Raw genomic sequence first — 51097 nt, 5'->3', positions numbered from 1 at the left:
TGAAGCAACTCTTGGAACGGTTGACACCTTTCAAACTGGCATTGTATTGCACGGATGATTGGGGCGCTTATGAGCGTTTATTGCCTGAAGATAAGCATTTAATCACTAAGCGCTACACACAAAGCATTGAACGGCAAAACCTGAATTTGAGGATTTGGATTAAACGTCTAGCACGCAAGACGATCTGTTTTTCTAAGTCTATCGAGATTCATGACAAAGTCATTGGAACCTGTATCGAAAGACGCTTCTTCAACTCCTTTAAATCATGACCGTTTAATAGAGACTCATAGCTTTGCTATTACTGGTTTCTTTCATATGACTTGCTTTTTGGTAATGTTGAAAAAACCTTTTATTTCAACAAGCTCTAATACACATAAAATCGAAGGGCTACTCAGAGATATAGGAATTCCTGATAGATTATTAGGTATTAAAGACATAGTCCAAAATGCTGATGTCAGAGCCTTTTCAAAAGAAGAAGAAATCAGAATTGAATATTATCTAGAACAAGCACCTACTAAAATAAATTCCATGTTTAGTGAAATAAGAGAATATACTTTGAAGTATTTAGAAGATAGATCAGTTCCGTAAGTTGGTCAATAATAAGTATTCTGAGCAATAACAAATATTAATATCCATCTATAACCCATAAAACCCCTTAGCACTTCCCCCCCACACACTCGCTTGCTCACTTGCACTCAGTGTGTTCGTGAACGCCTCTACGGTTTGCACCCACTCTGCATAGTCGCTGGCTAACTTCAATACAGGCCAATCACTGCCGAACATGAGGCGTTCTGCGCCAAAGGTCTCTAGTAAAAAGTCTACATAAGGCTTTAACTGTTCTTGATTCCAATCCTGACCCGCTTCGGTCACTAAGCCCGATAGTTTGCAATAGGTTTGTGTTTCACTGGCTAAGTGACGCATTGCAGCTGCCCAATCCTCAAACTGTTGGACGTGAATGGCAGGTTTTGCGCCGTGATCAATGACACACTTCAGTTTAGGGTAGCGCTTTAGCAGAGTAAGTAAATTCGCTAAGTGTTTGGGGTGTACCAGTGCATCAAAGCATAAATCATGATCGATCAAGGCTTGGAACGCAGGTGCAAGGTGTGGCGCTAACATCCAATCAGGGTCAGGAATATCCTGAATCATAGGGCGAATACCGACTAACTTAGGATGTTGGGTTAATAACTCAATCTGCTCGACCGCCTCAGCTTGATCCATATCCACCCAACCCACTATGCCCAAAATCCAATCGTATTGTTCAGCAAATCCTAGCATATAATGCGTTTCGGCTAAGGTATCCGCAGCTTGCACTAACACCGTACCCTCAATACCCTGTTGATCTAACAGGGGCTTGAGCTGGTCAGGCAGAAAGTCCTGATACAACACACCCAGACTTGGCGTCAACCAACTATAATCACCGCGCGCTATACGCCAAAAATGCTGATGTGCATCAATGCGTGGCGTCTTGGGTGGTGTTGAATGCATAACTTACCTCCTTACTTGGATGAATTAGGCTTGCCAGTAAAGATTCTCGTGTGGTGTGGGAATATGTTCTGCTAATAAGCCTTGTTGTTTGAGTGCCTGCCAAAACTCATTCGGAATAGTTTGTTGCGTCCATTCCAAAATTTGCGCTAATTCTTGCGAATTACGCGCGCCAGGGATCACACTCACCACCCGCTCATGGGCTAAGGGGAATTGCAAGGCAGCAGCGGGTAAACTGACTTGATACTGTTGGCAGATCACCTTGAGTTGCTCGACTTTATTAATAATATCGGCAGGTGCTTTGCCATAATTCCATGTATCGCCTCCCACCAAAATACCTGAATTAAAAGGCCCTCCCACCACAATCGAGGTATTCGCCGCTTTACAAGCGGGGAATAAGGTATCAGCGGCTTGTTGTTCTAATAAGGTATAACGCCCTGCTAATAACAAGACATCCCATTGACCATAATCTAATACAGCTTTGCATACTTCCCATTCGTTTACACCAATGCCGAAAGCTTTGATAAGTCTCGCACGACGTAATTCATCCAAGGCTTTGTAACCACTGGTCATCGCAGCGGTAAAGTGTTTGTCATGCTCAGCACCATGGGTAAAAGCACCAATATCATGCATGTAAAGAATATCAATCTGGGCAAGGCCAAGACGCTGCAAGCTATCTTCAAACGAACGCATCACCGCATCATAGGAATAATCAAACACAGGGGTGAATGGCAAACCATTAGGCCAGCCATAAGCTGCCGGATTCTCCACTGCGCCTGCTTTAAGCAGACGTCCCACTTTGGTGGATAGTACATAAGGCTGAGTAGCAGAAGATCGATCGCGCAATACATCGCCGATGACCCGTTCTGAATAACCAAAACCATAGTAAGGTGCGGTATCCACATAATTGATTTGTGCGGCTAAGGCATTTTGAATGGTTTGCACTGCATCATCACGTTTGACGCCACTATAGAGGCCGCCTAAGGCAGCGCCTCCTAAACCCAAGGTGGTGATGCTTAGCTTGGTTAGTGCACATGGAATCACACGTTTGGTTAATGGCATAAGCTCTCCCCCTCTTTGAGCAATTAACTAAAAGATAATTTACGCGCCACCTCAGCAAAGATAGCTTTGACCTCTTCCATTGACGGGCAAGGCAATTCATCAATACGTATTAAATAAGGGCAGCTTAACGTGGCAATCGCTTCCCCGTCGTACCCTAAAATAGGGAAAGCTAAATTGGTAACGCCTAAGGTCGTGCCACTCGGCATTTCCTCATAACCTTGCTGACGAATGCGCTCTAATATTTTTTCAAACGCTGTTCTATCCATCACAGGTTCGCCCGGCACACGTTTATGCTGGGTGATCATATCGTCAAGGCGTTCTGGCGAGGAAAAGGCTGCTAAAATCCGTCCCGTGCCGGTATTATACAAACCAACCACTGCTCCCACGCGCATTGCCAAACCCCATGCCACCGGTGATTCCACGACGGCATTAATAATGAATTCACCGCGATCATAAACACCCATGTGAGCCGATTGTTGCGCTTGAATAGTTGCTTCACGCATTAAAGGAGTCGCTTGTTCCACCAAACGCCTTAAAGGTGGATGACGATGTGCTACAACGAACAGTTTCATACTTAATTCATAGCGCTCGCCCTGACTTTTCACAATGTAACCGCGCCGCACTAACACGGTTAACATGCGATAGATTTCATTGGGGGAGCGCCCAAGTGCTTTGGCTATTTCGACTTGAGATAAGCCCTGAGAGTAATTCGATAATAATTCAAGAATATCCAGTCCTTTCTCTAAGGCAGGCGCTCGATACTTATCATCATTGGCATTATCTAGCTCAAAATTCGCCATTTTTTGTCCTTTTACGAGATGTTTAGATTTTACAGTTGACAGTCTAACAACTCAAATATAAATTCAATATTCATATTTGAGTTGAATTGCGCTTTTTCAACATGAATAGCATTATACAAAAGTGATTCAGGTATAAGTGCAATTCACAACGCTTGTTGATGGCAAAAAGCACGGAGAAGCTGTGATGCAACGCATGGGGATGGTGATTGGCATAAAACCAGAACAAATTGTTGAGTATAAACGCTTACACGCGGCCGCTTGGTCTGAAGTGCTGGCAAAGATTTCCGAAGCCAATATCAAGAATTACAGCATTTTCTTACGTGAACCCGAAAACTTGTTATTTGGTTATTGGGAATATCACGGCACGGATTTTAAGGCGGATATGGCGAAGATTTCAGCAGATTTCAAAACACAAGCATGGTGGAAACTTACTGATCCTTGTCAAACACCATTAATGAGCCGCGCTGAAGGGGAACACTGGAGTATGATGGAGGAAGTTTTTCACCATGACTAATCATCAACGTTTAGCGGGCAAAATCGCCCTGATTACTGCTGCCGCACAAGGCATTGGTTTGGCCACCGTTGACGCCTATGCTCGTGAAGGGGCAACAGTGTATGCTGCTGATATTAATGCGCAAGCTTTAGAAATGCTGAAGCAAAAGAACTTGCCTAATGTGCACACACTACAACTCGATGTGACCAATGCAGAAGCAGTCACGCAAGCCGTGCAATCCTTGCCTCCATTGGATATTTTGTTTAATTGCGCGGGCTTCGTCCATGCTGGCTCGATACTCGAATGTGAAGAAAAAGATTGGGATTTCTCCTTTAATCTCAATGCTAAAGCTATGTACCGTCTATGCAAATTAATACTTCCCTCAATGCTAGAGCGTGGCAAAGGTTCAATCATCAATATGTCCTCGGTGGCATCATCCATTAAAGGTGTGCCCAATCGCTTCGTATATTGCAGCAGTAAAGCCGCTGTAATTGGTTTAACCAAAGCGATTGCCGCCGACTTTGTGACCAAAGGAATACGTTGTAATGCGATTTGCCCTGGCACAGTGGATAGTCCCTCGCTGCATGAGCGTTTACGGGCTACCGGTGATTATGAAGCTGCGATGAAAGCCTTTATTGCGCGTCAACCGATGGGGCGTGTAGGGGATGCCAATGAAATTGCTGCTTTAGCGGTGTACTTAGGTAGCGATGAAAGCAGTTTCACCACTGGACAAGTGCATATTATTGATGGCGGTTGGGCAAATTAAGGATCAGTACAATGAAATTATTACGTTATGGCGCAAAAGGCTCGGAAAAACCCGCTATTTTAGATGCAGATGGCAAGATTCGTGATTTGTCGGCGCATATTAGCGATATTGATGGCAGTACAATCAGTAAAGCAGGCTTAGCTAAAATTGCTGCTTTAGATATCAATAGTTTGCCTATTGTGGAAGGTAATCCACGTTACGGCGCGTGCGTGAATCGCGTAGGTAAATTTATTTGCATTGGTCTGAATTATTCCGACCACGCTGCTGAATCCAATATGGAAGTGCCGCCCGAACCGGTGATTTTCTTTAAAGCGACTTCTGCAATTTGTGGAGCGAATGATGATATTGAAATTCCGCGTCATTCTACTGCGACTGATTGGGAAGTGGAATTGGGTGTCGTCATAGGCAAGGATGCAAAATACATTACTGAAGCACAGGCTTATGATCATATTGCGGGTTATTGCGTAGTGAATGATTTGTCTGAGCGCGATTTTCAATTAAAGCGTTCAGGGCAGTGGGTCAAGGGTAAATCGTGTGACACCTTTGGTCCCATCGGCCCTTATTTAGTCACAAAAGATGAAGTGCCTAACCCGCACAATTTGAGTATGTACTTAGAAGTGAATGGCAAACGCTTTCAAAACGGCTCGACTAAAACCATGATTTATCAAGTCCCCTTTATTGTGGCTTACTTATCGCAATTCATGAGTTTACAAGCAGGCGATATTATCTCGACGGGTACGCCCCCAGGTGTGGGTTTAGGACAAAAACCTCATCCGATTTACCTCAAAGCAGGCGATCGGATGGAGTTAGGCATTGAAGGATTAGGCGTACAAAAACAGCTGACTATCCCTGCTCCCTAAATTTGATTTTGCATCATCACTGGCAATTTAAAACCTATTGTCCCTCCTCCTGCAAAGGGCTTTATTTCCAGTGGTGAGTGCAATTTTGCTTCACGTCCTTAATACAGTACTTAACACTGCACCACACAGCCTATTTTTAGCCTAATGCCTAGTTTTGATTATAATAAGCGCTCTTTACCTTGCTGAGACAAACCATGCGCAACAAATTAAAAGTCTTTATTGATGGACAACACGGTACCACAGGGCTGCAAATCAGAGAAAAATTAGAATATCACTCCCATGTGCAAGTCATTGAAATAGCAACAGAAGCACGTAAAGACATTAATGCGCGTAAAGCCTTAATGCAGGAAGCTGATATTGTATTTTTATGCTTACCTGATGCTGCGTCTAAAGAGGTTGCTGCTGATTTGTATCAAATGGATACGCGCGTCATTGATGCTAGTTCTGCTCATCGGGTTGATGCCAAATGGGTTTATGGTTTACCGGAACTCAATAAAAACCAACGTAGCCTAATTAAAACTGCTCAATACGTTTCTAACCCCGGCTGCTATGCCACTGGTGCAATTTTATTGCTCAATCCTTTAAGTGAACAAGGTTTGCTGCCGGCAAGTACTGCGATTCATCTGAATGGTTACTCAGGTTACTCTGGTGGTGGCAATGCAATGATTAATACTTATGAATCGGGTGAAGTCCCCCCTGCTTTAGCCTTATATGGTTTAGACTTTAACCACAAGCACATTCCAGAAATCGTCAAGTACAGCCAGTTAAAACGCCGCCCAAGCTTTATTCCTAGTGTTGTGCCGATTCGCCAAGGCATGATTGTGTTAGCTGCGTTTGATAAAGCCGAACTAAATGCAACCAGCCAAACGATTAAGCAACTTTACCAAGCTCATTATCAAGGTGAAACCTTCATTCAAGTGAAAGAGCATGATCTTGAGCAAGACAAGTTCCTGAATATTTCTAACTTAAATGGCACGAATAATTGCGAAATTTACGTGTATGAATCAACTGATCAGTCACAAGTTTTAGTGGTGGCACGCTTGGATAATTTAGGCAAAGGCGCAAGCAGTGCAGCGATTCAGAATATGAATATCATGCTCGGCTTGGATGAAGGCTTAGGTCTTTAAGACTCAAACAGTTTGCCTCTCCAATGTTATTTAGCTGTCAAAAAGTCTAGGCGTTTTCAGCCTAGTCTAACAAGTGGTTAGACTAGGCAACAGGTTATTAGGGGATGGCTTCCGTCGAACTCAGGTTAACTAATTTTTCTACAAAAATTAGGTTTCACTAAGAATGGTCTTGCAAACTGGCTTTTAGCAACTGACTTCGCTCTTCGGTGAGATGGCTTAAACAAGAAGTATAATAGACACTATAAGCGGTACCACCCCTATTTAAATAAGCCTCGTATTCGCAGTGTGCATCCCGATACTTTAACCAAGCCAATTGTGCTGTTTTCAAAACTTTCTTATGCGTAGTGTCCGTTAGCTTAGCTAGCAATCGTTGATAGGCTTGATTCAGATCTTTATCAGCTTTCTGATAAGTTTTAAACACACAATCCTTAAGTTCGACTGTACTTGAACTCGCATCGCACTCATCTGCATAGCTCGCCCCGCTATTTAAACTACTACTCAACGCTACTATTAAGATTAAAACTAATTTTTTCATCGCTTAAACCTTCCTATCTGTAGAACCTCTATAAACTAGGTCATTAGTTTCCTGTCGCTATTCTGCTAGTTTAGGATCAATTTTTGATGCAATCCGGTCTCGGCAAAGTGTTTGGCGATGCGGGCTAGCTCTCGAGCGATTTAGCTCAACGCCTAGCACAGCAAGGTATTAAGTGGATTACGTCACTGCGAAGCAATATGAAAAAGTTGTCCGTTCTACCGTTGATCAACAGGCTTGTGAAAACGTTTGATCATCGAAATCATTAACGATCAGTTGAAACATCAATCCCAAATGAAACATTATCGCCATCGCTTCTTGCCTCACTCTATCGCTCAGTTCATGGCAAGATTGAGTACCTAGTACTATCAAGCGAAGAAGCCCACTTTAAACTTAAACGCCAGTGCGTTAGTTGCTATTCATTAGAGGATTGCTTACGTCGAACTTAGGTTAGCTAATATGCTAGAGCATTATCGACCATGTTATAGGATTTATATAGTTGGGAAGCAGCTTGCTTTCAAGGACTCCCAAACTGTGGAAGGTGTTTACAGGTGTTCTAGATACCTGTAAGCGCTCGCGTAAACGCCCTTCAAGCTCTCCCCACTCGGTATCCAAAATACTATAAACCGCTGTATCGCGTATCACTCCATCGGGCATTACCGCACTCCGTCGTAATATACCCTCTAAACTAGCACCCAGTTTTTCTAAGGATTGGCGTGAAGCTTGATTACGAACATCCGTTTTAAACTGTACCCGCAGCATCCCTAAACTTTCAAAAGCATAACGGAGCAATAAATATTTACACTCCAGATTGACGCCTGTGCGGTGATAATCAGGTGCATACCAAGTGCCGCCAATTTCTAGTTTCAAGTGTTTCATACAAATATCACGAAACCGCGTACTACCTATCGCTCTACCCGTGTTTACCTCGATTACTGCAAAGGGCATATCACTCCCTGCTGCTTTTAATTGTAAAGCGCTAACAATAAAGGCCTGCATATAATGGGGCTCTGCCAAATTGCCATAAAACATATAGCGCCATAGGCTTTCATGCTGAGCGGCTTGTAGTAAATCAGGCATATGTTGAAGGCTTAAGGGTTCTAGGCGAACTAGGCTACCGTATAAGGTAGTACCGTATTCATAATTCATAGTTCCCCCTTTATGCCAACCCGAGCAAACTACCTTGTGCCAATGCAACTCCTATGAGTGCTCCCATTAACACATCACTAGGATAATGCAAACCCAATACCACGCGAGATAGTGACACCAACAACGTAAAGGGTAGTAAGACAATCGCTAGGGTGGGAAAATAATGCAACGCAATGCCTGTAAAACTCACAGCGTGTAAGGTGTGCCCTGATGGGAAACTAAACTGATCGAGTGCAGCCACGTTTTGAAAAATAGAACTGTTATAATGATAGGGGCGCACACGATGGGTTTTTGTTTTTAACAGTTTGTAAATCACTACCCCTACTAAGCCGACAACTAACATATGTAATGCCGCTTGTAGACCTAGTTTGCCGTAAAGTAAGGGAAGAACCAGCATTAAACTATACCAAAACACTCCATTTCCTAAACGACTGATCAGGGCAAAACCTTGACTTACTGCCTTGATATGATTCACCCGATTAAAGAGCAGACAAACTGGAATTTCACGTCCATTTAATTTTTGTAGAAAGACCATAAATCATACCTCTTGGCTAGCGTAGATAGATTTATTTTGTAATGGCTTAGCTGCAGGGCGATGACTGTCTTATGAAGTTTTGATGAAACTCAGGGGTATTGGTTTTTTCTTCAGATGCGTTCAACAGTGATAAGAGGGTTTGAATAGATTGATCAAATTGCTGTATAACAGCTTGCCAGCTTAGAGTAGCCACACTCACCACCGCTTGCTCGCCTAAACGTTGTCGCAAGGCTGGCTGTTGAGCAAGATGGATACTAGCTTTTATAAAGGCCTGTGTATCCCCTACTGGTACCGTCCAACCATTGTCTCCCGTGCGAATATGCTTGCGTCCTGCGGCATAATTAAAACACAAAACAGGTAAACCGCTGGCCATGGCTTCGACAATCACATTGCCATAGGTTTCGCTAAGGCTAGGATATAGAAACAGATCACCACTGGCATAATGTTCCGCCAAAGCGTCACCACGCTGCATACCGACAAACAAAGCATCTGGGTGGAGACTTTGTAAACGTTGACGTTCAGGTCCATCACCGACGATTACCAATCTCGCCTCAGGTGTTTGGCGTTGAATCTCACGAAAGGCATGGAAGGCTAAATCTAGATTTTTCTCTGCGGCTAAACGGGTGACTAGAATTACCACTAATTGTTCAGGACTGACACCCCAGTGTTCACGTAGCACGGCTTGGCGGCGTTGCGGATTAAACCGTTGGGTATCAATCCCACGACTCAGCAAAGCCAACTGACGATAGCCTTGTTGTTGTAACTGATTTTTTAATTCTAGTGTAGGGACGAATGTTAATAAGGTCTGATTGTGTAAGGCGCGCAAATAAGCATTAATCGGTTTGAAGATAAAACCGAGCTTATAGTGTTGCGTATATTGGTCAAAATTAGTGTGGAAATCACTAATCACAGGAATATTCAAGGCTTGTGCGGCTTTCAATGCAGCCCAACCTAATAAGCCTTCGGTCACAATCTGTACCATATCAGGGCGTTGCTTTATCCATAAACGCTTGAGGTAAAAATAATGCGGTAAACCTATCCGCACTTCAGGATAAAACGGCAGATGTATTCCCGTGAGACGAATATCTTGTAAGCGTGGATGGGCAATCGGATAAGTCGCTGTAGGGTTGGTTGGTGCAGAAGCAGGCTTTAAAGCAATCAGTTGAATCTGATAATCAGGTAAGGCCAATAGACCTTTTAGTAAATGATCCACGGTATAAGCCACGCCATTTACATCGGGCAAACAGGTTTCTGTGACGATACTTAGCCGAATGCGGCGCTCAAGGTTAGTATCTATTTTAGCATTAGCAAGAGAACTATTACTCACAACTGATCACACCTAGCAGTCATTATTATTCCTGCCTAGTTCATACTAATTTGATGACGGCTTAATGACGAAATGCGAGAACTTGGTTTAATTGGAGTAAACTAGCGCGTTTCTTTCGCCTCGGTAGGTTCTGGTAACAAGACAATACGGCTATTGCTTATCAGCATAGGGAGCTTGTGCAAGTACCGAGGCGGAATCTTGGTATATAAATCCCCTCAAAACACAGCGTTTTAGCTTAACTGATCAAGATTGACTTATTGTGGTGGGTCAGGAAGCTTAAAGGAAACAAAGATAATGAAATCACTGTTTAATATGTTTGGGCGTTCTCCCGATCAGCACCATCGGGCCGCAACGCCACTAGAACTTTTTTTTGATTTAGTGTTTGTGGTAGCGATTGCCTCAGCCGCAGCGCAATTGCATCATGGTTTTATTGCGAATCATGCGTTAGAAGCTTCCATCAGTTTCATTATGGTATTTTTTGCCATTTGGTGGGCGTGGATGGGGTTCACTTGGTTTGCCTCGGCGTTTGATGTGGACGATGCACCTTATCGCGTTCTGGTCTTTATTCAGATGTTTGGCTCACTGGTCATTGCCTCAGGCGTACCCGACGTGTTTGAGGGGCATGGTCTGGCACGCATTATCATAGGCTATTCTATTATGCGTTTGGGCTTAGTGGGTTTATGGCTACGCACTTATTATTCACAATCAGTCAATTCGCCGCTACGCACCAATGCGATGCGCAATGTGATTGGGATTATAGCTTGCCAAATCGGATGGTTAAGCTTTTTGGGATTGGATCATATTCCGATTTGGCTATTTTTTATTATGGTGGCCATCGAGCTAGCCGCGCCTGTGTGGGCACAAAGTGCCGGACGTACACCTTGGCACCCTTCCCATATTGCCGAACGTTATGGCTTACTAACCTTAATTGTATTAGGTGAATCAGTATTATCCTTGTCGTTGGCTTTACAAGCGACGGATAGCTTTAGCGATATAAGCTTACAACGTGGTTTATTTATGCTGGCTGGCTTCTCCATTTTATTCTGCTTATGGTGGCTTTATTTTAATGAGCCGGTTCACGATTTATTAAAAGTCAATAAAAATATCGCTTTTGCGTGGGGCTATGGACATTATGTAATTTTTTCTTCAGCCGCTGCGGTGGGCGCTGCTTTAGCGGCCACGGTCGATATATTAGATGGGAAGGCAAGCTTAAATGACACTGTGCTAGGTCTTATTCTGACTATCCCACTGGCCTTTTATTTGCTTGGTTTATGGTATTGCCATGAGCAGCATCGTATGCAAACCGCGAGCCAGAAAATGGCTTATCCCATCGCTGCCATACTTTTGCTACTAAGTAGTTTCTTACCGCAAACGATGTTGTGGTGCACAGCGATTTTGATTGGTTTGTTGGTGTGGCGAGTGCGTTTGAATAAGCAAGAAGGTATGGAAACAGCTCATTCCAGCTAAGATAAAGTCTGTATAAAGGCAGCTGCCCGCCCTGATTAAAGGGGTAGGCAGCTCTATCAGTCTCTAGAAAAGCAATGAATAGCGATTGTTAAAATCGCCATTGCCAAACACGCTTATAAAGCGCGCATTTTTTCCAACTGACCCTGCAATTGGCCCAAGGCTAGCCTTTGTTCTTCAGCCTGTTTTCTATTGGTTTCCAGTACTTCTGGGCGCGCTTTTTCCACAAACGCTGGATTATTCAAACGCGATTCCACCCCAGCCAAATTCTTTTCGATTTTTTCGATTTCTTTGCTTAAACGCGCCAGTTCCGCGTCTTTATCAATCAAACCCGCCAAAGGAATAAGAATCTGCATTTCACCGACTAAAGCAGTGGCGGACTCAGGGGCAGACGCTTCTTTCGTGAGCCAAGTCACTAGGCCGACTTTAGCGAGGCTTTGGATTTCCTTTTCGGTGTTGGCATATTGCGCTTGATCCGTGGCACTCCAGTTTTGCAGCAGAATATCCAGTACTTGCCCCGGTTTAATATCCATTTCTGAGCGAATACGGCGAATACCCATGATAAAGGTTTTTAGCCATTCAATTTCTGTAACAGCGGTCGCATCGATTTTACTTTGATCCGCTACCGGCCATGCTTCAAGCATAAGCGTAGTACCGGTTTTACCCGCTAAGCCCTTGAGACTTTGCCAAATTTCTTCCGTAATGAAGGGCATAATCGGGTGCAGCATGCGTAAGGCTACTTCTAACACACGAACGAGCGTTCGACGTGTACCGCGTTTGGCGGCTTCGTTGGCATTGTTTTTACTTAGAACCGGCTTAGTGAGTTCCAAATACCAGTCGCAGTATTCATACCAAGTAAATTCATACAAGGCTTGTGCGGCTAGGTCGAAGCGATAATTATCTAAATGCTCGGTGACTTCGGCTTCAACCGTTTGTAATTTGGAACGAATCCAACGATCAGCCACCGATAACTCAACGGGCAGGCTTTCATCTAAACCCGTATCTTGCTCTTCACACTGCATCAAGACATAGCGCGCTGCATTCCAAAGCTTATTACAGAAATTCCTATAACCTTCTAGGCGCTGCAAATCAAAGCGAATATCACGCCCTGCCGTAGCAAAAGAGGCGAAGGTAAAGCGTAAAGCATCAGTACCGTGAGCCTCAATGCCTTCAGGGAATTGCTTACGCGTCGCCTTTTCGATTTTGGGCGCATCCTTAGGATTCATCAGGCCGGTGGTGCGTTTTTTGACCAAAGTCTCAAGATCAATCCCATCAATCAAATCCAAAGGATCGAGTACATTACCCTTGGACTTGGACATTTTCTGACCTTCTGCATCGCGTACCAGACCATGAATATAAACATCATGGAAAGGGACATCACCCATGAACTTTTTGCCCATGATGATCATGCGTGCGACCCAGAAAAAGATGATATCGAAGCCTGTGACGAGGGTGCTAGTCGGGTAGAATGCTAAAGCAGAGTCTTCGGTGTTCGGCCAACCCAAGGTAGAGAAGGGCCAGAGTGCAGAGGAGAACCACGTATCCAAGACATCTTCATCTTGGCGCAGCTCTAGCTCAGCAGCTAGATTATGCTTGCTGCGTACTTCGGCCTCATTGCGCCCGACATAGATAGTACCCGCAGTATCATACCAAGCGGGGATTTGATGACCCCACCAGAGTTGGCGTGAGATACACCAATCCTCAAGATTATTCATCCACTGGTTATAAGTATTCACCCAATTGTTGGGGATGAAGCGTACTTGGCCATTGGCTACCACATCAATCGCAGGTTGAGCCAAGGCCGCTTTACCGCCCAAACGACCATCAGGCAAAGTATCGCGTGTGAGGTCGATATACCATTGATCAGTGAGATAAGGCTCAATCACTGTGCCAGAGCGATCGCCTCGTGGCACCATCAATTTGTGATCTTTAATCTCAGCTAATAAACCGAGCGCATCTAAATCCGCAACGATTTGTTTACGTGCAGCATAACGCTCCAAACCACGATATTTCTCTGGTGCGATTTCATTAATATGCGCGTCCTTGGTGAAAATATTAATCAGCTCAAGGTTGTGACGTTTACCTACCTGATAGTCATTGAAATCATGTGCCGGTGTGATCTTAACGCAGCCGGTGCCTTTTTCGGGGTCGGCGTATTCATCGCCTACAATGGGAATTAAGCGCCCCACTAAAGGCAACATCACTTGCTTACCAATCAGATGCTTATAACGCTCATCCTCCGGATGCACCGCCACTGCGCTATCGCCCAGCATGGTTTCAGGGCGGGTGGTGGCAACGATTAAATATTCCGTGGTGGCTTGCCCCGTCGCATCGGCAATCGGGTAACGGAAATGCCACATCGAGCCATTTTCTTCTTCGGAAATAACCTCTAAATCGGAAACAGCCGTGTGTAAAACGGGATCCCAGTTCACCAGACGTTTACCGCGATAGATCAAACCTTCTTCGTGTAAACGTACAAACACTTCAATCACAGCTTCAGATAACTGGGCATCCATGGTAAAGCGTTCACGGCTCCAATCGGGCGATGTGCCTAAGCGGCGTAATTGACGATTAATGGTATCGCCGGATTCGCCTTTCCATTCCCAGATTTTTTCGATAAAAGCGCTGCGTCCAAAATCATGGCGGGTTTTACCTTCCGCATTGACACGGCGCTCCACTACTATTTGCGTAGCAATACCGGCATGATCAGTGCCGGGCTGATACAAGGTATTATTACCCTGCATGCGGTGATAGCGGGTGAGAATGTCAATCACGGTTTGATTAAAGCCGTGCCCCATGTGCAAAGTGCCCGTGACATTAGGGGGTGGGATCATGATACAGAAAGGTTGACCTACGCCACTGGGCTTAAAGTAGCCCTGTTGCTCCCACATTTGATAGAGGCGTTGTTCAATATCTTTAGGTTGGTAGGTCTTATCCATATCCGCTCTTTTGCCAAGAATGCTGAAAAGAGCGGATTATAACGTTATAACGTGGCTGTTAGAAAATTTTTACTTTAACATCGAAGACAATTCGCGCAATAACTCATAGCGGCGCTTGTCGATTTGTTGTTCGAAGTCTTTGTCAGTGCTAGTGCCTTGAGGTGTATCTTCTTCTTGATATTCTGAACGGATTGCATGAGCACGACCTAAGCCTGAATATTCATCTTGGCCGGTGGCTGATTGTAGTTCAGCAATGCGCTCTTTTAGTTTTTGTTCAAAATGCTGTTGAGCTTCGTCAGGAATATTACTTTTGGCGCGACGAATAATCTCAGCATCTCCTGGGCGAACAATATCAGTCACAACCGGAATGCGGATAGTGGAATCGAAGTCCTGTTTATTCATAGGTAGTGCCATCGGTGAACTCATAAGAGCAGTTAATTAAAAGTAGATTATAGTTTAGCTTACCGTAGCTGATGGTAAGTTAAATTATAGCCTTTTTTGTTGTAAGTTTGATAACGATCACGACCAGCGCGCAGTATCATTTCCTCTTGGTCGATGACTTCGGCAAAACGTTCAAATTGTTCGAAAAAGCTAGGTATTTGATTCGATAAGTTGATTAAAAAATTTAGGTTTTTTTCCGCTGGTATCGTATGGCCGATTAAAATAAACGTAGCCGAGTCTTTACGCGGGAGCGTGCTGTGCGGAATAAAACTGGTGTCTTGATACGTCCACAGTAAATCATCCAACAGTTCCGTCGTCTCGAGACTATCGGTATAAATATAAGTACTTAGCTGCTGGGCATAAGCTTTTTCGACTAGCTTACAAGCCAGTCTAAGGCGTGCAGAAAGTGAACTAGATTGCCCCACATAGAAGGCAATCTGGGGTTTTTTTAGGGGCTCAGGCATTAGCGCGATTCAATAACCATTGGCACAGCAGCGGTACAGGCCGTGCACTTGCGCCTTTTGCAGCACCAGTTTTCCATGCCGTTCCAGCAATATCTAAATGTGCCCAAGGATAATTTTCGGTAAAGCGCGCTAAGAAGCAAGCCGCTGTAATGGCACCGCCCGCAGGCCCACCAATATTAGCCATATCCGCAAAGTTACTTTTGAGTTGCTCTTGGTATTTTTCACCCAGCGGTAAACGCCATGCTTCATCGGAAGCTTGTTTTCCAGCTTCTAATAATTCATTGGCTAATGCATCATTATTACTCATCAAGCCTGAGGTATGATGTCCTAAGGCCGTAATACAAGCTCCCGTCAAGGTCGCAATGTCCACCACCGCCGCTGGATTAAAGCGTTCAACATAAGTCAACGCATCACACAAGACTAAACGACCTTCAGCGTCAGTATTCAGAATTTCAATCGTTTTCCCCGACATGCTGGTGACAATATCGCCTGGCTTACTGGCTTTGCCACTGGGCATATTTTCGGCTGCAACCACAACGCCAATCACATTTAAGGCTAAATTCATCGCCGCACAGGCTTGAAGTACGCCCAAGACGGTAGCTGCACCACACATGTCATATTTCATCTCATCCATATTTAAGCCGGGTTTGAGCGAAATACCCCCCGTATCAAAGGTGATGCCTTTTCCTACTAATACTAATGGCTGCTCAGTTTCAGCAGTGCCGCGATAATGAATAAAAGCCATCTTGCCGGGCTGATCACTGCCTTTGGAAACTGATAAAAATGAGTTCATACCCAAGGTTTTCATCGCTTCTTCGTCTAGCACATTAATTTCTAGGCGGCTATTAGCGTCAGCGAGGGCTTTTGCTGTTTCGGCTAAGTAAGTGGGTGTACACACATTGCCGGGCGTATTACCGAGATCACGGGTTAAAGCTTGGCCTTGCGCAATAGCCTCACCTTGTTGTAAGGCTTGGGCGTAATCTTGCCCATCCGTATGCGCCAAGGTCCAAGTCGCTAGTTTGGGCGGATTATCGTCTTTGGCGCTTTTGTAGGTATTAAAGGTATACAAAGCTTCAGCAACGCTCATCACCGCTGCGCGAACCACGGGGGGGCGATGTTCAGGGGTGGCAAGCTCCGTTAAAAAAGAAACAACGTTAACAGCATCCGTTAATTTCAGACGATTAACGGCCTGTTGCGTGGCTTGTGTAATAACATCACTATTTAGTTTTTCACGCTCGCCCAAACCAACTAATAAAACACGCTTGGCTTTTACCTGAGCGAGTTCGTATAACAAGCTGACACGTCCTTTTTCACCGGTAAAATCGCCATATTCACAATGCTTACTTAAGGCCTGATTACTGGCGGAATCAAGCTGAGCAGCGGCATTACTGAGTTGACTGTGGCTATAAACACCTACCACCACACAATCCGCTGCGACTTGGGCTGGATGTGCGAGCTGAAATTGATACTTCATGAAGAATCCTTGTCATCAAGATTAGTTGGACTAGGCGCAGAGTGTAGCGAAATTGTAGGGAAGGGCAAATACTTCCAGAAAAGCTAGAAAAATCATACTAATGACAAGATTTTATTTTTATAGAACTACTAGGGAATACTGGGTCTGGTGTAGGTCTAAAGGTAAAAATGATTAAAAAATGAATCACTCCTTTCATAAAATTTAATTATAATAGGCCATGGGCTGGATTTTCAGGGGCTGGCCCAACAAGTGTTTCTGTTGAGTTATAAAAATAATCGAGTCAACAACTATGAAAAAAAAGGGCTTATGGTTCACCCTTCTGTTAAGCATCATGCTGACAGCTTGTGGTGGCGGTAGTGATTCAAGTTCATCCACTAAAAATAATACTGCACCTATTGCTAAAGCGGGGGCGGATCAAACCATTGATTTAGGGAAAACGGTTAATTTGGACGCTAGTGCCAGTAGCGATCCTGATAATGACAGTCTTGGTTATACTTGGGAATTCGTGACTAAACCCAGTGGGAGCAGTATTAGTCTAAGTAATGCGAATACGGTCAATCCGAGTTTTGTGCCGGATAAAGTCGGTACTTATACGCTTAATCTAAAGGTAGATGATGGGGCTGTTTATAGTCCAATGGATTCGGTTGATATTTTTGTAAAAAATCCTGACCTAACAACGCTTGAAAATCGAAAGCCAATCGCCGATGCAGGTGCCGATCAAAGCCTTGCTGTAGCATCGCTCGGCCTTAGTTCCGTGACGATTACTTCACTCAGCAACGATCCTGATGGCGATGCCTTGACTTATAAATGGTCTATCCTCAAGCAGCCTAATAGTAATGCTAAATTGTCGAATACCGATCAAAAAACGGTGTTGCTAACACCGGATGTGATTGGGGTTTATGAGTTGTCTTTAGATGTGAGTGATGGCAAGTTATTAGCCAGCGATACAGTAAAAATTACCATTACTCAAGACAACCAAGCGCCTATCGCTAAGGCAGGTGCCGATCAAGTGTTGGCGGTGAAAATTTTAGGGACAGAGAGTATCAATCTGATGTCAGCCAGCACTGATCCTGAGGGAGATGTTCTGACTTATAAATGGAGTATTCTAAAGCAACCCACCGCCAGTACGAACGCCAAGTTGTTGAATAGTGACCAGCAAATTGTGAGCTTAATACCTGATGTGGTCGGGGTTTATGAGCTGCAATTAGCGGTAAAAGACGGTCAAAACACCAGTACCGATAGCGTACAAATAACCGTTTCTAAAGATAATCAAATCCCTATTGCCAGAGTGTCTGATCAGGAAGTGATGCAAAATACCTTGGTCACTTTAGATGCGAGCGCGAGTAGTGATGCCAATAATGACCCTTTGACCTATCACTGGTTAGTCCAGTCCATGCCTGAAGGTAGTACGGCAACTTTGTCCAATAGCAGCACTAAAACACCTAGCTTTACGCCTGATCGAGTAGGTAATTATGTGTTTCAGTTAAAAGTCAGTGATGGTACTGCGAATAGTGCAGCCACGACAGCAACGATCAAAGTTCATAGAAAGATCGACCCATTAGCTTATAAGGTGGTGGATGCAGAATTTAGTGTGGCTAAAGATCGTATTATTATGGTCTCGTCCAGTCCTAATCAGCTCCATGTGTATGATCCTGTCACTCAAGTGGATCAGGTGGTGGCTTTACCTGATGTGCCTACCAGCGTTTCAGTCAGTCCAGACGGTTTTTATGTTGTGGTGGGGCACAATATGCAAGTATCGCAGTTCGACCTGACCAAAGAACCGAGCTTATTAAAGACCTTTCCGGTAAACGATAAAGTATTAGATATTGTGTATAGTGATAATGGCTATGCCTATGCGTTTCCTAAAGCAGATGGGGTTGAAGGGGTTTATTCAATTGAACTTAGCACGGGTAAAGTAACGGTTGATGCGAGCACCAAGACACGTAAAGCGACACTAGCCAAGTTGCGTAAAGTACCTAATAAAACGGCAACTGCTTTGTATGGTGCTGCAAATACAGTCTCTGCTGCTTTCCTTGAAAAATATGACATTAGCTCAGGCACCGCTAAATTAATGACTATTACACATAGTACACAGGATGCCTGCGGCAATTTATGGATGTCAGGAGACGGATATAGCCTTTTAACAGCTTGTGGCACAGCGTATAAAACGAATGATCTGTTGAGCGATCTCGATTTAATCACGACTTTTGAGGGCGGTGTGCTTCATGCTTTCAGCTCACTTTATATAGAAAATAAGATCTTTACGATTCACCAAGCGGCGGCAGGCAATGGGGATACTTATATTGAAGATTATTCAACAGACTTCTATGTGAGCGGTGAAACACCTGTCGCTTTGCCTGCATTTATTGTCAACAAAAAAGCTTATGCAGGGCATGGGCGTTTTGTATTTGCTAATGCGGAAAAAGTGTTTGTGATTATGCAGCCAGATAAAGCGTCAGGTCTCACTGATCAAGATGGCATAGCGATATTACCGCTGTCAGAGCTGTGATGAATGCTAGACGCTGGTCAAGGCCAGCGTCTAAGCTTGGATGCTGGCGATTATTTAGTCAGGCTGAGCGGCTTTATCCCAAGTGTCACGCAAACCAATCACACGATTAAAGACAGGCTTGTCTACACTTGAATAACGAGCATCCAAGATAAAATAGCCTTCGCGCTCAAATTGATAACGATCCTCTAAAGTGGCTTTGCTTAGACCCATTTCGCCTTTGCAGCCTTGTAAAATTTCTAAACTGTTTGGATTAATACACTCAAGGAAATTTTTACCACCCGCATCGGGTGCTACATCAGCAAATAAGCGATCATATAAACGCACTTCACAATCTATATGAGCATGAGCTGCTACCCAATGAATAACCGCTTTGGGTTTTATACCATCGGCGGGATCTTTACCGTGGGTGTCTTCAATATAAGTTGCATGTAAGGCAATAATATTACCGGTATTATCTTTGATAGCTTCTTGTGCTTCAATCACATAGGCATTTCTTAAACGCACGCGTCGTCCGGGAATTAAGCGTTTATATTGCTTATTTGCCGATTCGCGGAAATCTTCCTGATCAATATAAATTTCGCGTCCAAAAGGTAATTGGCGCTCTGGCATATCGTCGCGCTGTGGATGGCCGGGAGCGGTAAAGACTTCAGTTTTCTCTGCTGGGTAATTAGTTAAAATAACTTTCAACGGGCGTAAGACACACATGGCGCGTGGGCTATTGGCATTCAAATCCTCCCGAATCGCATGTTCTAGTACACCAATTTCTACCACACCATCCGTTTTCGTAACCCCCGCCATTTCGCAAAAATCACGTAAAGCTTTAGGGGTAAAACCGCGACGACGCATACCAGCAATCGTCGGCATACGCGGATCATCCCAACCATCCACATAGTTTTCATCGACTAATTGTTTAAGTTTACGCTTACTGGTCACCGTATAATTGACATTCAGACGCGAAAACTCATATTGATGTGGTTCTGCTGGAACAGGCAACTGGTTAATAAACCAATCATATAAAGGGCGATGATCCGCAAATTCTAGGGTACAAATCGAGTGAGTAATGCCTTCAATGGCGTCACTTTGCCCATGAGCATAATCGTAAGACGGATAAATGCACCACTTATCCCCCGTTTGATGATGGCTCGCTTTTTTAATCCGATATAAAACAGGATCGCGCAAATTAATATTAGGGGCGCTCATATCAATTTTGGCACGCAAGGCACATTTCCCTTCCTCAAATTCACCAGCCCGCATTTTTTCAAACAAAGCCAGATTTTCTTCCACCGAACGTTCGCGATACGGGCTATTTTTACCGGCTTCCGTTAGTGTGCCACGATATTCTCGCATTTCATCAGCACTTAAATCACAGACATAAGCCTTGCCTGCGCGAATCAGATACAGTGCCCACTCGTATAGTTGGTCGAAGTAATCCGACGCGTAACGCACTTTGCCAGCCCATTGGTAACCCAACCATTGCACGTCACGTTGAATAGCCTCAACATACTCCTCATCTTCTTTAGCGGGGTTGGTGTCATCCATGCGTAGATTACATTCACCACCATAATTCTGCGCTAAGCCAAAATTGAGCCAAATAGATTTGGCATGTCCGATATGCAGATAGCCATTAGGTTCGGGTGGAAAACGTGTTTTAACACGGGTGATTTTGCCTGATTCCAAATCTTCTTGGACAATGCGCTCAAGAAAGTTAAGAGGTCTGCCTGTTTCGCTCATGATCGTTTCGTTCTTGTCATTTTATTGCAATGCGGGAATTAGACTATTAAGCCAGCCCGATGTCTAGTGGTCTGCTGTGCTTACAAGGCTTGAGGCGTTGAAAAACAAGCAATGTTTTAATGTTTGTAATTTTATCATTAAAACGCGTGACACCTTGTGCAAAATGCCGTACAAACCGCTGTAATGATTGTTGGAGGAGAGTCCAGCACTTGATAGTTTATTAAAGCTATCACTGTTTTTATTCTTTACTTTTTATCAAGTACTTACTCTCTCGTGATTAATGTAATGCCTAACCTATAAGATTGTGACATGGCTAACCAAATACCACCATTGAACGCTTTGAGAGCCTTTGAGGCTGTGGCGCGGCATCGGAGTTTTACCAAGGCATCTGAAGAGCTGCATGTGACTCGCGCTGCTATTAGCCATCAAATTAAACATCTCGAGGATTATCTGGGAATAGAATTAGTCGAGCGTCATAATCGCTCTATTTCTTTGACGCGGGCAGGGGAGGCTTCTTTGCCAAAATTGCGCGAGGCTTTTAATAATTTAGCCGACGCGGTTAATTTAATGAGGGCACAGGTGGGTAGCGAAAGTTTGAATGTCTGGATGGCGCCCTCATTCGCATCTAAATGGCTAGTGCCTCGCTTGTATCGCTTTTCAGACTTGCATCCAGAAATTGATATGCGAATTAGCGGTGAAGCGCGTTTGGTGGATCTTGATCAGCGTTATGATTCGTTGGATGAATTATTTCGTGCGGAAGGTATTGATGTGATGATTCGCTTCGGCTCAGGTGATTATCCGGGGTGCGATGTGACTCGCCTTTTTACAGTGGAAGCCGTTCCTTTATGCAGTCCAAGTTTGCGGGATGACCCAGACTATCCGTTACGTAAACCTAGTGATTTGCGCAACCATACTTTACTGCATGATGAAACACCCTATGTGGGACGTCCTAGTTGGGCACGTTGGTTGGATTTAGCGAAGGTAGAAGGCGTCGATGTACAGCGTGGCTTGCATTTCAATCATGTATCGTTAGCGATGGAAGCGGCGATTGAAGGGCAGGGGGTATTGCTCAGTATGGATGCTTTAGCGCAGCATGATATTGATGCAAGGCGTTTGTGTATCCCGTTTCCCTTGAGTATGCCCTTAGATCATAGTTATCACCTGATTCGCCCGATGCAGGCTACTTCCAATCAACGTGCAGTCAATGCGTTTATTGAGTGGATTCTGGCAGAAGCTAAAACCGTTAAGACTTAAGATGCCTAAGGGGATAAGACACTTATCCCCTTGTAAATGTTTAGAGTGATACTTGTGTACCAATTTCCACGACTTGATTCGGCGGTAAATTAAAGAAAGTTCCGCTACTTTCTGATTGGCGCACCATCCAACGGAATAATTTACATTGCCAAGGTGGCATAGCAGTTTCACACTCAACAATAGTCGTGCGAGCTACGAAAAAGGTGGTGTCTTCTAAATTAATGTTTAACCCATACTGATTGCAAAGCTTCATCGCCTGAGTCAAATCGGGCTCTTCACGGAAGCCATATTGCGCCGCAATGGAGTAGCAACCGGGCGCTAATCCAGTGACAATGACCCGCTCATTTTCCTCAACATAAGGAATTTCATCGAAATTAACATGCAGGAAAATTAAGGTTTCATGCACCGCTTTATAATGTTTCAAATTATAGAAAAGGCGACTCGGTACTAAATTTGGATTAGAGCTCAGATAAACAGCAGTCCCTTCAATTCTGGGCAGGTTCTCATACTCTTGCGTAATGAACTTCCGCATGGGCATATTGATTTTGCGGCGTTGGTCGTGAATTAAATCCGTACCTTTTTTCCACGTGACCAAAAAGGTAAAGATAGTGAAACCAAGTACCAAAGGCAGCCAACCACCATGTCCAATTTTGGTTAAATTTGAAATGTAGAACATTACTTCAAAAAAGCCTGCCACCAGCATGATAGGAATAATGATATTGCGTTGACGCTGATTGGGGCGAGCCTTGGCGACGATAATGACCAAAATAGTGGTAATTACCATACTGCCGGATACCGCTACACCATACGCCGCCGCTAAATTACTGGATGATTGGAAGCTTAATACTAAAGCAACAACCCCAGCTAATAAGAACCAGTTGACACTCGGAATATAGATTTGGCCTTGGGAATGATCGGAGGTATATAAGATGCGTAAACGTGGTAAATAACCGAGGCGTATCGCTTGCGATGTGACTGAATAAGCACCCGAAATAGTTGCTTGTGATGCGATAATGGCTGCCATGGTGGCAAGAATAACCATGGGAATCAAGAATTCATCCGGTGCTAATAAATAAAACGGGTTTTCTGTGGCTTTAGGGTCACGGATGATCAAAGCCCCTTGACCAAAATAGTTTAAGGTTAAGGCAGGCCAAACTAGACCATACCAAGCAATCCGAATGGGTTTTGCACCAAAATGACCCATATCCGCATACAAAGCCTCTCCACCGGTCAAAGATAGAAATACTGCGGACAATAAAATGAAAGCAGCAACAGGGTGTTGGAGCGTAAACTTCAAGGCATACCAAGGACTAATCGCTTTTAAAACCTCAGGGGTTTGGAGGATACTCTGGATGCCTAATAAGCCCAAGGTACAAAACCACGCTAACATAATAGGTCCAAACAGTTTGCCGACTCGTGCTGAACCTTGATGCTGAAATAAGAATAAAGTAATCAAAATGCCCAAGGTAATGGGGATGATATAATGCTCAAATTGGGGGGTCGCAATACTAATGCCTTCTACTGCGGATAGGACAGAAATGGCGGGGGTTAAGATGGCATCACCATAAAACATAGCTGCCGCAAGCACCCCAATCGACATAATATATTTCATCGAGTTGGGAAAGGTGCGTCTGGCATGACGCTGTGCTAATGCTTGCAGCGCTAAATCACCACCTTCACCTTTATTATCAAAACGCAATACGATCCAGACGTATTTAACTGAGACGATGAGGGTAATTGCCCAAATAAAGGCAGACAGTGCTGATATTACATTCTCAGGAGTAGGTGCTAAACCGTGTGAAGGTGAGAATGCTTCTTTTACCGCATAAAGTGGACTGGTGCCTATGTCTCCATAGACTACGCCGAGTGCAGCCAAACTCAATGCGCCAAGGGATTGTTTAGACGCAGCCGAACCTGACATAAATAAAACTCCTTTGAGACAAGGCTAACAGACAGTGCAAGTTGCAAAACCTAATTGAGTGGAGGATGGTATTAACCTAGTGGGATATAGTGGTGATGTTGATCGATAAAGAAGATATTTAACATAAGCGCCCCAGACTCCTTGCGAATAATTACGCTGCGTCATGACACGTCCTGCATGAATAAATTAACTAGCCTACAATCTAATAAGGTAAAGAAATAGTAATCCGCAAGCTTCACGTTCTGTGCCCGACTCGTGGTGGGAGCGGATAGTACTAGAATTATTTGCTTTGACCAAGTGCTTAATGTTTCAGTGGTTTGCATAAGTTTTGACTGCTAAGAGCTGAATAGCCGGTGAACAAGCTGTCATGCGCTTGGCAAACATTTTCTAAGGGATTTGCGAGTGATTTGGTGAAATTTCCACAATTAAAAAGTGATCCATAAAAAGACCATTGATAATCCGAATACCAATAAATAATTGCTTGAATCATGACTAATGCCTGTCAGTTGGCAGCGCAAATACGCTAAGACACCCAGAATTCACACATAGTGTGGCATGTATTTAACGAAAATAGTGCAAAAATCAAAATAATTAATGCAGAGTTTGACGAATGTCGCTTAAAACCAGATCAGATTGAGGAACTTTAGGGAAAAGAATATGTCGCACCCGGGCTTCACTTTGTTGTGCTAAGGCTTTGCGTGCTTGATCATGACTTGGAAAAGTATCCAAAAAGTGCAATTCAATAGCAATTGAAGGTTCAGCCATCACATTCCATAAGTTATCAATAAATGCTTGCTGGTCAATATAAGGTACGACCAAGTCTATTTCACCTTGGGCATTCAGATAACGAATGGCAATAGGCTGTATAGCGCTTTGAGTTTCCACCGCTCCGGCAAACAAACGCGCATGGAAAGTGCGTAATTGCTGCCCATCACTGGTAGTGCCTTCAGGAAAAACGAGTACATTGCCTTGCTGGCTCAGGCGTGCAGTAATAACTTCATTCGCCTCGCGTGCAGCATCTTTGCCACCACGCTGAATAAATAAGGTTCCAGATTTTTCTGCTAGCCAGCCAATAATAGGCCAGTGGCGCACCTCGGCTTTCGATAAAAAATCTACCTGTGCATAGCCCCCTAACAAACAAATATCTAGCCATGAAATATGGTTTGCAACCATTAAGGTAGAATGTGGCGCTGCATGGCCAAAGACGGTGACTTGTCCGCCGAGAATTTGAATGGTTTTTGCTAACCAGCGTTGCTTGCGGGCTTGATAGCTGGGATGACTGGCAGGCAAGCCTCTAATACCTGCTAACCAGACTGTTTGAAACATACCAGACAACAGATGTAGGACTAAACGGGTTAAACGTAATAGGCGTCGAAAAAAAATCATTAGTTTTTACCTTGAACCTTGTATGCTAGGCCGCATTATTTCAAGTCGGTTTGTTGCGGGCAAGCCACTGTATTAGAGTGTCATGAAGTTGTCATAAGCTGAATGCTACCATGCGTGCACTTTAATCGAGCTAATTAACACGATGAAAAAACACATTTTATATGTTGAAGATGAGCCTGCTATTCGGCAGATGATTCGTTTTGCTTTGGAGCGCGAGGGTTACAAAGTGACCGAAGCAGAGACTGCTTTCGCAGCACGTGAAGCGGTTGCCAATCAGTTGCCAGATTTGATGTTAATTGACTGGATGTTGCCAGATTTAGCGGGCCCTGAGTTAATTAAACGCTTTCGTAAGGATGAAGTGACTCAGTCTATTCCTATTTTAATGCTGACCGCCCGTGCTGAAGAAGAGGATATGATTCAGGGGCTAGACGGTGGAGCAGATGACTATTTAACTAAGCCGATTTCGCTTAAGACCTTGAGTGCGAGAGTCAAGGCTTTATTGCGTCGCTCCGAGGGACATAGTGAACGTAAGCTCGTTCAGATAGGCAAGTTACACTTAAATAGAGATGCCCATCAATTGACGATTGAAGGGCAGACAGTGCATTTAGGGATAACCGAGTACAAGTTATTAGAGTTTTTCATGCAGCATGTTGGACGTGTATACTCGCGTTCGCAGTTATTGGACTTCATTTGGGGACGCAATACCTATATTGAAGAGCGCACCGTGGATGTCCATATTCTAAGACTGCGCAAAGCTCTGAAAGCGCATGAAGCGGATCAGTATATTCAAACAGTGCGAGGAGCCGGTTATCGCTTCTCTGAGGATGGTGTCGTTGAAACGTGATGCAACCTATGATTATTGGCGTATTGAACTACGGCGCTTATTGCTGGCGCTGGGTTTGGGGCTTATCCTTGGTTACATCACTAGCTATTGGACGCTAAGTCTCTTGATTGTTGCGAGTGCTTATATTGCTTGGACACTGTTTAAGTTACGTGAATTACAAGCTTGGCTTGCTGCGGGCCAACCTGCTGATACTATGCCTGACAGTGATGGTGCTTGGGAACAAATTACTTATCTGATTCATCGTAGTACGCAAAAAAGTATTGCGCGTAAATCCAAGCAGCGTGAGCTACTTCAGCGTTTCGATAATATTATGTCGGCCTTGCCCGATGCAGCAGTATTACTTAATCAAGATCACATGATCCAATGGTCGAATCGTGCGGCTCAGGACTTATTGGGGTTGCGTCAACCGACCGATTTAGGTCAACGTCTTGATAATCTGGTGCGCGTCAAAGAATTATCCGATGCTTTAAAAAATCATACGGATAGCGAAATCCGTTTTGTGCCACGTCACAATGATCGCCTGCATTTGGTAGCGCGTTTGGTGCCCGTACAAGAAAATTTATATCTTTTGACAGCACGTGATATTAGTCAGCGTTTGCAATTGCAGGAAACGCGGCGCGCGTTTTTTGCCAATGCTTCGCATGAGTTGCGTACTCCTTTGACGGTTCTAATTGGTTATTTAGAACTGTTTGAGCAAGATGAGCATTTGCCTGTTAGCTTATTACCGGCCGTTCAAGAGTCGCGTACTCAAGCACAGCGTATGCAGCGTATTATTGAAGATATGCTGGCCTTATCGCGTTTGGAAAACGATGCTCAACGCCGTAAAGCCCATACTGTCGTAGATGTCCCCGCCGTGTTTGCGCAAATGGCGAGCGCGATTCAAGCCACGATGGCAGCCGATTCGCATACCCTTAGTACCGATATTGATCCCCAGCTACTGATTCGCGGCCATGAGTCCGATATCGTAAGCATTATTAGTAACTTAACTGAAAACGCAGTGAAGCATACGCCTGCAGGAACACATATTCATATTGAGTGGCGGCAGGCGTCCGATGGTCAGATTTGTCTAGTCGTTGAGGATGATGGGCCAGGTATTCCCGCTCAACATATTAACCACTTAACTGAGCGGTTTTATCGCGTGGATACAGGTCGCTCGCGGGATAAAGGTGGCACTGGTTTAGGGTTGGCGATTGTTAAACACGTCATGTTAAACCATGACGGTAAGCTTGAGATTAGCAGCCGCCCTAACAAGACGCGCTTTAAAGCCTGCTTTCCCGCAGAACGTCGTGCGACAGCTTAATGATAAGTATGAGTCAGCACCATTTCATCAGCCGTTACTTGTAGAAAACTACCTTGTTTATACCAATCACCCAGAACCACGCGTTTAGCAGCTTGATGATCTAGCTCAAAATGATGGACATTAGGCCGGTGCGTGTGACCATGAATCAATTGTAGAACGCCAGCGTCCTGCATTGTTTGTTCAACAGTGTGCGGATTAACATCCATAATGATTTCTGATTTTTCAGCCGTGTGAGACTGACTTTGGCTACGAATGGCTTGAGCGAGCTTCAAGCGTTCCGGAATGCTGAGGCTTAAGGCCTGCGCTTGCCACGCAGGATCACGAAATTGGCGGCGCGCCTTTTGATAGGCGACATCATCTGTGCATAAGGTGTCGCCATGCATAATCAGTGTCGGCTGACCATAAAGCTGAATGATTTGGGTTTCAGGTAATAAACTTAAACCACAACGCGCTGCAAAATCTTCACCAAGCACAAAGTCACGATTACCATGTTGAAAATAAATGCGGGTGCCTGCATCGGAAACGCGTCTGAGTTCTTGCGTAAGAGGTAAGAATGTTTGGCCTAAGGGGGTGTCTAATACATCATCGCCAATCCAAAACTCAAACAAATCACCCAAAATATACAAAGCTTCCGCTTTACCATGAATGGTGTGTAAAAAGTCTAGGAATAGTGTTGTCGTAGTGGGTCGAGTAGGGTCAAGGTGCAAGTCTGAAATAAACCAAGTGGTCATAGGCGTTTCCGGTCAAACCAAAAACGCCATTATGCCATAAAGCTAAAGCTTGACTAATAAACCACCTTAACGCATGTAATTCGCTTTTTGGGCATTTAAAAAGCTGACCATTTCTAAAAAGCACGCTTCTGCTTCGGCCTTTTTATCGATCATGACTTTATAGGCATTAGCTTTGTTTTTTAGGTTTTGTAATACCTTAATCTTTTCAGATTGAATACCTATAATAGCCATTTCTTGATTGAGTGACTCAATGGTTTCTTTGATACGTTGTGAGTTATCAAATGTAGTTCGGCTCAGCTCGGTCAGGCGTTGGGCTGCCATCGAGCAATTGCGTTGTTGAAAGATGTGTTTTTCGGCTTCTAACAAGTGATGAATATCATCGTGTTTAATAGTGCCGCTTGCCAAATTATCAATTAAGACCGAAATTTCATGTTGTGGCTTTAATTGTTTAATCTTGTGATCCAACATTTTTAGTTCTTGCGCTTCTAAACTAATTTCTGCTTTTATTTGATCCAAGAAATCTTGTGCGCGGCGCTGAGTATTGCGAAATTCACTAATACCATTCGCTATCTGCTCTTGCGACTTTTCAAAAGCTAAAGCAACTTCCTGATTTACATTAGGCTCACTCGGTGTACTGTTTGGCATTGCTGGCATTGCTGGCATTGCTGGCATTGCTGGCATTGCTGGCATTGCTGGGGCAGACGCCTGTAGCGGAGGGGTGTAGACCGGTGGTGTATAGTTACTAATCACCGGTGCCGGTGGTACATAACTAGGAGTAGCTGGGGGCGGTTCTGGTGTAAAGCTCGTAGCGGGTGCTGGTATGCTGGGTAGTGGTGTTGGAGCTGGGGCGGGTGCAGGCGCAATAGGTGTCGGTGCGGCAGGCGTTATGAGCGCTGGTCGCTCAGGCTGGCTCAGAGCTGCAATAGGCGGAGCTGTATCGAGTAGCTCGTTACCCGTAGTTTCATTCTGAAAATTGGATTTTAAGCGACGCTCATAAATTTCGGTTGGTTTTAAAAACACATTATCGTTATTAGAAGGTTCATCAGCACCACTCAAATCAAACTCAAGGTCATCATCATTTAATTCATCACCATACACCAACGGAAAGCCAGTAAGTGAGGAAAAAGGGGGATTTTTTTTATTGTCCATAATGCAGCCCTTATTTTATTTTTAAAGTAGGCTTAGGCTTGATTAATAAATACAACTTATCTGGCTCAGCTTAAGACAGCACAAGCCAGATCAGGATAGCGCGGATTGTCGCACTGACCAAATCCCCTTGACCAGTGGTCTTAAGCCGCTAAATAGCTAGGGGTCTGCATTTCATTCAAACGACTGATAGCGCGGGCAAATTCAAAGCGTAGTAGATGTCCTTGATATAGGTTTTTTAGATCAGCCTTGGTAGAGATAATTAGGCGAATTTTCTTATCATATAATTCATCAACAAAATTCAAAAAACGACGGGCTTGATTTTCAGTTTCTGCATTCATGCTGGGAATATCAGAAACAATAATCGTAGCATAACGATTAGCCAGCTCAATATAATCGCTGGTGGCGCGTGGGCCATCGAAAATAGTTTTATAATCTAGCCAAATAATATTATCCGCCATTTTTCTGACTGGCAGAATACGTTGATAAATTTCAATCGTGACATTGTTTTTAATATTGCCGCTAGCAATTTCATTAAAGCGCGCTTCTAGTTCGGGATCTGATTCAAGAATATTATCGGTTTGCTGATCATCCGGTAAAGGAACTATTTTAAGCATCCGATAATCAACGCCATTATCTAACTCGATCACCTGCAGATTTTGCTTAAGCATTTCAATGGCAGGGAGGAAACGTGCACGTTGTAAGCCATCTTTATATAAATCATCCGGCGGACGATTAGAGGTGGTAATAATAGTAACATCATTTTGCACCAATCCCTCTAATAAGCCTGCCAAAATCATCGCGTCACCAATATCTAGTACATGGAACTCATCGATACACAATAATTCAATGCCATTGGCGAGTTTGTTTGCCACTTCCAGTAGTGGATTTTTGTGACCTTGCCCCAACTTGCGTAATTCTTCATGCACCATCAACATAAAGTGATGATAGTGATAGCGTGCTTTTTCGACAATAGGCACACTTTTGAAAAATTGATCCATGATCCATGTTTTGCCACGCCCCACACCTCCCCATAAATAAGCGCCCTTGACCGTGACTTGTTTGCGTGGCTCCGCTTTGGCAAAAAAGCTAAAACTCCGTTTCGGCGGCGGGGGGGGATTTACCAGTTGATCTGAAATGGACTGTAGGGTTTGGATGGCGCGTTCTTGGGCAGCATCGCGTTGGATATTGCCGATTTCAATTTCCCGCTCATAAAGCTTGCTCAGGCTCATTAACAGATCATTCCATTCGTTTTGGCAGTAATGGGCGTATTGTCGACAAGTGCCTGAGTCACTGTCAACCAGTAGACTTGTGATTCATCAATCAACAATGAAAAGTTTTGCGCCTATTGGTGTAGAAGAGCGATGAGATTCTGCCTGATCAGCGACTTGATAACTCATGCCGGGCGTTAAGACAAACTGACGTCCGTCCTCCAATTCGGTGTGTAATTCGCCTTCCAGACAAAGCAAAATATGTCCTTTGGAACACCAATGATCTGCTAAATAATGAGCGGTGTATTCGACCATGCGCACGCGGATGTCGCCAAATTGGCAGGTACGCCAATAGGCCATACCGGTTTCACCGTGATGTTCGGTGGGAGCGATATCTGACCAGTTTGTCGTACCAAATGGAATGGAGTGGATATTCATTAAGTGATGTAGTTCGTCTGTGGGTGAGGCAAGTAAGCAACTTTTGGTTTGCTTCGTGCTTAATCGCTATAAGGTAAAGATATTAACTTGCCAAGTAAGCATTTAATTCAGCATCACTCACCACTTGTTGGTTCTGATTCTTTAATATACCACCTAAAAGCTGATTCACTTGCTGGGCAGTATGCACAAAGTCACGAATCGCTTCATGATTTGGAATAGCGCTAGGTAGATTGAGAATTAACGATAAACCTGGTGTGCTACTGATGGCCATTTCTTCCGGCACTAGGGTCCATGGCTTAATACCATTGGCGACATAAAATAAGCTCTGTTCGCCTTGTGGTCCTAGCACTAAACGATGATAAACATGCATATCACCAAACACTAAACCAGCGCTATCTAAGGCTTCTAAGACTTCAGATCCCGTAAATTCTTCATTAGTAGGGGCAGCAATAAATAAAATAACTTGCGAAGATTTACTCGCAGTAGGATCGCTGGATACCGTGTTAGGATTAGTCGAGTGTGAATGCATACCTGCTTCAGATTCACCGATTAAATCGGACATACTTTTGGTCGGCGCATTGGGTATTTTGCCATCGCGTGCCGGATGATCCTCCAAAATGGAAGACGTTTCTTTGCCAGAACTATCATTGATTTGATGAATCGGCGGTAGTTTACGCTGTTGGGGAGCGCCTTTGCGTGAGGCGCGTGCATAAAAGTAGATGGCTAATAAAGCCACTACACCAAGAGCCATGATAAGTAGGCTTAAAATTTCCACAGTGTGCTTCCTTTGTTATGCCAGTAGCTTCATCCTCTAAGCTACTTTAAACGCCTGCTAATTTAACTGCTTCGGCTACATCAACACTCACAAGCCGAGATACACCAGCTTCACGCATGGTAACACCGATCAGGTTTTCGGCAAGTTCCATCGTAGTTTTATTATGGGTGATGAATATAAATTGTACACGTTCTGCCATATGCCGCACCAATGAACAAAACCGCCCGACATTGGCCTCATCTAAAGGTGCATCAACTTCATCCAACATGCAAAAAGGTGCAGGATTCAATTCAAAAATGGCAAAGACTAATGCTACGGCGGTCAGTGCCTTTTCGCCACCTGACATTAAATAAATACTCGACAAACGTTTCCCTGGTGGACGAGCCATAATTCGAATGCCTGTAGTCAATAAATCCTGTTCTGTCATTTCTAAATAACATTCGCCTCCGCCAAATAAACGCGGAAACATTTCACCCAAGCGGTTATTGACTTGCTCGAAAGTTTCTTTAAAAAGCGCACGGGTTTCACGATCAATTTTACGCATGACCGCTTCGAGTGTTTCCAGTGCACTGATTAAATCGGCATGTTGCTCATCCAAATAAACTTTACGCTCATGCTGTTCACGATACTCATCCAGCGCCGCTAGATTAATTGCACCAAGCCGTTTAATACTAGCGGCTAATTGATCCAAACGCTGCTGAATAAGTAGTAGATCGGCCGTTTCCGTATGTGCTAAGTCGCGTTCTAAATCGCTCTGCTCAAAACCTGTTTGTGCAAGTTGCGCTTGCAAATTCTGCTGGCGAATATTCACGGCTTGCCAATCGAGTTTTAACTGCTCCTGCTTTGAGCGTCGCACTTCGGCTTCACGCTCGGCTTGTTGGCGCAGTTGGTCTTGGCTACGAATGGCCTGCTCTAAATTTTGAAGCGCCTGTTTAGCGACTTGTAAAGTTTGCGCAATTTCATCCCGTTGCACCAGCGCTTCGCTCAAGTTTTCGGCTAATAATTCAAGTGGTTGATCGACATCAAGCACTTGTGCGGTCAGTTCTTCATGCTGCGCTTCCAGTACTTCTAAACGATTTTGTGCTCTTTCCAGTTGAAGTTCTGTTGCTTGTGTTTGCGTGCGGCAAGTTTCTAAGGAAAAGTGTAATTCATGCTGCTGGGTTTGCGCGTGGCGCAACTGACTGCGTAAGTGTTGTAATTGTTGTTGCTGGTTATCACGTCGTGCACTCAAAACCTCATATTGCTCAGTTAAGGTTTCCAACAGGGCTAATGCTAGCTGATATTGCTTCTCAGAGTGCTGCCACTCAGCCTGTTGTTCCACTTGGCGCGCTAAGCTTTCCTGTATATCGCTTTCTAACTGGGTACGGCGCTGGGTAACTTGTGTTAAGCGTTGTTGCTCATGACTTAAGCGGCTTTTTAATTCGGATTCTTGGCGATGCAAGCGATTAGTATCGCTTTGTAATTGTTGTTGTGCCTGCTCTAACGCCTCTAGCTGTAATCTTAACTGGTCTTGTTCAGCCTGTCGCTGTGCCAAGCTCGCTTCCAGCACGTCCAATTGCTGGCCCAGCTCCCGAATTTTCTGCTGCCTTTGTAAGACGCCATTGTGCGCTTGTTCAAGCGGCGGCAACTGTAACCAGAGCTTGCTCAGCCAAACGCCATCCCGTGTCACATAAGAAATGTCATCCGTCCACTTCTCACGTTGTGCCAACGCTTCTGCTAAATTTTCCGCGTAAAACACGTTTTTTAATAATTGTTGTGCAATCAGCGGTTGTTTGATTTTCTGAGCCAAGCTATTAGCAGCGAAAGAACTTTCACAAGCATTTGCGGCTAATAAACGTAAACCGTTACTTTCTAGGTGATGTTGCTCAGCTAGCCAAGCGGATAAGTCTTCTAATAACGGGGCATCTAATAAACGCTCCAATACGGTTTCTATGGCCAACTCCCAACCTGTTTCTACTTCTAATACTTCTGCTAATCGAGGTTTAGCCTGCCAATGTTGTGCAGTCAGCCAAGTTTGTTGTAACTCATTATCTTTTGATAAATCAGATTGCTGTAACACCGCTAATGCTGCGATTTTACCTTGTAGGGTTTGACGCTGTGAGCGTTCTTGATCGAGGATAATTTGCAAGGCACGTAAGGCTTGGCGCGTTTGGTTTAGCTGTTCGGTTTGCTGGTGTAATTGTTGTTCGGCTTCTGTATGTTGTGCTACAACCGTGTCTAATTCTGCCTCTAAATGCGATAAATTCAGCTCATGCATGGGTGGAAGACAGGCTAAATCCTGTTGTAAACGGCTTAAACGTTGTTGCTCGTGCTGGATCTGTTTCTCAAATTGCTCAATACGCGTTTTCTCCACTTGTGCTTGGCGGCTTGGTTCCGCTAATTGTTGTTGCAATTGTTGCCATTGTGTTTGGCTGGTTTCAAAAGCTTGCTCAGCCTCCCATAAACTGGCTTCCCATTGCTTCACTTGGTCTACCGTTAGAGCCAGTTTGGGTTCTAAAGCGTAAGTTTGCTGTTCTAGTTCCACTAAACGCTTACGATCTTGTGTAACATCGCGTTGTGCTTCGTCCAAAGCCTGTTGAAGACGTTGCAAATTTTCTTGTTGACGCTGTCGCGTTTGTTGTTGAAATTGAATACTTTGCTCGAGGCGGCTCACTTCAGTGCTGGCTTGATAATATCGATCTTGAACCTGATTGCGTTGTTCGTGCGCGACACTGGCTTGTTCACGCAACGATTCAAGGTGTTGGGTTTGTTGCTCAACCTGCGCTAATTGCGCTTGGTAGCGCTCTGAGGCTTGTCGTAATTGCTCAATTAAATCGTCATGTTGTTGCTGAAGCGCATGGAGTTGCAAGTATAAATGGAGTGCGTTTAAACGGCTGTGTTCCGCTTCCAACTCACGAAAGCGTTCAGCCGCTTTAGCTTGTTTATCGAGTTTTTGGAGATTTTTATCCAGTTCTTCGCGCAAATCCGTGAGGCGCTCTAGGTTTTCGCGGGTACTGGCAATGCGCGTTTCGGTTTCTTTGCGGCGATCTTTATAGCGTGAAATACCCGCGGCTTCTTCCAAGGTGATGCGCAATTCTTCCGGCTTGGCTTCGATCATCCGTGAGATCATGCCTTGTTCAATAATTGCGTAACTGCGCGGTCCTAAGCCAGTGCCGAGGAAGATGTCGGTAATATCGCGGCGGCGGCAACGCGAGCCATTTAAAAAGAATTTGGAACTACCATCGCGGCTTACTTGGCGTTTAATGGCGATTTCTTGATAATTAGCGTAAGCACCGCCCAATTGTCCTGCGCTATTATCAAACACTAACTCGACGGAAGCGACACCCACAGGTTTGCGTGCTGAGGAACCGTTAAAAATAACGTCATCCATGGATTGCCCACGCAAATGCTTAGCTGAACTTTCGCCCATAACCCAACGCACGGCATCAATCGTATTGGACTTACCACAGCCATTGGGACCAAGTATACCAACGAGATTACTCCGTAAATCTAGCGTGACCGGATCAACAAAACTTTTAAAGCCAGCAATGCGGATTTTGCTTAAGCGCACAAACGGCAACGCTCCAATGCTAGGGGGTTAAAGGGGCGGCTAGGATGATATAAAATGTCCTAAAATTCAATGCTAGCCAGCGTTCTCCTAGTAAGTTCAAGTATTAGACTTATTAATGAGTAATAATTGGTAAAAGCTGATTGATTTAATGCTATATAAGAAATTATTTTTGCGAGAAAAATTTATGATTTTGAGTGCTAATCAAATAAATGATTTTAATGATAGGGGATATATCGTTTTCGATACCTTAATTCCTGATGAAATCTTAGAAAATACTAAGAGCGAATTTTTAAAGTATTGGGTTGATGGCGTAAAACCTGACAATGTGGTTTATGCGGATGAAAATCGTATTCAGGATGCGTGGAAAATCAATGATAATGTGAAAGCTATCGCAACTTTTCCACGGGTTATTGAAGCCTTAAAGCAAATTTATCAAAAGCAGCCACTTCCTTTTCAAACCTTAAATTTCTATAAAGGTACTGAGCAAGCGGCTCATGTGGATTATATTCATTTTAATTCTGAACCCTTTGGCTTGATGTGTGGGGTTTGGGTGGCGTTAGAAGATATCGGTGCTGATCAAGGCCCTTTAGTTTATTACCCGCATAGCAATAAGCTCCCAGAAATTAATTTTGAAGAGGCGGGCTTAGCGCCAGATTATCAGTATTATGGCCCGTATTTGAAATACGTTATGAATGAAGCAGCAAAGATGGGGCTTAAAGAGGAGTATGGTCTATTAAAAAAGGGTCAAGCCTTAATTTGGGCATCTAATTTAATTCATGGGGGATCGCCACAAAACAACAAAGCGCTCTCTAGGCATTCTCAGGTGACGCATTACTTTTTTGAGGGCACACGTGCTTGGCGACCCGGCCTAAGTAAGGATGGCCGGCGTTATTTTGATCCAGAATGGATTCCGCTTAGCACTACCGAGCCAGAACAACCACAAGCAGTTAAAAAGAGCTTTTTCACGAATTTAAAAAATTGGTTCGGAAAGTAGCTTCGGTCTTCTAATGTAGACTCAAGGAGTGAGTTTTATTGAGCGAAACCAGGTTTGTGGCTGATACACAGTGCCAGGAAATGTTACTACATTTCGTGGAGCAGCGCGGCGATAAGGGTGCAAAGCTTTTATCGGTGCTGACGCGCTATATTCAATCCTGTGCATATCGCCATTATCCGCTCAGTGCTGAAGATCAGCAGGATATTTTGCAAGAAGTCGCCATTAAAATCCTTAATCATTCTCAGCACTTGTCAGAAAATTGTAGCGCTTGGTTATTTTCGATTGTGCGCAATGAATATATTGATCGCTTACGCCACTATCAAACTAAGAAAAAGGTATTTGAGCCGGATTTGGATGGCACACTGGTAGCTGTTGCAGAAGAAAATACCCTATCACTCGCGTTTGCAGATCAAGATTTATATAACCAAGTTGATTGTTTGGAGCGCGTATTTGATGAAATTGCACGCCAGCCAACGGGAGCCGCAGACATGGCAATTTACACTGATTATGTGCAGGGCTTGAGCAATAGTGAAATTGCTGAGCGTACTGGTCGCACCATTGGGGCAATTGCCAAGCGTTTGTCCGGTTTGCGTGACAGGGTGTGGCAATTGAAACAGGAGTTATGCTAATGGCGGACGAAAATGAACACGAAACTGAGGCTTGGGACGAGGTGGTTTCAGGTAAGCGTCTGCCAGTAGCAGGTAAGGGTGATGATGAGGAAGCCGAAGCTGTCAGACAAGTGTTATTGTGGCGGCAAGCCCGTGAGCAAACGGCGGTGATTAGTCCTGAACAAGCAGCGGCTTTTTATCAGCGCAGTGAGCAGTTACGGCGTGAACGTTTGAGGTCTTCCCGTGGTAAAACGCTTAGCTTGTTAGTGGTAGTCGGGCTTGGGTTATTAGGGGCTGGCCTAGGTTTGGGCTGGTGGTTATCACAGCCAACAACTTTATCTAGCGCTGTTTCCACTCCAACTACAACACAACCTATGATTCCGGCGGCTGCACCACCAAGTGATATGCCACAAATGATTGCATTGGCGGCAGGTAGTTTCACGATGGGGTGTACGGCCGGTTGGGATGACCAATTAGGGGGCTGTCGTGAGAATGAGTATCCGGCGCATAGCGTGCAGGTGAAAGGGTTTGCGATAGCACGGCATGAGATTACTGTGCAGCAGTTTAAACGTTTTGTCGATGACACGAGTTATGTGACTACCGCCGAATTTCAACAGCAGGGTTGTGCGATTCAAGACTTACAGAAACCCAGTGCTTGGGTCATTAGTCCTAATCATAATTGGCGTAATCCTAGTTTTACCCAACCCCCCGTACACCCTGTTGTGTGTGTCAGTTGGCAAGATGCACAGGCTTATGCAGAGTGGTTATCCAAAAAGACAGGGCATTCGTATCGCTTACCCACCGAGGCTGAATGGGAATATGCGGCGCGTGGTGGAAAAATTACTGCATTTTATTGGGGGAGTCAGCCAGATCGGAATTTTGCCAATATCCTTGGTGTTGAAGGGAAGGATCAGTGGGCACAAACAGCGCCAGTGGGGCAATTTGCCGCAAATCCGTTTGGTTTACATGATATGGCGGGCAATGTTTGGGAGTGGACTGCCGATTGTTGGCAACAAACCTATCAAATCACTGCAAGTACTCAAGAGACTTGCAGCCAAAATGCTTTCCGAGCGCGGCGTGGTGGTGGATGGGATAATGTACCCGCCAGCGCTCGGTCAGCAGCGCGTAGCCCAGCGTCATTATTAGATCGCAGTTACGTCTTGGGGTTTCGTGTGGTAAAAGATTTACCTTAATTACGATTGCATTGCGCTTGGGGTTTCGCTCCGGCTCTACGTAATAGGGCAATAATATTTTCTTTACCCGTATCCACCGCTGAGTCCATCGGCATATTAGTTGTGCAATTTTTACCGCGAATATCGATGTTTGGATTAGCGCCCGATTGTAAGAGTAAAGTAACGACCTCGGGATTTTCTCGCGTAATAGCATGGTATAAAGGGGTATAAGAAGACTGTCCAATCATATTCGGATTGACACCTTGACTTAATAGCCATTTTAAAGTTTTTAGGTTTTCTTTGGTTTCTTTGCCATAGGTAATAAAATTCTCCAAAGGACTTTGATTTTGTTTGGTAAGCGATAAACCAATCTGCATTAAAAAGCTAATGGTTTTCGTATTTTGGGAGCTAAGGGCAGATTGCATTAAGCTATCTTGGTATTTCGCTAGATCAGCACCTGCGGCAATGACTTGTTGCATCCGTTCAGTAGCGCCGCGTCCGGCGGCATTCACCAGTTCGCTATTTAGTGTAGAAATGGGAACCTGTAAGTCATTTTTGTTAATACTGCCCTGTGGGTTTAAGCATTTCATGAGTAATTCGGCACGAGCAGCCGTCTCGCGTTCGGCCTCGATGGGTCTAACTGTGCGACACCAATGATGCTGTCCAGCACCATCAGCATTCCAGCGCGCATCGGAAAAGCCACAATTCGCTAACGCTTGGGAGTGGAATTGATAAACAGCTTTGGCCGAATATTCACCACAAGTATCACGCTCCAGCTCATAAGTATCTGCAAGGCTTACTGTACTCGCAATCAGGCAGGGTAATACGCAAAGGCGGTTCCAGAGAGATAAACGCTTAAATAAGAACATAACAAACTCCTTGCTTAGTCGATGAAGAGGTTGCGTACTGGGTTTGCAGCGCATTCATCACTACAGACGAAGGAATCTTGAAATGTTTACGGGGTAAGCGAAAAAATTTTTATTGAGTGGTGTTAAGCGAGTTTTAAACGCGTGAGTCGATTCGCATTTGCCACAACGGTCACAGACGATAAGGCCATCACAGCACCTGCAATCATTGGATTTAATAAGACACCTGTGAAAGGATAGAGCACGCCGGCGGCGACAGGAATCGCAATAATATTATAAATAAATGCACCAAACAGATTTTGGTGAATAGTCCGCACCGTGGCTTTGGAAATGGTGATAGCACGTGCAATACCTTGTAAAGAACCCCCTATCAAGGTCACATCGGCTGCCGCTATCGCAACATCGGTGCCAGCGCCAATCGCAAGTCCTACATTGGCGCGAGCGAGGGCCGGGGCATCATTAATCCCATCGCCTACCATCGCAACCTTATGTCTTTGCTGTTGTAGTTTTTCAATAGTTTGTAATTTGGTTTCGGGCAGCATGTCAGCATATACAGTTTTAATGCCTAGCTGCTGCGCTACTTGATTGGCAACAGCTTGACGATCGCCGCTCAACATAATGACGTTTAAGCCTTGGTCTTGTAAGGCAGCAATGCTAGTTTTGGCGTCTAGTTTCGGGGGATCCGCTAGGCCAAATAGCGCGATGATTTGTTGTTGTGTCGCGAGAAAAACGGGCGTTTGTGCTTGTTGTTCGAGATTCTGGAGTGCGCTTTGCCATTCCGTTAAGGATAGATGCTGCGCTTCCATCAAGCGCACATTACCCAAGTAGTATGTTTGCTGCTGGTACTTAGCATGTACACCATAGCCACTGCTATTATGAAAATCAGTAATCGTTAAGTCATTTAGCCCCGCTTGGTGTGCGCTACTGCGTAACGCTTGTGCCAAGGGGTGGTCAGACCCTTGTTCTAAGCTGGCGGCGAGCTGTAAGACCGTGTTGGCGTCATAGCTGGATGCTGGAAGAATGCTTTGAACCTGTGGTTTACCTTGAGTCAAGGTGCCGGTTTTATCTAATACAATCGTGTCAAGTGAGGCGGCTTGCTGTAAGGCATCACCATTACGTATCAAGATGCCGTGTTGAGCCGCTTTGCCAACGCCAGCAATAATGGCTATTGGTGTTGCCAAGCCCAAAGCACAGGGACAGGCAATCACGATTACAGTCATCGAAGCTACCAGCGCATAGCCTAGTTTGGGGTCTGAGCCGAGCCAATACCAGAGTACAAAGGTGAGTAGGGCAATGCTGACTACCAAGGGTACAAATACTGAAGCAATTTTATCTGCTAATTGCGCAATGGCTGGTTTGGAGCTTTGGGCTTCGCGCACGCGTTCAATAATTTGTGCCAGTACCGTATCCGCACCAATATGGCTGACCTTCATCAGAAAAGTACCGGAACTATTCATAGTGCCGCCCGTGACGGTATCGCCCGTTTGCTTGTGTACCGGCAAAGGCTCGCCTGTCAACATAGACTCGTCTACATAGGTCTCGCCTTCCAACACGCTACCATCTAAAGGTATTCGCTCACCCGCACGGACACGTAAGGTTTCCTGTAATCCGACCTCCTCCAAGGGAAGTTCAATCTCAACTCCGTTACGTATGGTCAGTGCCATGGGAGGCTGCAAATTCATTAAGCTTTTAATCGCTTGGGTGGTTTGTCCGCGTGCACGCATTTCTAGCGCATGACCGAAATTGATAAAGGCAATAATGACCAAGGCGGATTCAAAATAGGCATGGTGAGCAAGGCTAGGAAATTGGGCGGGGAATAAGACAACCAGCGTGGAGTAAAGCCATGCCGTACCCGTACCGAGCGCGATCAGGGTATCCATATTGCTGCTACGATGTTTGAGCTGTTGCCACGCACCTTTGAAAAAATGACCGCCGCTATACACCATAATGGCGAGTGTTACTAGGCTTACGCCCAGCCAAAACCAATGCCCTGAACCGTGCATACTGGGCAGTATACCTAGCAGCATGTCAGCAATGAAAAGAAAGCCGCCTGCTAAGCCAGCGACCCCAGTGCGTTGCCACAACTGCTTATATTGGGCGCGTTCGAAAGCTTCTTTTTCGGTATCGGCTTGGCGTCCGCGCATGATGGCGGCATCGAAACCAGCCTTACGCACGGCTTGCACCAATTCGCTTTCATTGGGGCAGCCTTTTACCAGTGCAGTGCGTTCAGCCAAATTCACCATAGCCTGTTCCACACCTGAAACGCTGCTTAACGCGGTTTCAACCGCCTTGACGCAGCCTGCACACATCATGCCCGCTATGGAAAGCCGTAGGTTTGCAGGTGTGGTCATGCGCTTTGTAAACGAGTCGGATAACCGGCTGCTTGCAAAGTATCGATCACTTGTTGTGGTATGATCGTACCTTCTACCTCAGCCGTCCCTGAGGCCAAATCAACCCGAACGGCGGTCACGCCTGCTAAGGCTTCCAGCTTAGCTTTCACTGTGCTAGTGCATCCGCTACACATCATCTTTTCCACTTTAAATTTCATGATCGAATCCTTATATAAGGTTTCTCTAAAGTTTACGCCATAACGATTTGACAGGGAATTGATTGTGTTAGACCAGCCTCACTTTAATGATTAGCATCCTGTGAGCTGTGGTGAGCGGGAATGGCATGGTTAATTCTATCCATCCATGCGTAAAGTACGCCAGAAATGACAAAAGTTAGATGAATACCCACCATCCACGCTAATTCACGATCGGTCGCGCTATTGACATGCATAAAAACTTTCAATAATTCAACGCCTGAAATCGCAACAATCGAGCCAATCAATTTCAATTTCAAATCGGTAAAGCCAATATGCCCCATCCAATCTGGGCGATCCGCGTGCTCATGTAAATCTTCCATTTTCGACACGAAGTTCTCATAGCCGCTAAAAATAATAATAATCAGAAGATTCATAATCAGCGAGACATCAACAATTGAGAGTACGCCCACAATAATTTCTTGCCCATCAGCGCTCATCATCGTTGCCATAAGGCCAAACAGTTGTTTGATCGCCTTAATCATCATAATAATTAGCGTGACAATCAGCGCAAGATACACCGGTGCCATTAGCCAACGGCTTGCAAATAGCAAGTGCTCAAAAGCTTGTTCGATTTTTTTCATAGGGTTTTAGAAGTGCGCAAAAACGGCGATTTTATGTGTAAGATACCTAAAGTGCCAGCCAGTTTTCTTGACGGAGTCTAATAACATGAGCCGTAGTACCCACGAAGCCGAATTTGATGAGCGGAATGACCACATAAAAATCTATGTGAATGGTGATATTGTCCCGCGCGAGGACGCGAAGGTATCCGTCTACGACTCAGGTTTTTTACTAGGTGATGGTGTGTGGGAAGGGTTACGCTTATACGATGGGGTTATTGCTTTCTTGGATGATCATTTAGATCGTCTTTATGAAGCGGCGTATTGTATTGATTTAGAGATTGGTTTGACGCGTGCGCAATTGGTGGAAGCTTTGTGGGCGACTTTGAAAGCGAATAGTATGACGACGGATGTGCATATTCGTTTAATGGTAACCCGTGGACGCAAGCGTAAACCGTTTCAAGACCCACGCTTGAGTATTTATGGTTCAACCATCGTTATTATTGCAGAATTTAGCAAGCCCGATGAGTCGGTATTAAAAAATGGTATTCGCTTATATACCACTCCACAACATCGTGGTTTACCGTTAACGCAAGATCCAAAATTAAATTCACACTCTAAATTGAATTGTATTATTCCTCTGATTCATGCGCGTAAAGCGGGAGCGGATGAGGCGTTAATGCTGGATCCTTTTGGCTTTGTGAATACCACTAATGCTTGTAATTTTTTTATCGTGCGTAAAGGTGAAGTGTGGACTTCAAGCGGTGATTATTGCATGAATGGCATTACGCGCCGCAAAGTGATTGAGATTTGCCGCGAAGAAAATATTCCGGTTTTTGAGAAAAATTTCTCGTTGTTGGAAGCTTATAGCGCGGATGAGGCTTTTTTAACAGGCACTTTTGGCGCACAAACGCCAGTATTTGAAATCGATGGGCGTACAATTGGTAACGGTGAAGCGGGGGGAATGTTATTGCATTTGCGCGATTCTTATAAAAAACTCATTAAGCGCGATGCTTTAAAGCAAGTACTCTAAAATCATGGATGGAGAGAATGATTTATGTTGCCAATAGTAGCGATGTGGTCGGGGCCACGTAATTTATCAACCGCAATGATGCGTGCTTGGGAAAATCGCCCTGATACCGTGGTATGGGATGAGCCTTTTTATGCTGCTTATTTGGCACAAACTGGCTTGGATCATCCTATGCGTGAGGAAATTTTGCAGCATCACGAAGCGGACGTCGGGAAAGTGATTCAACAATGCACCACACCCAATCCAACTGGCTTGTTTTATCAAAAACACATGACCCATCATATGTTGCCCCATTATCCAATGGATTGGTTGGGACAACTCAAGCATTGTTTTTTATTACGTGATCCCAAAGAGGTCTTGTTGTCTTACGCCAAAAAACGCACCGAAGTTAATTTGGAGGATATTGGTTTGCCGCAACAATGGCGTTTGTACGAGTGGGTGAGAAATAAAGTTGGTGAGCCGTTGGTTATTGATGCCAACGATTTTCTGCATCAACCCCGCCGCTATTTAGAAGCCTTATGTGACTATTGCGAGATTCCATTTTATGAGCAAATGTTGCGCTGGCCTGCGGGGCAGCGAGAGAGCGATGGAGTGTGGGCGCAGCATTGGTATGACTCGGTGTGGAAATCGACCGGATTCGGACAATGGCAGGAATCGCACGGTGAATTAAGCGCTGAGTTACAGACACTCTATGACCAAGCTGAACCGATTTATCACGAGCTTTGGGAAAAACGCTTGAAGCTCCCAAGCTAAGAGCTGGTAAACCGGCTCTAGCTTTGTATGTGAGACAAGCACTCTATTTTTATGATGATGCTAATACCCCAATCGCAGTGCTATAGGCTGCAAATAGTCCTTACAATGCTTCTGCACAAGGTAAGTTGATTTATCTGCATACTGATCATTTAGGGACAGTACGCTATGCGTCCGATAGTAATGCGAGTTTGCCCGCCGATAAGCGCCGGATTTGGAGTTGGGAATCGGATGCCTTTGGAACGACAGCCCCAATACAAGATCCAGATAATGACTCAATTGCCACTGTGATTAACTTGCGCTTTCCTGGGCAGTATTATGATGCGGAATCAGGGCTGCATTACAATTGGAATCGTTATTATGATCCGAAAATGGGGCGGTATATTAGTTCTGATCCGATTAGATTGGCCGGTGGCTTGAATACTTATGGGTACGTGGGGCAGAACCCCTTAAATTTCACTGATCCAAAAGGTTTGTTCTGGGAATCACTTGCACCAGATACTTACCATGAAGTTGGGCAGTCTACAGACTGGGCATGGAACCATGCATTTGGTTGTACTGGGGTATCTAATTTAGCACGCAGGCCAGATTTCGTGAATTTTCAGTTAGATTTATATGTGCTTAGCGTATGGGGGACATTTTCTAGGGATGGCCATTCCTTTGTTGGTTTCGGTGGAAATAAAGCTATGCCTAATTCCGTCGCTATAGGCACTACTGTGACTGGGGTTGGCTTAATTAGTCAAGTGTTGCTCGGGGAGATACGAATAATTTTATTGCAGGTTATGCAGGGAGCGGTAATGTTGCTTATGGTATACTTGGTGGTGGAGTTGTAGTTTCTTCAAGTGGAGCAATAGCAACCGTTGTTGGGTTGGGCGCAGGTAAAACAGCAAACAACACTACTAACATTGGACAAGTTGGTGGAGGAATTACACATGATCGAGGTTATTCAGGAATTGCGTGGTGAGTGATATGGGAATGGGAATTGGTGGTGTTGGACAGATCAAAACTAGAGGACAAAAGTGGGCAGCCATTATTGTAGGGGGTATATTATTAGCATGTATTATCAGTATCATTTTAGAGCAGTTTTAGAGTGATTTTGAGACTGTAAAAAGAACTGTGTATCTTCCAAAGCCCCATCCAGCGAGGCTTTCGCACCACTAGCACTTCACGGTCAACTATTTCATCTTCTTCCTATCTGCCCTCACCACCCATGCACTTGGCTTCGATCACGACGCCACACTCAGAACTGCAAATACCATTGCCCTTAGACACTCCCTGTTTGCTTCTTAAGTATGCGATCTTCGTGCGCTCTGGGGATGTACTATTTAAGTGGTCAAGCCAACAATACGATCAACACAATTGCCACCCCACTATACTTTTTACACACCGACCACCTAGCAACGCTCCACGCGAGTGCCGATCGGCAACGAATTGTTGTTTGGCAATTATAAGTGTCTTATTGATTATCGCACTCGGGGAAACTCAAACTTCATTAGTTTGGTTGATCGCTAGCCGTAAAACAGAAAAATCGCTAAGAGCGCGATGTTCTAACTGGCAAACGAAGCTTTTGTCTATCCCTTTCTAGATATAGTAGAATAGTGCACCAAAATTTAGCCCACACCAAAGGGCTTGTTGTCACAGCTTGACCACCAAGGATTACTATGACTACGCACTCTAAAATTATTTACACCCTAACCGATGAAGCCCCGCTACTAGCCACTTACTCGTTTTTACCCATTATTCAGGCGTTTGCAAAACCTGCAGGTATTGAGGTAGTGACTTCTGATATTTCGGTGGCCGCGCGTATTTTAGCGGAGTTCCCTGATTATTTAACCGAAGACCAGCGCGTTCCTGATAATCTCGGTGAGTTAGGGCGTCTGACGCAAGACCCTGCTACTAATATTATTAAGTTGCCCAATATTAGTGCCTCTATGCCACAATTAACGGCAGCCATTAAAGAGTTACGGGCTAAGGGTTACATGGTTCCTGAGTACCCAGAAAATCCACAAACGGAAGAAGAAAAAGCGATTGTTAAGCGTTATGCCAAGGTTTCTGGGAGTGCGGTAAATCCTGTATTACGTGAAGGTAACTCGGATCGGCGTGCACCTGCTGCGGTTAAACGTTACGCACGCAACAATCCTCATAAAATGGGTAAATGGAGCCATGCTTCCCGTACGCACGTCTCACACATGACACATGGTGACTTCTATCACGGTGAAAAATCCATGACCATGGATCGTGAATGCGATGTGACCATGGACTTAGTGACGAAAGACGGTCGTGTCATTGTATTAAAGCCTAAGACACATATCTTGGAAGGCGAAATCATTGACAGCATGTTTATGAGCAAAAAAGCATTATGTGATTTCTATGAAGAAGAAATCAATGATGCCAAAGAAACTGATATTTTATTCTCTTTACACGTCAAAGCGACCATGATGAAAGTATCGCATCCGATTGTATTCGGGCATGCGGTCAAAACCTTCTACAAAAATTTATTTGCTAAATACGGTGATCTGTTCAAGCAAATCGGGGTAAAACCGAATAATGGCATGAGCAGCGTCCATGAGAAAATCAAAACCTTACCTCAAGAACAGCAGGACGAAATTCTTGCTGCGATTAAAGCCGAAGAAGCCGAACGTCCCCGCTTAGCGATGGTGGATTCGGATAAAGGTATTACCAATCTACATGCCCCTAATGATGTGATTGTGGATGCATCTATGCCAGCGATGATTCGTGATGGCGGTAAAATGTGGGGGCCAGATGGTAAAATGCACGATACCAAAGCCGTGCAACCAGAAAGTACCTTCGCGCGGATTTACCAAGAAGTGATCAACTTCTGTAAAACCAATGGCGCATTTGACCCACGTACTATGGGTACTGTACCAAACGTAGGTCTGATGGCACAGCAAGCCGAAGAATACGGTTCCCACGATAAAACCTTTGAAATCCCTGAAGCGGGTGAAGCGCGTATTGTGGACGATCAAGGCAAAGTCTTGATGGTACAAAATGTGGAAGAGGGTGATATTTGGCGTATGTGTCAAGCCAAAGATGCGGCGGTCAAAGATTGGGTAAAATTAGCTGTAACTCGTGCACGTTTATCTAAGACTCCAGCCGTATTCTGGTTAGACCCTTATCGTCCCCATGAAAACGAACTCATCAAAAAGGTAAATCGCTATTTAGAAGCGTATGATTTAACCGGTGTGGAAATCCACATTATGTCGCAATTACGTGCGATGCGTTTCACCTTAGAACGTGCGTTCCGGGGTTTCGATACGATTGCGGTAACGGGTAATATTCTACGGGATTACCTCACCGACTTATTCCCGATTCTGGAATTAGGTACTAGTGCCAAAATGCTATCTATTGTGCCCTTAATGGCGGGTGGTGGCTTATTTGAAACGGGGGCGGGTGGTTCTGCACCTAAGCACGTACAACAATTGGTGAAAGAAAACTACCTACGTTGGGATTCCTTAGGTGAGTTTTTAGCGTTAACGGTATCAATTGAAGACGTTGCGCAAAAAACAGGTAGTAAGAAAGCTGAAATACTAGCTAATGCCTTAGATCACGCGACTGAGAAGTTATTGGACAACAATAAATCTCCATCACGTAAAGTCGGCGAGATTGACAATCGTGGTAGCCATTTCTACTTAGCTATGTACTGGGCACAAGAGCTAGCTAATCAAACCGAAGATGCCGAATTAGCGGCTAAATTTGCACCATTGGCTAAAGCACTCACCGAAAATGAGGCCAAGATTGTGGCTGAGTTAAACGGTGTTCAAGGCAAGCCAGTAGATTTAGGTGGCTATTATTATATTGATCCGGTGAAAACCAGCGAAGTCATGCGTCCTAGTGCGCTATTTAATCAGTTGATTGCGAGTATTTGATAGCGTATTAAATGCTGCAAAAGGCTATTGAATAATAGCCTTTTTCCTATTTAGGTGTCCGAGTTAAAAAGCATTAAAATGAACGTAGATGGCTACTTGATTGCCATTATAATCTTTTCCTGTGGTCGTTTTATAATCGGCTGCAATATATTTCCCACCGATGGAAATCCCCGGTGTATAGCTCCAATCCACTAACATCATCGGCGCAAACGCGTCATCGAATTTGGTAACCGTTCCTTGTGAGTCTTTGACTTTACTAGCAAAGTCACCATGTAAGCCGCCACCCATAGACCATTGATTATTGAATTTATACAAGGCTGCACCTTCTGCGACTAAGCCACTGGCATAGGCACTATCGTTTCCACCTTGATAACGAGCAGCTGCTGTCGCCTTAAAGTCGACCTTGGCGTTCAGCGATTTTTTTACACCAGCACCAATGACTGCACCACTGCCAGCGGAATAATCATCGCCCCCACTAATATTCTGTGCCACTTTATCACCGCCGGATTGGGCACCGATTTCAAGAAAAACAGACTGCTCAGCTGAGACACTAAAGGGCAGCAGTAAAGTAAAAGCGGTTGCACAGAGTCTTATTATTTTTTTCATTGAGCATTAATCCAGTTTTGTTGTTCTAATTTACGGGCAAGGGATTAAGGGGATAGCTTTTTGTGGCGTGCTTAAAGACACTGGCGAGTGGCCATCACTAATTCTAATGTTCCATGGCATGGCTCGAAGTGAGTTAAAAAGTTTTCCAGTAGGGAGTAGTTCAGCTCCAACCACTAAATAATCCCCCGCTTGTGCCATAAAGCAGGCTTGTTTAATTTCTGGGCTAGTGGATTTGATGACTATGCTTGTGCCCATAACATAGCTATAGTTAGACCAATTGAGCTGTGCGGTGACTTTATGTAGTCCGGGTTTTAATTCTTTGTGAGCGATTGGCTTCAACACGGCAACGCGCTCTTCAACAGCATTTTCACCGTCGATTGTCAGTAACCTGATTTCTTCGGGGTTGTGAGTAAGGCTTGCCACCTGTTTATTAAGCAATTCTTGCCGAATTGGTGCATTAGACGTACAGCCTGATACCAATAGAGCGCCGCCAAAGATGAACCAAAGTTTATTATTGTTATTAATCATAGTGTATTTTTTTTAGAAAATACCATTTTAACTAGAGTATTATTTCTTGAAAATTATCTAAGATAATCTGATTTTTATGAGGATTTTCTAGGGCTTGTCATGATTTGCATGAACCAAGTATGGCCGCTCACGAGGATAATACCCGCTAACACTAACGCCGAGCCGATGATAAACCGTGTTTCAATGGGGTCATTCAGGAGTAGGACGCCAAATACAATGCCAAATAAGGGAGTTAAGAAAGAAAAAACCCCTAACTGTGAGGCGAGATAGCGTTTTAATAAGCCAAACCAGATCAGAAAACTGGCAAACGAAATCATGACGCTTTGGAATAGTAGGCCGCTCCAGACTAAGGGCGTTGAACGGAAGTAAAAGTCGCCCAAAAACCAAGCGGCCAGTAACAAGATAAAACAAGCAATCAGTAATTGATAAAGTAAGGTTTCGGTGGCGGGTGCTTTACTCAAAGCCGTTGTGCGAATAACCACAGTGGTTGCTGCCCAACACAGCCCCGCTAATAACGCGAGAAAATCACCGAACAAGGCCTGTTGTGTGCTAGTTTGTGTCGCAGGGTTATTAGGATTGCCGCCCCAAAATGTAACGACAACGCCAATAAACGCTAAGCTAATCCCCACCCATTGCAAGCGCCTTAAGCGTTCTGAAGGTAGTTTCCATTGTAAGCCAATGGCAGCGAAAATCGGTGCGGTATAAAGCAATACGACCGAGTGCGAAGCGGTCGTATAATGCAGGGCTGTACCCAGAAAAATAAATTCCAAAGCAAACAAACTACCAGCCACTAAGCCTGCTTTTCCATAAAGCACAAAATTAAGGCGTTCACTTCGCCACAGCATTAAGCTGATGGTTAGTAAAGCGGCAATGCCCGAACGTAGGGCGATATGGAGCACTGGCCCTAAATCACTGGCCGTTGCTTTTAAGACAACCTGCTGTAAACCCCACAAAATACATAGCACCGTCATAATGCTCATAGCGCTTGCGTTGATAGGTTGGCGCGTGTCCATATTGACTCCAAACATAAAAGCATGATCACTCTAAATCATGGCAAAAGCTGTGCATTATGAACTCGTTGATACTTTAGCGAAAGAGTGCAGTTTTAAAGTTTGGGTTAATAATTTCTTAGAAGATAGTACTAATAGCCTATTTTGATTAAATTTTAATCGCTATTTTTCTTGCAATAGAATAACCTATATACGGGGCATACAAGAGGTCTTTATATATTTCATGGAGTGATATTATGTTTTCATTTGAAAAGATTACAGCACATTTGCTTGTATCATTGTTTTATATGCTTTTTTCTGTGGTACATGCCAATCCTTTGGATCTCAACTTAACCAAGAGTGGCGCTAATAGTACAAATAAAGGTATTATTAACGGATATTATGAAAATTATACTTCCAATACCAGTGGTTCTGGAATTTCTTGTGGTGTTGGTTGTGCTAACACTACGACCTCAATTGATGTAGGCAGTCAAATCTATTTATATGCCTCAACTAATGATGCTGGTTATGTTTTTGACAAATGGACAGGAAGTGGGTCATGATTTAAAGGAGTTGAAGAAGCGTCTTTCGATACAGGTTCCAATGACTTTGTCATGAATCTCGATAGACTTAGAAAAACAGATCGTCTTGCGTGCTAGACGTTTAATCCAAATCCTCAAATTCAGGTTTTGCCGTTCAATGCTTTGTGTGTAGCGCTTAGTGATTAAATGCTTATCTTCAGGCAATAAACGCTCATAAGCGCCCCAATCATCCGTGCAATACAATGCCAGTTTGAAAGGTGTCAACCGTTC

47 protein-coding genes are annotated in these 51097 nt (G+C 44.5%); 19 read left to right on the top strand and 28 right to left on the bottom strand.

Annotation, left to right across the window (positions count from 1 at the left end; translation table 11 throughout):
• Positions 1 to 269 (top strand): IS1 family transposase (locus tag A3IE_RS0117030; protein WP_020396837.1); only part of this gene is annotated, 269 nt, incomplete at its 5' end.
• Complete coding sequence (locus A3IE_RS0117025) at positions 211 to 588, top strand: hypothetical protein (protein WP_169333065.1); 378 nt, start codon at positions 211 to 213, stop codon at positions 586 to 588. The genes A3IE_RS0117030 and A3IE_RS0117025, both read left to right, overlap by 59 nt.
• 48 nt (positions 589 to 636) lie before the next feature.
• Here A3IE_RS0117025 and A3IE_RS0117020 read toward each other — a convergent pair whose 3' ends face one another.
• The 3 genes from A3IE_RS0117020 to A3IE_RS0117010 are packed head-to-tail and all read right to left on the bottom strand — an operon-like array spanning position 637 to position 3344.
• Positions 637 to 1485 (bottom strand): amidohydrolase family protein, encoded by an 849-nt coding sequence (locus tag A3IE_RS0117020; RefSeq protein ID WP_020396835.1) that lies wholly within the window; start codon positions 1483 to 1485, stop codon positions 637 to 639.
• Between the two features lie 24 nt (positions 1486 to 1509).
• On the bottom strand, positions 1510 to 2544 hold the full coding sequence (locus A3IE_RS0117015; RefSeq protein WP_020396834.1) for an aldo/keto reductase: 1035 nt from the start codon (positions 2542 to 2544) through the stop codon (positions 1510 to 1512).
• Between the two features lie 23 nt (positions 2545 to 2567).
• Positions 2568 to 3344 carry an IclR family transcriptional regulator gene (locus tag A3IE_RS0117010; RefSeq protein ID WP_020396833.1) on the bottom strand — a complete coding sequence of 259 codons (777 nt, stop codon included), beginning with the start codon at positions 3342 to 3344 and terminating at the stop codon, positions 2568 to 2570.
• A gap of 184 nt (positions 3345 to 3528) precedes the next feature.
• On the opposite strand from A3IE_RS0117010, the gene A3IE_RS0117005 reads away from it, so the two are divergent.
• From A3IE_RS0117005 to argC, 4 genes are all read left to right on the top strand, one after another.
• The gene (locus tag A3IE_RS0117005) at positions 3529 to 3858 is read left to right on the top strand and encodes an L-rhamnose mutarotase (protein ID WP_020396832.1); all 330 of its coding nucleotides are present in this window, start codon (positions 3529 to 3531) and stop codon (positions 3856 to 3858) included.
• A complete protein-coding gene (locus A3IE_RS0117000) occupies positions 3851 to 4603 on the top strand; it encodes an SDR family oxidoreductase (protein WP_020396831.1) in 753 nt (250 codons plus the stop codon). Before A3IE_RS0117005 ends, A3IE_RS0117000 begins: the two co-directional genes overlap by 8 nt.
• Positions 4604 to 4614: 11 nt before the next feature.
• A complete protein-coding gene (locus tag A3IE_RS0116995; RefSeq protein WP_020396830.1) occupies positions 4615 to 5463 on the top strand; it encodes a fumarylacetoacetate hydrolase family protein in 849 nt (282 codons plus the stop codon).
• A 194-nt stretch (positions 5464 to 5657) separates the two neighbouring features.
• Positions 5658 to 6590 (top strand): N-acetyl-gamma-glutamyl-phosphate reductase, encoded by a 933-nt coding sequence (gene argC, locus A3IE_RS0116990; RefSeq protein WP_020396829.1) that lies wholly within the window; start codon positions 5658 to 5660, stop codon positions 6588 to 6590.
• Positions 6591 to 6747: 157 nt separating this feature from the next.
• Here the strand turns inward: argC and A3IE_RS21140 are convergent, their stop codons facing one another.
• The 4 genes from A3IE_RS21140 to A3IE_RS0116970 form a co-directional block, all read right to left on the bottom strand.
• The gene (locus A3IE_RS21140; RefSeq protein WP_020396828.1) at positions 6748 to 7125 is read right to left on the bottom strand and encodes a lysozyme inhibitor LprI family protein; all 378 of its coding nucleotides are present in this window, start codon (positions 7123 to 7125) and stop codon (positions 6748 to 6750) included.
• Between the two features lie 459 nt (positions 7126 to 7584).
• A complete protein-coding gene (locus tag A3IE_RS0116980) occupies positions 7585 to 8271 on the bottom strand; it encodes a GNAT family N-acetyltransferase (RefSeq protein ID WP_020396827.1) in 687 nt (228 codons plus the stop codon).
• A 10-nt stretch (positions 8272 to 8281) separates the two neighbouring features.
• Positions 8282 to 8806: a phosphatase PAP2 family protein gene (locus A3IE_RS0116975; protein WP_020396826.1), complete on the bottom strand. Its 525-nt coding sequence runs from the start codon at positions 8804 to 8806 to the stop codon at positions 8282 to 8284.
• A gap of 46 nt (positions 8807 to 8852) precedes the next feature.
• Positions 8853 to 10133, bottom strand: a complete 1281-nt coding sequence (locus A3IE_RS0116970) for a glycosyltransferase family 4 protein (protein WP_020396825.1) — start codon at positions 10131 to 10133, stop codon at positions 8853 to 8855.
• A 294-nt stretch (positions 10134 to 10427) separates the two neighbouring features.
• Here A3IE_RS0116970 and A3IE_RS21135 point away from each other — a divergent pair, with 294 nt between their 5' ends.
• A complete protein-coding gene (locus A3IE_RS21135) occupies positions 10428 to 11600 on the top strand; it encodes a low temperature requirement protein A (RefSeq protein ID WP_020396824.1) in 1173 nt (390 codons plus the stop codon).
• A gap of 113 nt (positions 11601 to 11713) precedes the next feature.
• Here the strand turns inward: A3IE_RS21135 and A3IE_RS0116960 are convergent, their stop codons facing one another.
• The 4 genes from A3IE_RS0116960 to A3IE_RS0116945 all read right to left on the bottom strand — a co-directional run bounded on the left by A3IE_RS0116960 (position 11714) and on the right by A3IE_RS0116945 (position 16915).
• Entirely contained in the window at positions 11714 to 14536 is a 2823-nt protein-coding gene (locus A3IE_RS0116960; RefSeq protein WP_020396823.1) for a valine--tRNA ligase, read from the bottom strand.
• Positions 14537 to 14605: 69 nt separating this feature from the next.
• Positions 14606 to 14938: a hypothetical protein gene (locus A3IE_RS0116955; protein ID WP_110721578.1), complete on the bottom strand. Its 333-nt coding sequence runs from the start codon at positions 14936 to 14938 to the stop codon at positions 14606 to 14608.
• A 59-nt stretch (positions 14939 to 14997) separates the two neighbouring features.
• Entirely contained in the window at positions 14998 to 15441 is a 444-nt protein-coding gene (locus A3IE_RS0116950; protein WP_020396821.1) for a DNA polymerase III subunit chi, read from the bottom strand.
• The gene (locus tag A3IE_RS0116945) at positions 15434 to 16915 is read right to left on the bottom strand and encodes a leucyl aminopeptidase (RefSeq protein ID WP_020396820.1); all 1482 of its coding nucleotides are present in this window, start codon (positions 16913 to 16915) and stop codon (positions 15434 to 15436) included. Before A3IE_RS0116945 ends, A3IE_RS0116950 begins: the two co-directional genes overlap by 8 nt.
• Before the next feature lie 289 nt (positions 16916 to 17204).
• Between A3IE_RS0116945 and A3IE_RS0116935 the strand changes: the two genes are divergently transcribed.
• Positions 17205 to 19424: a PKD domain-containing protein gene (locus A3IE_RS0116935; RefSeq protein ID WP_020396819.1), complete on the top strand. Its 2220-nt coding sequence runs from the start codon at positions 17205 to 17207 to the stop codon at positions 19422 to 19424.
• 54 nt (positions 19425 to 19478) lie between these two features.
• Here A3IE_RS0116935 and A3IE_RS0116930 read toward each other — a convergent pair whose 3' ends face one another.
• Positions 19479 to 21155: a glutamine--tRNA ligase/YqeY domain fusion protein gene (locus tag A3IE_RS0116930; RefSeq protein WP_020396818.1), complete on the bottom strand. Its 1677-nt coding sequence runs from the start codon at positions 21153 to 21155 to the stop codon at positions 19479 to 19481.
• A 309-nt stretch (positions 21156 to 21464) separates the two neighbouring features.
• Between A3IE_RS0116930 and gcvA the strand changes: the two genes are divergently transcribed.
• Positions 21465 to 22409: a transcriptional regulator GcvA gene (gene gcvA / locus A3IE_RS0116925; protein ID WP_020396817.1), complete on the top strand. Its 945-nt coding sequence runs from the start codon at positions 21465 to 21467 to the stop codon at positions 22407 to 22409.
• 40 nt (positions 22410 to 22449) lie between these two features.
• Here gcvA and A3IE_RS0116920 read toward each other — a convergent pair whose 3' ends face one another.
• Both A3IE_RS0116920 and A3IE_RS21130 read right to left on the bottom strand, forming a co-directional pair.
• A complete protein-coding gene (locus A3IE_RS0116920; protein WP_020396816.1) occupies positions 22450 to 24330 on the bottom strand; it encodes a potassium transporter Kup in 1881 nt (626 codons plus the stop codon).
• Between the two features lie 591 nt (positions 24331 to 24921).
• Positions 24922 to 25716: a lysophospholipid acyltransferase family protein gene (locus A3IE_RS21130; RefSeq protein ID WP_020396814.1), complete on the bottom strand. Its 795-nt coding sequence runs from the start codon at positions 25714 to 25716 to the stop codon at positions 24922 to 24924.
• Between the two features lie 142 nt (positions 25717 to 25858).
• On the opposite strand from A3IE_RS21130, the gene phoB reads away from it, so the two are divergent.
• Together phoB and phoR are read left to right on the top strand one after the other, a co-directional pair.
• Positions 25859 to 26560, top strand: a complete 702-nt coding sequence (phoB, locus tag A3IE_RS0116905) for a phosphate regulon transcriptional regulator PhoB (RefSeq protein ID WP_020396813.1) — start codon at positions 25859 to 25861, stop codon at positions 26558 to 26560.
• Positions 26541 to 27860: a phosphate regulon sensor histidine kinase PhoR gene (gene phoR / locus A3IE_RS0116900; RefSeq protein ID WP_020396812.1), complete on the top strand. Its 1320-nt coding sequence runs from the start codon at positions 26541 to 26543 to the stop codon at positions 27858 to 27860. Before phoB ends, phoR begins: the two co-directional genes overlap by 20 nt.
• Here the strand turns inward: phoR and A3IE_RS0116895 are convergent.
• From A3IE_RS0116895 to smc, 6 genes are all read right to left on the bottom strand, one after another.
• The gene (locus A3IE_RS0116895; protein WP_020396811.1) at positions 27857 to 28591 is read right to left on the bottom strand and encodes a UDP-2,3-diacylglucosamine diphosphatase; all 735 of its coding nucleotides are present in this window, start codon (positions 28589 to 28591) and stop codon (positions 27857 to 27859) included. The genes phoR and A3IE_RS0116895 overlap by 4 nt on opposite strands.
• Before the next feature lie 66 nt (positions 28592 to 28657).
• Positions 28658 to 29740: a hypothetical protein gene (locus A3IE_RS22290; protein ID WP_020396810.1), complete on the bottom strand. Its 1083-nt coding sequence runs from the start codon at positions 29738 to 29740 to the stop codon at positions 28658 to 28660.
• A gap of 140 nt (positions 29741 to 29880) precedes the next feature.
• A complete protein-coding gene (gene zapE / locus A3IE_RS0116885; RefSeq protein WP_020396809.1) occupies positions 29881 to 30969 on the bottom strand; it encodes a cell division protein ZapE in 1089 nt (362 codons plus the stop codon).
• 87 nt (positions 30970 to 31056) lie between these two features.
• A complete protein-coding gene (locus A3IE_RS0116880) occupies positions 31057 to 31386 on the bottom strand; it encodes a DHCW motif cupin fold protein (RefSeq protein ID WP_026155001.1) in 330 nt (109 codons plus the stop codon).
• Between the two features lie 82 nt (positions 31387 to 31468).
• Complete coding sequence (locus A3IE_RS0116875; protein WP_020396807.1) at positions 31469 to 32161, bottom strand: cell division protein ZipA C-terminal FtsZ-binding domain-containing protein; 693 nt, start codon at positions 32159 to 32161, stop codon at positions 31469 to 31471.
• A gap of 46 nt (positions 32162 to 32207) precedes the next feature.
• Positions 32208 to 35711: a chromosome segregation protein SMC gene (gene smc / locus A3IE_RS0116870; RefSeq protein ID WP_020396806.1), complete on the bottom strand. Its 3504-nt coding sequence runs from the start codon at positions 35709 to 35711 to the stop codon at positions 32208 to 32210.
• Positions 35712 to 35895: 184 nt separating this feature from the next.
• Here smc and A3IE_RS21120 point away from each other — a divergent pair, with 184 nt between their 5' ends.
• From A3IE_RS21120 to A3IE_RS22285, 3 genes are all read left to right on the top strand, one after another.
• Positions 35896 to 36705: a phytanoyl-CoA dioxygenase family protein gene (locus tag A3IE_RS21120; protein ID WP_157832895.1), complete on the top strand. Its 810-nt coding sequence runs from the start codon at positions 35896 to 35898 to the stop codon at positions 36703 to 36705.
• An 80-nt stretch (positions 36706 to 36785) separates the two neighbouring features.
• Entirely contained in the window at positions 36786 to 37334 is a 549-nt protein-coding gene (locus A3IE_RS0116860) for an RNA polymerase sigma factor (protein ID WP_157832894.1), read from the top strand.
• On the top strand, positions 37334 to 38506 hold the full coding sequence (locus A3IE_RS22285) for a formylglycine-generating enzyme family protein (protein WP_020396803.1): 1173 nt from the start codon (positions 37334 to 37336) through the stop codon (positions 38504 to 38506). The genes A3IE_RS0116860 and A3IE_RS22285 overlap by 1 nt, the downstream gene beginning before the upstream one ends.
• Here A3IE_RS22285 and A3IE_RS0116850 read toward each other — a convergent pair.
• From A3IE_RS0116850 to A3IE_RS21110, 4 genes are all read right to left on the bottom strand, one after another.
• Entirely contained in the window at positions 38503 to 39354 is an 852-nt protein-coding gene (locus tag A3IE_RS0116850) for an ankyrin repeat domain-containing protein (RefSeq protein WP_020396802.1), read from the bottom strand. The genes A3IE_RS22285 and A3IE_RS0116850 overlap by 4 nt on opposite strands.
• A 122-nt stretch (positions 39355 to 39476) precedes the next feature.
• Positions 39477 to 41702 carry a heavy metal translocating P-type ATPase gene (locus A3IE_RS0116845; RefSeq protein ID WP_020396801.1) on the bottom strand — a complete coding sequence of 742 codons (2226 nt, stop codon included), beginning with the start codon at positions 41700 to 41702 and terminating at the stop codon, positions 39477 to 39479.
• Positions 41699 to 41899: a heavy-metal-associated domain-containing protein gene (locus tag A3IE_RS0116840; protein WP_020396800.1), complete on the bottom strand. Its 201-nt coding sequence runs from the start codon at positions 41897 to 41899 to the stop codon at positions 41699 to 41701. The genes A3IE_RS0116845 and A3IE_RS0116840 overlap by 4 nt, the downstream gene beginning before the upstream one ends.
• 83 nt (positions 41900 to 41982) lie before the next feature.
• Complete coding sequence (locus tag A3IE_RS21110) at positions 41983 to 42519, bottom strand: TIGR00645 family protein (RefSeq protein ID WP_020396799.1); 537 nt, start codon at positions 42517 to 42519, stop codon at positions 41983 to 41985.
• Positions 42520 to 42604: 85 nt separating this feature from the next.
• Between A3IE_RS21110 and A3IE_RS0116830 the strand changes: the two genes are divergently transcribed.
• The 4 genes from A3IE_RS0116830 to A3IE_RS0116810 all read left to right on the top strand — a co-directional run bounded on the left by A3IE_RS0116830 (position 42605) and on the right by A3IE_RS0116810 (position 48162).
• The gene (locus A3IE_RS0116830; protein WP_020396798.1) at positions 42605 to 43528 is read left to right on the top strand and encodes an aminotransferase class IV; all 924 of its coding nucleotides are present in this window, start codon (positions 42605 to 42607) and stop codon (positions 43526 to 43528) included.
• 24 nt (positions 43529 to 43552) lie between these two features.
• Positions 43553 to 44278 (top strand): sulfotransferase-like domain-containing protein, encoded by a 726-nt coding sequence (locus A3IE_RS0116825; RefSeq protein WP_020396797.1) that lies wholly within the window; start codon positions 43553 to 43555, stop codon positions 44276 to 44278.
• Positions 44279 to 44403: 125 nt separating this feature from the next.
• Positions 44404 to 45108: an RHS repeat-associated core domain-containing protein gene (locus A3IE_RS23290; protein ID WP_020396796.1), complete on the top strand. Its 705-nt coding sequence runs from the start codon at positions 44404 to 44406 to the stop codon at positions 45106 to 45108.
• Positions 45109 to 45936: 828 nt separating this feature from the next.
• Positions 45937 to 48162, top strand: a complete 2226-nt coding sequence (locus tag A3IE_RS0116810; RefSeq protein ID WP_020396794.1) for an NADP-dependent isocitrate dehydrogenase — start codon at positions 45937 to 45939, stop codon at positions 48160 to 48162.
• Between the two features lie 63 nt (positions 48163 to 48225).
• Here the strand turns inward: A3IE_RS0116810 and A3IE_RS0116805 are convergent, their stop codons facing one another.
• The 3 genes from A3IE_RS0116805 to A3IE_RS0116795 form a co-directional block, all read right to left on the bottom strand.
• Positions 48226 to 48768, bottom strand: coding sequence for a hypothetical protein (locus A3IE_RS0116805; RefSeq protein WP_020396793.1), 543 nt, complete (start codon positions 48766 to 48768; stop codon positions 48226 to 48228).
• Positions 48769 to 48798: 30 nt separating this feature from the next.
• Positions 48799 to 49296, bottom strand: a complete 498-nt coding sequence (locus A3IE_RS0116800) for a hypothetical protein (RefSeq protein ID WP_020396792.1) — start codon at positions 49294 to 49296, stop codon at positions 48799 to 48801.
• 74 nt (positions 49297 to 49370) lie between these two features.
• Positions 49371 to 50309 (bottom strand): DMT family transporter, encoded by a 939-nt coding sequence (locus A3IE_RS0116795; RefSeq protein ID WP_020396791.1) that lies wholly within the window; start codon positions 50307 to 50309, stop codon positions 49371 to 49373.
• 233 nt (positions 50310 to 50542) lie between these two features.
• Here A3IE_RS0116795 and A3IE_RS0116785 point away from each other — a divergent pair, with 233 nt between their 5' ends.
• Positions 50543 to 50848, top strand: coding sequence for a hypothetical protein (locus A3IE_RS0116785; RefSeq protein ID WP_020396789.1), 306 nt, complete (start codon positions 50543 to 50545; stop codon positions 50846 to 50848).
• On the opposite strand, the gene A3IE_RS0116780 is transcribed toward A3IE_RS0116785, so the two are convergent.
• A partial coding sequence (locus A3IE_RS0116780) for an IS1 family transposase (RefSeq protein WP_020396788.1) occupies positions 50843 to 51097 on the bottom strand: 255 nt, incomplete at its 5' end. The two genes, A3IE_RS0116785 and A3IE_RS0116780, sit on opposite strands and share 6 nt — an antisense overlap.

Origin of the sequence: Thiolinea disciformis DSM 14473 (genome assembly GCF_000371925.1) — a bacterium.
In the GTDB taxonomy this organism is placed as follows: domain Bacteria; phylum Pseudomonadota; class Gammaproteobacteria; order Thiotrichales; family Thiotrichaceae; genus Thiolinea; species Thiolinea disciformis.
This window is presented reverse-complemented; position numbering and strand designations above follow the sequence as displayed.

Bases quoted from the DNA above. Each gene is read 5' to 3' on its own strand.
- gcvA (WP_020396817.1), top strand. From the start codon at position 21,465: ATGGCTAACCAAATACCACCATTGAACGCTTTGAGAGCCTTTGAGGCT.
- A3IE_RS0116785 (WP_020396789.1), top strand. From the start codon at position 50,543: ATGTTTTCATTTGAAAAGATTACAGCACATTTGCTTGTATCATTGTTT.
- A3IE_RS0116950 (WP_020396821.1), bottom strand. From the start codon at position 15,441: ATGCCTGAGCCCCTAAAAAAACCCCAGATTGCCTTCTATGTGGGGCAA.
- A3IE_RS0117010 (WP_020396833.1), bottom strand. From the start codon at position 3,344: ATGGCGAATTTTGAGCTAGATAATGCCAATGATGATAAGTATCGAGCG.
- A3IE_RS21110 (WP_020396799.1), bottom strand. From the start codon at position 42,519: ATGAAAAAAATCGAACAAGCTTTTGAGCACTTGCTATTTGCAAGCCGT.
- A3IE_RS21130 (WP_020396814.1), bottom strand. From the start codon at position 25,716: ATGATTTTTTTTCGACGCCTATTACGTTTAACCCGTTTAGTCCTACAT.
- A3IE_RS22290 (WP_020396810.1), bottom strand. From the start codon at position 29,740: ATGGACAATAAAAAAAATCCCCCTTTTTCCTCACTTACTGGCTTTCCG.
- A3IE_RS0117005 (WP_020396832.1), top strand. From the start codon at position 3,529: ATGCAACGCATGGGGATGGTGATTGGCATAAAACCAGAACAAATTGTT.
- A3IE_RS0117000 (WP_020396831.1), top strand. From the start codon at position 3,851: ATGACTAATCATCAACGTTTAGCGGGCAAAATCGCCCTGATTACTGCT.
- A3IE_RS0116845 (WP_020396801.1), bottom strand. From the start codon at position 41,702: ATGACCACACCTGCAAACCTACGGCTTTCCATAGCGGGCATGATGTGT.
- A3IE_RS0116945 (WP_020396820.1), bottom strand. From the start codon at position 16,915: ATGAAGTATCAATTTCAGCTCGCACATCCAGCCCAAGTCGCAGCGGAT.
- phoB (WP_020396813.1), top strand. From the start codon at position 25,859: ATGAAAAAACACATTTTATATGTTGAAGATGAGCCTGCTATTCGGCAG.
- phoR (WP_020396812.1), top strand. From the start codon at position 26,541: ATGGTGTCGTTGAAACGTGATGCAACCTATGATTATTGGCGTATTGAA.
- A3IE_RS0117025 (WP_169333065.1), top strand. From the start codon at position 211: ATGACAAAGTCATTGGAACCTGTATCGAAAGACGCTTCTTCAACTCCT.
- A3IE_RS0116960 (WP_020396823.1), bottom strand. From the start codon at position 14,536: ATGGATAAGACCTACCAACCTAAAGATATTGAACAACGCCTCTATCAA.
- A3IE_RS21120 (WP_157832895.1), top strand. From the start codon at position 35,896: ATGATTTTGAGTGCTAATCAAATAAATGATTTTAATGATAGGGGATAT.
- A3IE_RS0116850 (WP_020396802.1), bottom strand. From the start codon at position 39,354: ATGTTCTTATTTAAGCGTTTATCTCTCTGGAACCGCCTTTGCGTATTA.
- A3IE_RS0116980 (WP_020396827.1), bottom strand. From the start codon at position 8,271: ATGAATTATGAATACGGTACTACCTTATACGGTAGCCTAGTTCGCCTA.
- A3IE_RS0116810 (WP_020396794.1), top strand. From the start codon at position 45,937: ATGACTACGCACTCTAAAATTATTTACACCCTAACCGATGAAGCCCCG.
- A3IE_RS0116840 (WP_020396800.1), bottom strand. From the start codon at position 41,899: ATGAAATTTAAAGTGGAAAAGATGATGTGTAGCGGATGCACTAGCACA.
- A3IE_RS0116805 (WP_020396793.1), bottom strand. From the start codon at position 48,768: ATGAAAAAAATAATAAGACTCTGTGCAACCGCTTTTACTTTACTGCTG.
- A3IE_RS0116895 (WP_020396811.1), bottom strand. From the start codon at position 28,591: ATGACCACTTGGTTTATTTCAGACTTGCACCTTGACCCTACTCGACCC.
- A3IE_RS0116825 (WP_020396797.1), top strand. From the start codon at position 43,553: ATGTTGCCAATAGTAGCGATGTGGTCGGGGCCACGTAATTTATCAACC.
- A3IE_RS0116920 (WP_020396816.1), bottom strand. From the start codon at position 24,330: ATGTCAGGTTCGGCTGCGTCTAAACAATCCCTTGGCGCATTGAGTTTG.
- A3IE_RS0116955 (WP_110721578.1), bottom strand. From the start codon at position 14,938: ATGAATAAACAGGACTTCGATTCCACTATCCGCATTCCGGTTGTGACT.
- argC (WP_020396829.1), top strand. From the start codon at position 5,658: ATGCGCAACAAATTAAAAGTCTTTATTGATGGACAACACGGTACCACA.
- A3IE_RS0116880 (WP_026155001.1), bottom strand. From the start codon at position 31,386: ATGAATATCCACTCCATTCCATTTGGTACGACAAACTGGTCAGATATC.
- A3IE_RS0116935 (WP_020396819.1), top strand. From the start codon at position 17,205: ATGAAAAAAAAGGGCTTATGGTTCACCCTTCTGTTAAGCATCATGCTG.
- A3IE_RS0116930 (WP_020396818.1), bottom strand. From the start codon at position 21,155: ATGAGCGAAACAGGCAGACCTCTTAACTTTCTTGAGCGCATTGTCCAA.
- A3IE_RS0116800 (WP_020396792.1), bottom strand. From the start codon at position 49,296: ATGATTAATAACAATAATAAACTTTGGTTCATCTTTGGCGGCGCTCTA.
- zapE (WP_020396809.1), bottom strand. From the start codon at position 30,969: ATGAGCCTGAGCAAGCTTTATGAGCGGGAAATTGAAATCGGCAATATC.
- A3IE_RS0117020 (WP_020396835.1), bottom strand. From the start codon at position 1,485: ATGCATTCAACACCACCCAAGACGCCACGCATTGATGCACATCAGCAT.
- A3IE_RS21135 (WP_020396824.1), top strand. From the start codon at position 10,428: ATGAAATCACTGTTTAATATGTTTGGGCGTTCTCCCGATCAGCACCAT.
- A3IE_RS0116995 (WP_020396830.1), top strand. From the start codon at position 4,615: ATGAAATTATTACGTTATGGCGCAAAAGGCTCGGAAAAACCCGCTATT.
- A3IE_RS0116975 (WP_020396826.1), bottom strand. From the start codon at position 8,806: ATGGTCTTTCTACAAAAATTAAATGGACGTGAAATTCCAGTTTGTCTG.
- A3IE_RS0117015 (WP_020396834.1), bottom strand. From the start codon at position 2,544: ATGCCATTAACCAAACGTGTGATTCCATGTGCACTAACCAAGCTAAGC.
- A3IE_RS0116830 (WP_020396798.1), top strand. From the start codon at position 42,605: ATGAGCCGTAGTACCCACGAAGCCGAATTTGATGAGCGGAATGACCAC.
- A3IE_RS0116860 (WP_157832894.1), top strand. From the start codon at position 36,786: ATGTTACTACATTTCGTGGAGCAGCGCGGCGATAAGGGTGCAAAGCTT.
- A3IE_RS21140 (WP_020396828.1), bottom strand. From the start codon at position 7,125: ATGAAAAAATTAGTTTTAATCTTAATAGTAGCGTTGAGTAGTAGTTTA.
- A3IE_RS0116795 (WP_020396791.1), bottom strand. From the start codon at position 50,309: ATGGACACGCGCCAACCTATCAACGCAAGCGCTATGAGCATTATGACG.
- A3IE_RS22285 (WP_020396803.1), top strand. From the start codon at position 37,334: ATGGCGGACGAAAATGAACACGAAACTGAGGCTTGGGACGAGGTGGTT.